Origin of the sequence: Streptomyces sp. TBY4 (assembly GCF_024213195.1) — a bacterium.
Taxonomy (GTDB): domain Bacteria; phylum Actinomycetota; class Actinomycetes; order Streptomycetales; family Streptomycetaceae; genus Streptomyces.
This window is the reverse complement of sequence record NZ_JANAVF010000003.1, coordinates 417123-471053: the sequence shown is the minus strand read 5'-3', so window position 1 is coordinate 471053 and position 53931 is coordinate 417123. Positions and strand designations below refer to the sequence as shown.

General features: G+C 72.3%; 61 protein-coding genes (2 of these 61 running past the window's edge). 26 read left to right on the top strand and 35 right to left on the bottom strand.

Annotated features, from left to right (window positions below; translation table 11 throughout):
* Positions 1-275 carry the end of an AI-2E family transporter gene (locus tag NLX94_RS10145; RefSeq protein WP_254382290.1) on the top strand. Its footprint begins 769 nt before the window's first position, so 275 of the gene's 1044 nt are visible here — the last part of the coding sequence; its start codon lies off the left edge, out of view; it ends in the stop codon at positions 273-275.
* 3 nt (positions 276-278) lie between these two features.
* On the opposite strand, the gene NLX94_RS10140 is transcribed toward NLX94_RS10145, so the two are convergent.
* The 5 genes from NLX94_RS10140 to NLX94_RS10120 form a co-directional block, all read right to left on the bottom strand.
* Complete coding sequence (locus NLX94_RS10140) at positions 279-1967, bottom strand: FUSC family protein (protein ID WP_254382289.1); 1689 nt, start codon at positions 1965-1967, stop codon at positions 279-281.
* The gene (trpS, locus tag NLX94_RS10135) at positions 1967-3025 is read right to left on the bottom strand and encodes a tryptophan--tRNA ligase (protein ID WP_254382288.1); all 1059 of its coding nucleotides are present in this window, start codon (positions 3023-3025) and stop codon (positions 1967-1969) included. Before trpS ends, NLX94_RS10140 begins: the two co-directional genes overlap by 1 nt.
* 75 nt (positions 3026-3100) lie before the next feature.
* Positions 3101-4348, bottom strand: a complete 1248-nt coding sequence (locus NLX94_RS10130) for a PTS transporter subunit EIIC (protein ID WP_254382287.1) — start codon at positions 4346-4348, stop codon at positions 3101-3103.
* A 194-nt stretch (positions 4349-4542) separates the two neighbouring features.
* Positions 4543-5292, bottom strand: coding sequence for a GntR family transcriptional regulator (locus NLX94_RS10125; protein WP_254382286.1), 750 nt, complete (start codon positions 5290-5292; stop codon positions 4543-4545).
* 83 nt (positions 5293-5375) lie between these two features.
* Positions 5376-5981, bottom strand: a complete 606-nt coding sequence (locus tag NLX94_RS10120) for a TetR/AcrR family transcriptional regulator (protein WP_254382285.1) — start codon at positions 5979-5981, stop codon at positions 5376-5378.
* Between the two features lie 120 nt (positions 5982-6101).
* Here NLX94_RS10120 and NLX94_RS10115 point away from each other — a divergent pair, with 120 nt between their 5' ends.
* Both NLX94_RS10115 and NLX94_RS10110 read left to right on the top strand, forming a co-directional pair.
* On the top strand, positions 6102-6998 hold the full coding sequence (locus NLX94_RS10115) for an NAD(P)-dependent oxidoreductase (protein WP_254382284.1): 897 nt from the start codon (positions 6102-6104) through the stop codon (positions 6996-6998).
* Between the two features lie 37 nt (positions 6999-7035).
* The gene (locus NLX94_RS10110) at positions 7036-7602 is read left to right on the top strand and encodes an NIPSNAP family protein (RefSeq protein ID WP_254382283.1); all 567 of its coding nucleotides are present in this window, start codon (positions 7036-7038) and stop codon (positions 7600-7602) included.
* A gap of 29 nt (positions 7603-7631) precedes the next feature.
* Here NLX94_RS10110 and NLX94_RS10105 read toward each other — a convergent pair whose 3' ends face one another.
* The 3 genes from NLX94_RS10105 to NLX94_RS10095 all read right to left on the bottom strand — a co-directional run bounded on the left by NLX94_RS10105 (position 7632) and on the right by NLX94_RS10095 (position 9337).
* The gene (locus tag NLX94_RS10105) at positions 7632-8633 is read right to left on the bottom strand and encodes a pirin family protein (RefSeq protein WP_254382282.1); all 1002 of its coding nucleotides are present in this window, start codon (positions 8631-8633) and stop codon (positions 7632-7634) included.
* A gap of 147 nt (positions 8634-8780) precedes the next feature.
* Positions 8781-8930 carry a hypothetical protein gene (locus NLX94_RS10100; protein ID WP_254382281.1) on the bottom strand — a complete coding sequence of 50 codons (150 nt, stop codon included), beginning with the start codon at positions 8928-8930 and terminating at the stop codon, positions 8781-8783.
* Between the two features lie 53 nt (positions 8931-8983).
* Positions 8984-9337, bottom strand: a complete 354-nt coding sequence (locus NLX94_RS10095) for a peptidase inhibitor family I36 protein (protein ID WP_254382280.1) — start codon at positions 9335-9337, stop codon at positions 8984-8986.
* Between the two features lie 198 nt (positions 9338-9535).
* Between NLX94_RS10095 and NLX94_RS10090 the strand changes: the two genes are divergently transcribed.
* Positions 9536-9970: a hypothetical protein gene (locus NLX94_RS10090; RefSeq protein WP_254382279.1), complete on the top strand. Its 435-nt coding sequence runs from the start codon at positions 9536-9538 to the stop codon at positions 9968-9970.
* Between the two features lie 4 nt (positions 9971-9974).
* On the opposite strand, the gene NLX94_RS10085 is transcribed toward NLX94_RS10090, so the two are convergent.
* The 3 genes from NLX94_RS10085 to NLX94_RS10075 all read right to left on the bottom strand — a co-directional run bounded on the left by NLX94_RS10085 (position 9975) and on the right by NLX94_RS10075 (position 12008).
* Positions 9975-10934 (bottom strand): helix-turn-helix transcriptional regulator, encoded by a 960-nt coding sequence (locus NLX94_RS10085; protein WP_254382278.1) that lies wholly within the window; start codon positions 10932-10934, stop codon positions 9975-9977.
* A 29-nt stretch (positions 10935-10963) separates the two neighbouring features.
* Positions 10964-11428 (bottom strand): SseB family protein, encoded by a 465-nt coding sequence (locus tag NLX94_RS10080; protein WP_254382277.1) that lies wholly within the window; start codon positions 11426-11428, stop codon positions 10964-10966.
* Between the two features lie 151 nt (positions 11429-11579).
* Positions 11580-12008, bottom strand: coding sequence for a helix-turn-helix domain-containing protein (locus tag NLX94_RS10075; RefSeq protein ID WP_254382276.1), 429 nt, complete (start codon positions 12006-12008; stop codon positions 11580-11582).
* Between the two features lie 103 nt (positions 12009-12111).
* Here NLX94_RS10075 and NLX94_RS10070 point away from each other — a divergent pair, with 103 nt between their 5' ends.
* The 4 genes from NLX94_RS10070 (at position 12112) to NLX94_RS10055 (ending at position 17151) form a co-directional block, all read left to right on the top strand.
* On the top strand, positions 12112-12825 hold the full coding sequence (locus NLX94_RS10070; RefSeq protein WP_254382275.1) for an NADPH-dependent F420 reductase: 714 nt from the start codon (positions 12112-12114) through the stop codon (positions 12823-12825).
* 94 nt (positions 12826-12919) lie between these two features.
* On the top strand, positions 12920-14746 hold the full coding sequence (locus NLX94_RS10065; RefSeq protein ID WP_254382274.1) for an acyl-CoA dehydrogenase: 1827 nt from the start codon (positions 12920-12922) through the stop codon (positions 14744-14746).
* Positions 14747-15013: 267 nt separating this feature from the next.
* A complete protein-coding gene (locus NLX94_RS10060; protein ID WP_254382273.1) occupies positions 15014-15754 on the top strand; it encodes a hypothetical protein in 741 nt (246 codons plus the stop codon).
* A 98-nt stretch (positions 15755-15852) separates the two neighbouring features.
* On the top strand, positions 15853-17151 hold the full coding sequence (locus NLX94_RS10055; protein ID WP_254382272.1) for a M18 family aminopeptidase: 1299 nt from the start codon (positions 15853-15855) through the stop codon (positions 17149-17151).
* A 73-nt stretch (positions 17152-17224) separates the two neighbouring features.
* Here NLX94_RS10055 and NLX94_RS10050 read toward each other — a convergent pair whose 3' ends face one another.
* Positions 17225-19063 (bottom strand): NHL domain-containing thioredoxin family protein, encoded by a 1839-nt coding sequence (locus NLX94_RS10050; RefSeq protein WP_254382271.1) that lies wholly within the window; start codon positions 19061-19063, stop codon positions 17225-17227.
* Between the two features lie 124 nt (positions 19064-19187).
* Here NLX94_RS10050 and NLX94_RS10045 point away from each other — a divergent pair, with 124 nt between their 5' ends.
* Genes NLX94_RS10045 through NLX94_RS10035 form a run of 3 tightly spaced genes read left to right on the top strand, consistent with a single transcriptional unit; the run spans position 19188 to position 21106 of the window.
* Positions 19188-19856 carry a hypothetical protein gene (locus NLX94_RS10045; RefSeq protein ID WP_254382270.1) on the top strand — a complete coding sequence of 223 codons (669 nt, stop codon included), beginning with the start codon at positions 19188-19190 and terminating at the stop codon, positions 19854-19856.
* Between the two features lie 2 nt (positions 19857-19858).
* A complete protein-coding gene (locus NLX94_RS10040; RefSeq protein ID WP_254382269.1) occupies positions 19859-20542 on the top strand; it encodes a TetR/AcrR family transcriptional regulator in 684 nt (227 codons plus the stop codon).
* Positions 20543-20602: 60 nt separating this feature from the next.
* Entirely contained in the window at positions 20603-21106 is a 504-nt protein-coding gene (locus NLX94_RS10035; RefSeq protein WP_254382268.1) for an SCO4225 family membrane protein, read from the top strand.
* Between the two features lie 2 nt (positions 21107-21108).
* On the opposite strand, the gene NLX94_RS10030 is transcribed toward NLX94_RS10035, so the two are convergent.
* The gene (locus NLX94_RS10030) at positions 21109-21909 is read right to left on the bottom strand and encodes a hypothetical protein (RefSeq protein ID WP_254382267.1); all 801 of its coding nucleotides are present in this window, start codon (positions 21907-21909) and stop codon (positions 21109-21111) included.
* Between the two features lie 32 nt (positions 21910-21941).
* On the opposite strand from NLX94_RS10030, the gene NLX94_RS10025 reads away from it, so the two are divergent.
* Positions 21942-22448 carry an LURP-one-related family protein gene (locus NLX94_RS10025; RefSeq protein WP_254382266.1) on the top strand — a complete coding sequence of 169 codons (507 nt, stop codon included), beginning with the start codon at positions 21942-21944 and terminating at the stop codon, positions 22446-22448.
* Between the two features lie 6 nt (positions 22449-22454).
* Here the strand turns inward: NLX94_RS10025 and NLX94_RS10020 are convergent, their stop codons facing one another.
* Positions 22455-23159 carry a hypothetical protein gene (locus NLX94_RS10020; RefSeq protein WP_254382265.1) on the bottom strand — a complete coding sequence of 235 codons (705 nt, stop codon included), beginning with the start codon at positions 23157-23159 and terminating at the stop codon, positions 22455-22457.
* Between the two features lie 55 nt (positions 23160-23214).
* Positions 23215-23994: a carbon-nitrogen family hydrolase gene (locus tag NLX94_RS10015; RefSeq protein WP_254382264.1), complete on the bottom strand. Its 780-nt coding sequence runs from the start codon at positions 23992-23994 to the stop codon at positions 23215-23217.
* A gap of 171 nt (positions 23995-24165) precedes the next feature.
* Between NLX94_RS10015 and NLX94_RS10010 the strand changes: the two genes are divergently transcribed.
* Together NLX94_RS10010 and NLX94_RS10005 are read left to right on the top strand one after the other, a co-directional pair.
* Positions 24166-24996 carry a maleylpyruvate isomerase family mycothiol-dependent enzyme gene (locus NLX94_RS10010; RefSeq protein WP_254382263.1) on the top strand — a complete coding sequence of 277 codons (831 nt, stop codon included), beginning with the start codon at positions 24166-24168 and terminating at the stop codon, positions 24994-24996.
* A 25-nt stretch (positions 24997-25021) separates the two neighbouring features.
* Positions 25022-26044 carry a helix-turn-helix domain-containing protein gene (locus tag NLX94_RS10005; RefSeq protein WP_254382262.1) on the top strand — a complete coding sequence of 341 codons (1023 nt, stop codon included), beginning with the start codon at positions 25022-25024 and terminating at the stop codon, positions 26042-26044.
* 137 nt (positions 26045-26181) lie between these two features.
* Here the strand turns inward: NLX94_RS10005 and NLX94_RS10000 are convergent, their stop codons facing one another.
* Genes NLX94_RS10000 through NLX94_RS09985 form a run of 4 tightly spaced genes read right to left on the bottom strand, consistent with a single transcriptional unit; the run spans position 26182 to position 30530 of the window.
* The gene (locus NLX94_RS10000) at positions 26182-27576 is read right to left on the bottom strand and encodes a nitrate/nitrite transporter (RefSeq protein WP_254382261.1); all 1395 of its coding nucleotides are present in this window, start codon (positions 27574-27576) and stop codon (positions 26182-26184) included.
* A complete protein-coding gene (locus tag NLX94_RS09995; RefSeq protein WP_254382260.1) occupies positions 27573-28223 on the bottom strand; it encodes a GntR family transcriptional regulator in 651 nt (216 codons plus the stop codon). The genes NLX94_RS10000 and NLX94_RS09995 overlap by 4 nt, the downstream gene beginning before the upstream one ends.
* Before the next feature lie 56 nt (positions 28224-28279).
* Positions 28280-28585 (bottom strand): protease inhibitor I42 family protein, encoded by a 306-nt coding sequence (locus tag NLX94_RS09990; protein WP_254382259.1) that lies wholly within the window; start codon positions 28583-28585, stop codon positions 28280-28282.
* Between the two features lie 25 nt (positions 28586-28610).
* Complete coding sequence (locus NLX94_RS09985) at positions 28611-30530, bottom strand: C1 family peptidase (RefSeq protein ID WP_254382258.1); 1920 nt, start codon at positions 30528-30530, stop codon at positions 28611-28613.
* 283 nt (positions 30531-30813) lie between these two features.
* On the opposite strand from NLX94_RS09985, the gene NLX94_RS09980 reads away from it, so the two are divergent.
* Positions 30814-32505 carry a CocE/NonD family hydrolase gene (locus NLX94_RS09980; RefSeq protein ID WP_254382257.1) on the top strand — a complete coding sequence of 564 codons (1692 nt, stop codon included), beginning with the start codon at positions 30814-30816 and terminating at the stop codon, positions 32503-32505.
* A gap of 73 nt (positions 32506-32578) precedes the next feature.
* Here the strand turns inward: NLX94_RS09980 and NLX94_RS09975 are convergent, their stop codons facing one another.
* From NLX94_RS09975 to NLX94_RS09960, 4 genes are all read right to left on the bottom strand, one after another.
* Entirely contained in the window at positions 32579-33397 is an 819-nt protein-coding gene (locus NLX94_RS09975) for a hypothetical protein (RefSeq protein ID WP_254382256.1), read from the bottom strand.
* 212 nt (positions 33398-33609) lie between these two features.
* Positions 33610-34095, bottom strand: a complete 486-nt coding sequence (locus NLX94_RS09970) for a GNAT family N-acetyltransferase (RefSeq protein ID WP_308402408.1) — start codon at positions 34093-34095, stop codon at positions 33610-33612.
* Positions 34092-34265: a DUF397 domain-containing protein gene (locus tag NLX94_RS09965; RefSeq protein ID WP_254382255.1), complete on the bottom strand. Its 174-nt coding sequence runs from the start codon at positions 34263-34265 to the stop codon at positions 34092-34094. Before NLX94_RS09965 ends, NLX94_RS09970 begins: the two co-directional genes overlap by 4 nt.
* The gene (locus NLX94_RS09960) at positions 34262-35140 is read right to left on the bottom strand and encodes a helix-turn-helix transcriptional regulator (RefSeq protein ID WP_254382254.1); all 879 of its coding nucleotides are present in this window, start codon (positions 35138-35140) and stop codon (positions 34262-34264) included. The genes NLX94_RS09965 and NLX94_RS09960 overlap by 4 nt, the downstream gene beginning before the upstream one ends.
* 201 nt (positions 35141-35341) lie before the next feature.
* On the opposite strand from NLX94_RS09960, the gene NLX94_RS09955 reads away from it, so the two are divergent.
* Positions 35342-35734 (top strand): ATP-binding protein, encoded by a 393-nt coding sequence (locus tag NLX94_RS09955; protein WP_254382253.1) that lies wholly within the window; start codon positions 35342-35344, stop codon positions 35732-35734.
* A gap of 8 nt (positions 35735-35742) precedes the next feature.
* Here the strand turns inward: NLX94_RS09955 and NLX94_RS09950 are convergent, their stop codons facing one another.
* Positions 35743-36591, bottom strand: coding sequence for a hypothetical protein (locus NLX94_RS09950; RefSeq protein ID WP_254382252.1), 849 nt, complete (start codon positions 36589-36591; stop codon positions 35743-35745).
* A gap of 101 nt (positions 36592-36692) precedes the next feature.
* Positions 36693-37031: a MarR family transcriptional regulator gene (locus NLX94_RS09945; protein WP_254382421.1), complete on the bottom strand. Its 339-nt coding sequence runs from the start codon at positions 37029-37031 to the stop codon at positions 36693-36695.
* Between NLX94_RS09945 and NLX94_RS09940 the strand changes: the two genes are divergently transcribed.
* From NLX94_RS09940 to NLX94_RS09925, 4 genes are all read left to right on the top strand, one after another.
* Positions 36951-37382 (top strand): hypothetical protein, encoded by a 432-nt coding sequence (locus NLX94_RS09940; protein WP_254382428.1) that lies wholly within the window; start codon positions 36951-36953, stop codon positions 37380-37382. The two genes, NLX94_RS09945 and NLX94_RS09940, sit on opposite strands and share 81 nt — an antisense overlap.
* 10 nt (positions 37383-37392) lie before the next feature.
* The gene (locus NLX94_RS09935; RefSeq protein WP_254382251.1) at positions 37393-38622 is read left to right on the top strand and encodes a DUF1266 domain-containing protein; all 1230 of its coding nucleotides are present in this window, start codon (positions 37393-37395) and stop codon (positions 38620-38622) included.
* Positions 38619-39176, top strand: a complete 558-nt coding sequence (locus NLX94_RS09930; RefSeq protein ID WP_254382250.1) for a GNAT family N-acetyltransferase — start codon at positions 38619-38621, stop codon at positions 39174-39176. Before NLX94_RS09935 ends, NLX94_RS09930 begins: the two co-directional genes overlap by 4 nt.
* A 126-nt stretch (positions 39177-39302) precedes the next feature.
* Positions 39303-40355: a hypothetical protein gene (locus tag NLX94_RS09925; RefSeq protein ID WP_254382249.1), complete on the top strand. Its 1053-nt coding sequence runs from the start codon at positions 39303-39305 to the stop codon at positions 40353-40355.
* Between the two features lie 45 nt (positions 40356-40400).
* Here NLX94_RS09925 and NLX94_RS09920 read toward each other — a convergent pair whose 3' ends face one another.
* A complete protein-coding gene (locus NLX94_RS09920) occupies positions 40401-41399 on the bottom strand; it encodes a DUF5937 family protein (RefSeq protein WP_254382248.1) in 999 nt (332 codons plus the stop codon).
* A 67-nt stretch (positions 41400-41466) separates the two neighbouring features.
* Here NLX94_RS09920 and NLX94_RS09915 point away from each other — a divergent pair, with 67 nt between their 5' ends.
* On the top strand, positions 41467-42375 hold the full coding sequence (locus NLX94_RS09915) for an aldo/keto reductase (protein ID WP_254382247.1): 909 nt from the start codon (positions 41467-41469) through the stop codon (positions 42373-42375).
* A 27-nt stretch (positions 42376-42402) separates the two neighbouring features.
* Here the strand turns inward: NLX94_RS09915 and NLX94_RS09910 are convergent, their stop codons facing one another.
* Both NLX94_RS09910 and NLX94_RS09905 read right to left on the bottom strand, forming a co-directional pair.
* Complete coding sequence (locus NLX94_RS09910; RefSeq protein ID WP_254382246.1) at positions 42403-43629, bottom strand: DUF418 domain-containing protein; 1227 nt, start codon at positions 43627-43629, stop codon at positions 42403-42405.
* Between the two features lie 48 nt (positions 43630-43677).
* On the bottom strand, positions 43678-44334 hold the full coding sequence (locus tag NLX94_RS09905; protein WP_254382245.1) for an FMN-dependent NADH-azoreductase: 657 nt from the start codon (positions 44332-44334) through the stop codon (positions 43678-43680).
* Between the two features lie 106 nt (positions 44335-44440).
* Here NLX94_RS09905 and NLX94_RS09900 point away from each other — a divergent pair, with 106 nt between their 5' ends.
* Positions 44441-44818, top strand: coding sequence for a helix-turn-helix domain-containing protein (locus tag NLX94_RS09900; protein ID WP_254382244.1), 378 nt, complete (start codon positions 44441-44443; stop codon positions 44816-44818).
* A 79-nt stretch (positions 44819-44897) separates the two neighbouring features.
* Entirely contained in the window at positions 44898-45308 is a 411-nt protein-coding gene (locus NLX94_RS09895; RefSeq protein WP_254382243.1) for a PPOX class F420-dependent oxidoreductase, read from the top strand.
* A gap of 21 nt (positions 45309-45329) precedes the next feature.
* On the opposite strand, the gene NLX94_RS09890 is transcribed toward NLX94_RS09895, so the two are convergent.
* The 4 genes from NLX94_RS09890 to NLX94_RS09875 all read right to left on the bottom strand — a co-directional run bounded on the left by NLX94_RS09890 (position 45330) and on the right by NLX94_RS09875 (position 49410).
* Positions 45330-46079 carry a hypothetical protein gene (locus NLX94_RS09890; RefSeq protein WP_254382242.1) on the bottom strand — a complete coding sequence of 250 codons (750 nt, stop codon included), beginning with the start codon at positions 46077-46079 and terminating at the stop codon, positions 45330-45332.
* A gap of 29 nt (positions 46080-46108) precedes the next feature.
* Entirely contained in the window at positions 46109-47578 is a 1470-nt protein-coding gene (locus tag NLX94_RS09885; protein ID WP_254382241.1) for an MFS transporter, read from the bottom strand.
* 55 nt (positions 47579-47633) lie between these two features.
* On the bottom strand, positions 47634-48635 hold the full coding sequence (locus NLX94_RS09880; RefSeq protein ID WP_254382240.1) for an NADPH:quinone reductase: 1002 nt from the start codon (positions 48633-48635) through the stop codon (positions 47634-47636).
* A gap of 193 nt (positions 48636-48828) precedes the next feature.
* On the bottom strand, positions 48829-49410 hold the full coding sequence (locus tag NLX94_RS09875; protein WP_254382239.1) for an NADPH-dependent FMN reductase: 582 nt from the start codon (positions 49408-49410) through the stop codon (positions 48829-48831).
* 255 nt (positions 49411-49665) lie between these two features.
* On the opposite strand from NLX94_RS09875, the gene NLX94_RS09870 reads away from it, so the two are divergent.
* Positions 49666-50565, top strand: a complete 900-nt coding sequence (locus NLX94_RS09870; RefSeq protein ID WP_254382238.1) for a pirin family protein — start codon at positions 49666-49668, stop codon at positions 50563-50565.
* A gap of 24 nt (positions 50566-50589) precedes the next feature.
* Here the strand turns inward: NLX94_RS09870 and NLX94_RS09865 are convergent, their stop codons facing one another.
* The 3 genes from NLX94_RS09865 to NLX94_RS09855 form a co-directional block, all read right to left on the bottom strand.
* Entirely contained in the window at positions 50590-50940 is a 351-nt protein-coding gene (locus NLX94_RS09865) for a hypothetical protein (protein ID WP_254382237.1), read from the bottom strand.
* On the bottom strand, positions 50937-51431 hold the full coding sequence (locus NLX94_RS09860; RefSeq protein WP_254382236.1) for a DUF6232 family protein: 495 nt from the start codon (positions 51429-51431) through the stop codon (positions 50937-50939). Before NLX94_RS09860 ends, NLX94_RS09865 begins: the two co-directional genes overlap by 4 nt.
* A gap of 337 nt (positions 51432-51768) precedes the next feature.
* Positions 51769-52425: a TetR/AcrR family transcriptional regulator gene (locus NLX94_RS09855; RefSeq protein ID WP_254382235.1), complete on the bottom strand. Its 657-nt coding sequence runs from the start codon at positions 52423-52425 to the stop codon at positions 51769-51771.
* Between the two features lie 202 nt (positions 52426-52627).
* On the opposite strand from NLX94_RS09855, the gene NLX94_RS09850 reads away from it, so the two are divergent.
* Positions 52628-53164 carry an SRPBCC family protein gene (locus NLX94_RS09850; RefSeq protein ID WP_254382234.1) on the top strand — a complete coding sequence of 179 codons (537 nt, stop codon included), beginning with the start codon at positions 52628-52630 and terminating at the stop codon, positions 53162-53164.
* 65 nt (positions 53165-53229) lie between these two features.
* On the top strand, positions 53230-53931 hold the start of the coding sequence (locus NLX94_RS09845) for a class I adenylate-forming enzyme family protein (RefSeq protein ID WP_254382233.1). It continues 891 nt past the right edge of the window; 702 of the gene's 1593 nt are visible here — the first part of the coding sequence; its start codon is at positions 53230-53232; the stop codon falls past the right edge of the window.

Here is a 53931-nt window from a genome sequence, read left to right as displayed (position 1 = left end):
CCGTGGCGGTCCTCGTCGCCCTCGCCGACCGCGGCTGGGTGATCGGCCTGTGGGCGCTGGGCGTGGTGCTGGCGGTCCAGATGATCGAGGGGTACATCCTCCAGCCCATGGTGCAGAGCCGCACGGTGCAGATGCATCCGGCGGTGGTGATGCTCTCGATCACGGCCGGGGCGAGCGTCGCCGGCATCCTCGGGATGCTGCTGGCGGTACCGCTGACCGCGGCCTTCTTCGGGGTGGTCTCGGAGCTGAAGTCCCGGTACGCGGCGCAGGCCTGAGCCTCAGTCGTCCGAACCCCGCTCCCCCCTGACCCCGGCCATGGCCGCCTCCGCCCGGGCCAGCTCCTCCCACCACCCCGGCAGGGCCGCGCGGTGCCGGGGGTCGGTGCGCAGCCGCTCCAGTTCGGCCCGTACGGCGGCCAGTTCGCGGTGGATGCGGCGGCGGGCGTGGTCCACGACGGGGTCCGCGTGCCGCGCGTACTCCGCGATGGCCTCGTGCAGCCCGGCCAGCCGGTGCGGGATCCGGGCGCGGGTGTCCTCGGGCCAGAGCAGGTGGCCGAGGGCGAAGGCCAGCGCACAGCCGATCAGCGTGTCGAGCAGCCGGGCCTCCGCCGCGGCCGGTCCCGCCCGGCCGAGGGGGTCGGCGAGCAGCAGCATCACCGGGGTCAGGAGGAGGGTCTGCACCGCGTACGTGCGGCGGCCGTACGCCTGGAGCAGCCCGGTCAGCACGACCAGGGCGGCGATCCACCACCAGCCCGGGGCCAGCAGGGCCCCGGCGGCGAGCCCGATCAGGACCCCGGCGGTCGTCCCGAGGGCGCGCGGCACGAGCCGGCCCGGTACGGTCCCCAGCCCCGGCCGCACGACGAGCGCGACGGTCAGCACCAGCCAGCCGGAGCGCGGCAGACCGCTGAACGAGGCGACCGCCTGCGCGGCGGCCATGCACCCCGCCAGCCGCAGGGCCTGGCCGCGGGCCGCCGGATCGCGCAGCCTCCCGGCGAGCGCGGCCCCGAACCGCCGCCCGGGCGGCGCGGGCACCGGCACCCGGCGGAGCGTGCCGCCCGCCTCGGGGTACGGCGCGGCCAGCTCGGCCACGGCTGCGAACAGGCCCCGGTCGCCCGGGTCCACCGGGGCCGGGGGCGGCGGCACCGGCTGCGGTTCCACACCTGCCTCGACGGCGGCGGCGACCCCGCGCACCGCGCCGGCGCAGGCCGCACGGGCGGCCGGCACCTCGGCGCGGGCGGGCGGCACGGCGGCGATGACGCCGACCAGCCGGTCCAGGCACTCGGCCAGGCGGGCCGCGGAGCTGCCCGGTCGGGGGGCCGAGAGGCGGCGGGCGAGCACCGCGTCGTGGGCGGCGTCCATGGCTGCGGTCACCGCGCGGCGGCGCTCCGCCCGGGTCCCGTCGGTGGCTTCGAGGAGCCGCGCCACGGCCCGTACCGCCCCGGCGACGGCCCGCCGTTCCGCGCGGCCGGGCCGCAGCAGTGCGCCACCGACCGACAGGAACATCAGCGGGAGCCCACCGAGCAGGAACAGCAGCGGCACCTGCCACCAGGGCGGCCCGGTGGGCAGCCCGAGCCCCATGGCGGTGGCCAGGAGCAGCACCAGGCCGGCCATGTCGCTGACCCGGCCGATGCTCGACAGCAGTCCGGAGACCAGCGCGACCACGGCCACCAGCAGGATCTGCGCCCAGGCCTGACCCTCGGTCGCCCGGCCCAGCGCGAGCCCGATCGCGCCGCCGAGCTGGGGCAGGAGCAGGGTGAGGGCGCGGGTGCGCCAGGGCGCGGAGCCGTCGTCGACGGCCGCCCCGTAGGCGCCGAGGCCCGCCGCCGCTCCGAGGTCGGGGCGTCCGGCCAGCTGGCCCAGGGCCAGCGGGACCAGCATGCCCACGGCTCCCCGTACGACCAGGGCCCGGTCCACCGGCACCGCCCGCACCCGGAGGGTGTGCCGCAGCCACTCCGGGACCCGCTCCATCAGTACGAAGTCCCCATCGCGGCGCGGACCTCCTCCAGGGTGGCCTCGGCGACGGCGCCCGCGCGCTCGTTGCCGCGCCGCAGGACCTCCCGTACGTGGCCCCGGTCGGCCGCCAGCTCCGTACGGCGGGCCCGCAGCGGCGCCAGGTGCTCGTTGACGGCTTCGGTGACGGCCTTCTTCAGCTGGGCCGCGCCGCCGTCGCCGATCTCCTCCGCGACCGCCTCCGGTGTGCGGTCCTGGCACAGCGCGGCGAGCAGCACCAGGCTGGACACCTCGGGGCGGCCGGCCGGGTCGTAGGTGATGCGGCGGACCGCGTCGGTCTTGGCGCCCTTCAGCAGCCGGGCCGTCTCGTCGGCGGTGGCCGACAGGGTGATGGCGTTGCCCCGGGACTTGCTCATCTTGGTGCCGTCCGTGCCGAGCAGCAGCGGTGCGGCGGACAGCAGGGCCTCGGGCTCGGGGAAGACCGGCCCGGCGGCCCCGTAGCGCTCGTTGAAGCGGCGGGCGATGGTGCGGGTGACCTCCAGGTGCGGGAGCTGGTCCTGTCCCACGGGCACCACGCCGGCCTTGCAGAACAGGATGTCGGCGGCCTGGTGCACCGGATAGGTGAACATCAGCCCGCTCACCGAGGCCTGCCGGGAGTGCGCGATCTCGTCCTTGACGGTGGGGTTGCGGCGCAGTTCCGCCACCGACACCAGGGAGAGGAAGGGCAGCAGGAGCTGGTTGAGGGCGGGCAGCGCGCTGTGGGCGAAGATCGTGGAGCGTTCGGGGTCGATCCCGGCGGCGAGGTAGTCGAGGACGAGCTCCTCGACGTGCTCGCCGAGGCGGTCGGCGACGTCCCGGTCGGTGAGGACCTGGTAGTCGGCCACGATCACAAAGGTGTCCACGCCCAGGTCCTGGAGCCGTACCCGGCCCTGCAGGGTCCCGAAGTAGTGCCCCAGGTGCAGCCGTCCGGTCGGCCGGTCCCCGGTCAGCACCCGGAACCGCCCCGGATCGGCGGCGATCCGCTCCTCCAGCTCGGCGCTGCGGCGACGCGCCGCCGACAGGTCGTACGTGCTCACGGGCTTCTCCTGTTCTCTGCTGCCCCCCTGATCATGTTCCCCACGCACCGGCCGCGGGCCGGGACCGACGGCGTGTCAGGCCGTCGTGGCGTCGCTCTCCTCGTCGGGTTCGCGGCCGGGGGTCGGCAGGTCGAACTTGGTGATCACGAAGCGGAAGACGACGTAGTAGACGGCGGCGAAGCACAGGCCGATCGGAATGACCAGGAAGGGCTTGGTCGCGAGCTTCCAGTTCAGGAGGTAGTCGATCAGGCCCGCCGAGAAGCCGAATCCGTAGTGCACGCCCAGGCCCCAGGTGAGGGCCATCGACAGGCCGGTCAGGACCGCGTGCACCGCGTAGAGGGCGGGGGCCAGGAACATGAAGGTGAACTCGATCGGCTCCGTGACACCGGTGATCAGCGCGGTGAGCGCGAGCGAGACCATCATGCCCGTCACCGCCTTGCGGCGGTTCGGCCTGGCGCAGTGGGCGATGGCGAGCGCGGCGGCCGGCAGGCCGAACATCATGATCGGGAAGAACCCGGACATGAACTGGCCGGCGGTCGGGTCGCCGGCGAAGAAGCGGGGGATCTCGCCGTGCACGACCGAGCCGTCGAGCTTGGTGAAGGAGCCGACCTGCTGCTGGAAGAACGTGTTGAGGAACTGGTGCATGCCGACGGGTATCAGGCCGCGGTTGAAGACGCCGTAGAGGCCGGAGCCCACCGAGCCCAGACCGATCAGCCATTCGCTGAACGAGCCCAGCGCGCTGCCCACCGGGCCCCAGGCCAGGCCGAAGACCACGCCGAAGCAGGTGCCGCCGAAGGCCATCAGGATCGGGACGAGACGGCGGCCGTTGAAGAAGCCGAGCCAGTCGACCAGCTGGGTCCGGTGGAAGCGCTGCCAGACCATCGCGCTGACCAGGCCGATGATGATGCCGCCCAGCACGCCCGGGTCCTGGGGCGTGCCCTTGGGCAGCGCCTCCGTGACGGAGCCGTCGACGGGGAAGGCGGTGAGCACGTTCTTGTAGACGAGGAAGCCGACGAGCGCGGCGAGCGCGGTCGAGCCGTCGGCCTTCTTCGCGTAGCCGATGGCCACGCCCACGCAGAAGAGCAGCGGCAGGTTGGCGAAGACGCCGTTGCCGGCGGTGGCGAAGACGTCGGCGACCTTGCCCCAGTGCAGACCCTCCTTGCCGAAGACGTCATCCTGGCCGAGCCGCAGCAGGATCGCGGCGGCGGGCAGCACGGCGACGGGCAGCTGGAGGCTGCGGCCGACCTTCTGCATGCCCTGCATCAGCCCGGCGCCCCGCTTCTTCGCGGGCGGGGCCGTGGTCGCCGCCTTGGTCGTACTCATCGCCGGTTCCTCCTGAATGCACGGTCGGCCCGCTCAGACCAGATGCAGACCAGATATTTCAGGTATAGCCGACAAAAAAGGGCAGTTGCTTACACAACTGCCACAAAGAGACGATCGGCGGCGGGATGCACGACGAAGGACCCGGCGGAGGCTCGGGCCGAGAGTCCCGGTCCGGGAGGGGCTCCCGGCCGTCGTCAGCCGAGGGTGAGCCGCACCTCGTAGCGGTCGGCCCGGTACGTCTCCCGGCTGTCGGCGCACGGGAGCCCGGCGGAGTCGAGCGACAGCCGCCGCGTGTTCAGCACGGGCGAGGGCCCGGTCAGGTCGAGCAGCCGCTTCTGCTCGGCGTCGGCGAGGGCCGCGCGGGCGGTGTACCGGGCGCCGACGGGTACGTGGCCGGCGGCGGCCAGCAGCCCGAAGAGGGACGCGGTGGTGAAGTCCGCCCCCGCGACGGCCGGAGCCACGGCGAGCGGGACCAGGTCGTGCGAGACGCACACCGGCAGCCCGTCGAGGAACCGCACCCGGCGCAGCTCGAACAGCTCCGCCCGGGTGGCGACCTGGAGCCGCTCGGCCTCCTCGGAGGAGGCCGGGCGGGTACGGGCGCCCAGCACGCGGGCCGTGACCGCCCGGCCCAGGCTCCGGTTCAGGTCCGCGAAGCCGACCAGGGCCGCCGTGTCCGGGGAGTGGCTGAAGCCGACCCGCTTCACCCGCCAGCCGCGCCGCTCGGAGGACTCCACGAGCCCCTCCTCGCCGAGCTCCTTGAGGGTGCGGCGCAGGGTGGAGCGGCTGATGCCGAGCTGCTCGCACAGGTACCGCTCGGAGGGCAGCCGCTGCTCCGGCGCGAGGGCACCGGCCGCGATGGCGTGCGCCAGGGCCTGCTTGGCCAGGACGTACGGCGGCTGCGCCCCATTGGGCGCCACGGGGTGGAACTCGGGCTCTACGGGCATGACTGACTCCCACTCTGCCGCTCCGGGCGAACCCCCGCGAGGGGCCGAAGGGCCCTTTGGCCCCTCGGAAGCGCCGAGACGGCCTAGGGGGCGGGCGGGGCGTACGAGGAGATGAGGCGGGCGAGGTGGTGGCCCGCCAGGAGGAGGGGGGTGGGGGTGCGGGTGACCTGGGAGGTCATCTCGGCGCCCTCCAGGGTGTTGATCACGGTGACGGCCAGATCGCGGGCCTCCGCCTCTGGGTGGCCGCAGGCCAGGAGCTTCGCGGCGACCAGCTCCTGCCAGTTCGCGAAGGCCAGGGCGCAGGCCGCCTGGAGTTCCGGCAGGCGGCCGACCGTCTCCAGCGCGGTGGCCGTCACCGGGCAGCCGTCGAGCCAGTCGGATTCCTCCAGCGCCTCCGCGAGCATCTCCGCGACGGCCTCCACGGCACGCGCCGGGTCCGGGTGGGCGGACAGGCCCGTGCGGAGCATCTCGGCGAACTCCTCGTCGCCGAAGTGGATCGCGGCGACCGCGAGCTCCTGCTTGCCCCCGGGGAAGAAGTGGTAGAGCGAGCCGAGGGTGGCCTCCGCCTCGCGGACCAGCTGCTTGACGGGCGTGTTCTCGTACCCGCCGCGCTGGAGCAGGCGCGAGGCCGTGCGGACCAGCCGCTCCCGCGTCCCGAGTCCACCCGCTGTTTTCACCGCTGTCGCCATGGAGGGCACTCTACTCCGCACTATAGATAGAGCGTTCGTTCTAGAACCGTGCTACGTTCGCCTCGATCGCTAGATAGAGCGTTCGTTCTAGTTCTGCACCGAACCGAGGAGAGCTCTGCCATGACCGAGATTTCGACCACCGCCGTCACCGTCATCGGCCTCGGGCCCATGGGCCGGGCCATGGCCGCCGCCTACCTGGACGCCGGGTACGAGGTCACCGTCTGGAACCGCAGCCCCGGCAAGGACACCGAGCTCGTGGCACGCGGCGCACGGCGGGCCGGCAGCGCCGCCGGGGCGGTCGCGGCGAGCGGGCTCACCGTGCTCAGCCTCATCGACGTGGACGCCATGTACCCCACCCTCGGCGACGCCGACCTCCGCGGCCGGGTGCTGGCCAACCTGTCCTCCGACGTGCCCGAGAAGGCCCGGGCCGCCGCCCGCTGGGCGCAGGAGCGCGGGGCCTCGTACCTCACGGGCGGGGTCAACGTCCCGCCCGGCGGCATCGGGCAGGAGGGCTCGTCCGCCTTCATCAGCGGACCGGAGCAGGTCTACAAGGAGCACCGCGCGGCGCTCGACGTGCTCGCCGCCACCGACTACCGGGGCGCCGACGCCGGGTACGCGCAGCTCTACTACCAGCTCAACATGATCATGTTCTGGACCGCCTACACGGGCTGGTACCAGGCGGTGGCCGTCGCGAAGGCCAACGGTCTGACGGCCGCGGACATCGTGCCGTACGCCGGCTACACGGCCGACACCCTGCGCGGCTTCTACGAGGGCGGCGCCCCGCTGATCGACGCGGACGCGCACGAAGGCACGTACGAGCGGCTCGCCATGTGCGCGGCGAGCGTGGAGCACATCCTGCACACCGCCGCCGACTCCGGTGTGGACACCGGGATCCTGGCGGCGCACGCCGATCTGTACCGCCGCGGAGTCGCCGCGGGCTTCGGCGCCGACAGCAGCTCGCGGCTGATCCAGCTGCTGCAGGCCGGCGCGTCCGGTCCCGCCGGCGATGTCCACTGACGGGAGGTGTCAGGGGAGCGCTCCTAGCCTGCGGCGCATGAGCATCGTCGAACTGCGGCAGTACACCCTGCACCCGGGGACCCGGGACACCCTGATCGAGCTGTTCGAGCGCGCGTTCGTGACCGGCCAGGAGGCGGTGGGGATCACCGTCGGGGGCCGGTTCCGCGACCTGGACGATCCGGACCGGTTCGTCTGGCTGCGCGCGTTCCCCGACATGGCGCACCGGCGGCGTGCGCTGGAGGCCTTCTACACCGGTCCGGTCTGGCGGGAGCACCGCGACGCGGCCAACGCCACCATGATCGACAGCGATGACGTACTGCTGCTGCGCGGCCCCGGCTTCACGCCGGCGCCGGGGACGCGCGAGGTGGTGGCGACCGTCTGCCGTCCCGCCGACGCGACCGCCTTCGACGCGTACGCCGCCCGCCACCTGGGACCGGGCCACGCACTGCACCGCACCGAGCACGCCGAGAACGACTTCCCCCGCCTGCCCGTCCGGACCGGGGAGGACGTCCGGGTCTGGTTCGGCCGGGCCGGGGCCGGTGCCGCTGCCGAACCGGCACCCTGGCCGGCCCGGCGGCTGCGGCTCGCACCCGTGAGGGCGTAGCGCCGCCCCGGGTCCGCTCCCCCGGCCTCCTACTCGCTGTCGGCCTCGCCCGTGCCGCGGTGGCCGAGGCCGGTCCGCTGCGTGGTGGGGATCCGGCCCAGCCGCCCGGCCTGGAAGTCGTCGAACGCCTGCTGCAGCTCGTGCTTGCTGTTCATCACGAACGGCCCGTAGTGCGCCATCGGCTCCCGGATCGGCCGCCCGCCGAGCAGGACGATCTCCAGCGCGGGGGCGTTGGCGTCCTGGCCCTGGTCGGCCCGCAGGGTCAGCGAGCCGCCCTCGCCGAAGACCGCGGTCTGCCCGGTGTGGACGGGCCGCCGGTCCTCGCCGACCGAGCCGCGCCCGGCCAGTACGTAGGCCAGCGCGTTGAAGTCCTCGCGCCACGGGAGGGTGATCTGCGCGCCGGGTGCGACCGTCGCGTGGATCATCGTGATCGGGGTGTGGGTGATGCCGGGGCCCTGGTGGCCGTCCAGCTCGCCGGCGATCACGCGGAGCAGGGCGCCGCCGTCCGGGGTGGAGAGCAACTGGACCTGGCCGCCGCCGATGTCCTGGTAGCGCGGGGGCATCATCTTGTCGGAGGCCGGGAGGTTCACCCACAGCTGGAGGCCGTGGAAGAGCCCGCCGGACACCACGAGCGACTCCGGCGGCGCCTCGATGTGCAGCAGGCCGCTGCCCGCCGTCATCCACTGGGTGTCGCCGCCGTTGATGATTCCGCCGCCGCCGTTGCTGTCCTGGTGGACGAAGGTTCCGTCGATCAGGTAGGTGACGGTCTCGAAGCCGCGGTGGGGGTGCCAGGGGGTGCCCTTGGGCTCGCCCGGGGCGTACTCCACCTCGCCCATCTGGTCCATCATGATGAACGGGTCGAGGTACTGGTAGTTGATCCCGGCGAACGCACGGCGTACCGGGAACCCCTCGCCCTCGAAGCCACCCGGGGCGGTCGTGACGGCCAGCACCTTGCGGGCGGTCGTCGTCTCCGGCGCGGGCTCCGCGACGCGCGGGAGCGTCAACGGGTTCTCCACAGTCACTGCAGGCATGGTCGGAACCTCCTTCTGGCGTCGAGTTTAGTTGAAACCCGAACTTTCTGCCACCCGACAGAACGGAGAAGACCCCGGGGGAATTCCCCCGGGGTCTCAGGTTCACCCGATCGCGCGCCCGTCGCGCGTGCCGTCAGCCTTCAGTCGTCAGTCGCAGGAGGGGTGGAACCGGCACCAGTGCGCCGGCGCCGCCTCGGCCGGAGCCGCGGCGAGCACGCCCACCCCCATGGCCAGGGCCACCGTGGCCAGGACGGCGGCCGCCTTCGCGCGGAGCCGCGTACGCGTGGTTCGGGTCATTGGTGTCTCCTCTACGCCGCTTCGTGCGGGCATCGAGCGGGAAGTGCCGGCGACTAGCAAGGGTCGATGGAGGCGACCGGGCCCCAGTTGACGGCGGGGTTCTGGGAGTAGGCACCGGCGGTGTAGAGACTGCCGCCGCCGACCATGCCGAACCGCGCACGCGTGCCCGCGGTCTGGTTGTTGATCCACGAGCCGGTCCCGTACCACGGCATGGCCCGGACGTCGTTGCACTGCCAGGTCATGATGGGCGTACCGCCGAAGTTGGGCTCCGGATAGGCGCAGAAGTACTCGTACGGGCAGGCCACGGCCGCCTCGGCCGGGGACGCCGCCAGGACCCCCGTACCCAGCGCCATCACCCCCGTTGCCGCCACTGCCGCGAGCTTCGTGCGTAACGACGTACGTGTCATTGCAGTCTCCCTGTCGGTCGGAGCGGGTTTTCCCCCCGCAGCACCGATGTTCGGGACTCGCCGCCGTCGCCGCGATCCTTTCGGGCAGCGCCGAAACCTGCGGTCCGGGGTCCGGGACAACCGGGGGCCCCGGACGGGCGTCCTCATGATCGATACGCACGGAGACCGGCGTACGCCGCACACGACAGGAGCCCGACAGTGACCACCCCGACGAACGAGGCCGACGGCCCGCAGCCCGGCGCGGAGGCGGACACCGACCACGGGAACTTACGGGCCGCACTCGCCGCACTGGGCTGGTCCGCGGCCGTCACGGCCGCGGTCGTGGCCCTCGGGTACGCCTCCTACCGGTGGGCGGCCACCGTCAGCCCGCTGCAACCGCTTCCCGGTTCGCCCTGGCCCTACCTCGCCACCTGGGGCGCCCTCTGCCTGGCCTGCTGCCTGCTGCTGCGCTGGTCGACGGGGTTCAAGGGCGTGGAGGGCTCCTCCCACGCCGTCGGCGCGCTGGCCTTCGCGGGCATCCGCATCTCGCTGGCCCACCGCCCCGACCTCGCCCTCCTGTGGACGTACGGCGCCCTCGCCGTCGCGCTGGCCGCCGTGGCGGCAGCCTTCTCGCGGCGCCGCCACCGCTCCTGAAGGGTCAGCCGCCGCTGTGGAGGAGGTCCACGCCGAGCGCGGTCGCGGAGTGCAGGACCGCCTTGCCGTCCCGGGCCGTGGTGATCAGGCCCGCCGCGCGCAGGGTGCGGGTGTGCTCCGAGACCGACGGGAGGCTGATGTCGAGGTCGCGGGCCAGCTCGGAGGTGGTCCGCTGCTCGATCAGCAGCTGGAGCACGGCCGCCCGGGTCCGCCCCAGCAGCGCGTCGAGCGCGCCCTCCGCCCGGTCCGGGGAGACCAGGGGCAGGGGGGTCAGCGCCGGGTAGAGGAGTACGTAGGTCCCGTCCGGGGTGTCGTCCAGCAGCGGGCGGCCCGTCCAGAACGGCGAGGGCATCAGCACCAGCCCCCGCCCGCCGAGCCGGACCTCGTAGTCCGGCGGCCGGCCCACCTCGAAGACGAGTCCCGACCAGTCGGCGGCCTGGTGGGTGCTGGCCAGGCAGGCCTTGATCCCGTGCGCGGCCAGCAGCCGGGTCCGCCAGGCCACGTCCGCCTGGAAGGACTGCCGGATCCGCGGCCAGTGCGGGGCGATGAGCACGTCGTACGCGGACCGGATCGCGGAGTCGAGCTGGTCCCAGGCCTCCCGGTCCTGCCCCCACAGGGCGCGCAGCCAGGCCGGGGACCCGGGCGCGCGGGTCGCGGCGCGGGCCAGTCCCTCCGGGGTCAGGAAGGAGACCCGGTCCCGGATGACGGTGAGGCCCTCCTCCAGGCTCCGCGCGTACGGCTCCACGAAGTGGGGGTTGTCGCCGTCGGGGCGCAGGAGGTCGAAAAGCGGCCGCACCCGCCCCGGCAGCTCCCGCGCGGCCAGGCTCCGCCAACGGCCGAAAACCGCCTGCTGGTCGGTGCGCTGTGCCGCGACGAGCGCGAGGGCCAGCTCCACGAGGGGCAGCGGCTCGCTCGCGAAGGTGACGTTGAGCAGATCCTCGGCCTCGAAGTGGATGCGCAGCATGTCAGCCCCCCGGCGTCGGCTTCGGCCTCTCAGCCGTACATGCGGCGCATGGCGAAGTCGACCATCTGCTCGACCGCCTTCGCGTCGAACACCATCCGGTGGTCGCCCTCCATGTCGAGGACGAAGCCGTAGCCGGTGGGCAGCAGGTCGATCACCTCGGCGCCGGTGATCACGAAGTACTTGGACTCCTTGCCGGCGTACCGGCGCAGCTCCTTGAGCGTGGTGAACATCGGGATGACCGGCTGCTGCGTGTTGTGCAGCGCGAGGAATCCCGGGGTGTCGCCGCGCGGGCAGTAGACCTTCGAGGAGGCGAAGATCTGCTGGAAGTCCTCGGCGGACAGCGACCCGGTCGTGAAGGCGCGCACCGCGTCCGCGAGGGAGGGCGGCGAGGGCTCGGGGTACAGCGGCTGCTGAGGCTGCTGCTGCGCGTAGCCCTGCTGGGGCTGGGCGTAGCCCTGCTGCCCCGCGCTCACGTTCTGGTCATAGCCGTACATGGCCCGAAGCCTACCGAGGCGGCGGCCCGCGGGTGCGTCGAGTTCCGGTCAGCGGGACGCCCGCCCTCCGGCGGAGCCGGCCACGGCGGTGCCCCGCCGGGCTGGTGAGCTCCGCTCAGCGGACTTCCGCGATCCTCGGCTGCGGCTTCGATCACGGAGCAAGACCGTCCGGGCCGAGCTCGCGCTGCCGTAGGCGGGCTTCGTGCCGGTCCTGCGCGTCGAGCACGTCGTCCGCGTACTCCGCGGCCCAGGCCCCCATCGCCCGCATCGGCACGAGCAGGGCCGTACCGGCCGCGGTCAGGGCGTAGTCCACCCGCGGCGGGGCCTCGGCGTACGCCCGGCGCTCCACGAGGCCGTTGCGCTCCAGCCGCCGCAGCGCCTCGTTCAGCGCCTTCGGGCTGATCCCGCCGATCCGTGCGACCAGCGCCCTCGGCCGCATCGGCCGGCCCGCCGCGCCGAGCGTGAAGACCACGACGCTGTCCCAGCGGTTCGCCAGCACCTCGAAGGCGACGCGCGCCCGGCAGTCCGCCGTGTACGTGAGATCCGGCAGGCCCGCGGCCGGGTCGGGCAGCTTCTCCATGCGCCCCATCCTGCCCCCGCCGATGGACACCGGTCGGTGTGCATCGGCCTCCGTAGCTTCGGCCACCGGAAACGACCACAGGAAACGGAAAGAGGTGGCGGCGATGCGGATCGGCGTACTGGGAACGGGAGCCATGGCGGAAGCCCTCGGCGGGGCCTGGGTGCGGGCCGGCCACGAGGTGTTCGTCGGCGGGCGCGACGAGGCGGCGGCCGAAGACCTGGCCCGGCGGATCGGGGCGGCCGGGCACGGGAGCCCGGCGCGGGCGGCGGCGTACGGGGAGCTCGCGCTGCTCGCCGTACCGGCCGGGGCGGCCGCACCCCTGGCGGCGGAGCACGCGGCGGCGCTGGCCGGGCGGACGGTGGTGGACTGCACGAACCCGCTGGCTCCGGGGCCGGGCGGGGTGATGCTGACCACCGGCGGCGGGCCGAGCACGGCCGCCCTCGTCCAGGCGGCGGCGCCCGGGGCGCACGTGGTGAAGGCCTTCAACCTGGCCCACGCGAGCGTGTGGGGGCTGCCGGTCGCCGCATTCGGGGAGAGCGCGCCCGCAGTGCCGTACTGCGCCGACGACCCGGCGGCGGCCGCGCGCGTCGCGGAGCTGGTCACCGGGATGGGCTGGACCCCGATGCCGGCCGGAGGGCTGGACCGGGCCGGGTACGTGGAGGCCACGGCCGCCTTCGTGATCGGCGTGTGGTGGGCGGGCGGCTCGCCCCGGCTGGCCTTCCCGGAACCGGTGGACCGGGAACGGGCCCTCGCGCACGGCCCCGCCGACGACGGCCGGCCGGGAGGACCGAGAGAGGCGTCACAGTCCCTGCGGTAGGGGTTGCGGTTTATTACCGGCGGGTAGCATCATTACGTTACCGATTGGTATGCACGAGGAACCACTCTCACCGAGCCTTAACGGAGCCGTCGCCATGGGGCACTACAAGTCGAATCTCCGCGACATCGAGTTCAACCTCTTCGAGGTGCTCGGGCGCGACAACGTGTACGGCACCGGCCCGTTCGGTGAGATGGACACCGAGACCGCGAAGACCATCCTCAGCGAGATAGCCAAGCTCTCCGAGAACGAGCTGGCCGCCTCCTTCGAGGACGCGGACCGCAACCCGCCGGTCTTCGACCCCACGACGAACACCGCCCCCGTCCCGGCGTCCTTCAAGAAGAGCTACAAGGCCTTCATGGACTCCGAGTACTGGCGCCTGGGCCTGCCCGAGGAGATCGGCGGCACCACCTCGCCCCGCTCCCTGATCTGGGCCTTCGCCGAGACGATCCTGGGCGCGAACCCGGCCGTGTGGATGTACTCCTCCGGCCCGGCGTTCGCCGGCGTCCTCTTCGAGGAGGGCAACGAGGTCCAGAAGAAGATCGCCGCGCTCGCCGTCGAGAAGCGCTGGGGCTCCACCATGGTCCTCACCGAGCCGGACGCCGGCTCGGACGTCGGCGCCGGCCGCACCAAGGCGGTCCAGCAGGACGACGGCTCCTGGCACATCGAGGGCGTGAAGCGCTTCATCACCTCGGGCGAGCACGACATGGAGGAGAACATCCTCCACTACGTCCTCGCGCGCCCCGAGGGCCACGGCCCGGGCACGAAGGGCCTCTCCCTCTTCCTGGTCCCGAAGTTCCACTTCGACTGGGAGACCGGCGAGCTGGGCGAGCGCAACGGCGTCTACGCGACCAACGTCGAGCACAAGATGGGCCTCAAGGCCTCCAACACGTGCGAGATGACCTTCGGCGACCAGCACCCCGCCAAGGGCTGGCTGATCGGTGACAAGCACGACGGCATCCGCCAGATGTTCATGATCATCGAGTTCGCCCGGATGATGGTCGGCACGAAGGCCATCGCCACCCTGTCCACCGGCTACCTGAACGCGCTCGAGTACGCCAAGGAGCGCGTGCAGGGCCCGGACCTGGCCGAGTTCATGGACAAGGCGGCCCCCAAGGTCACCATCACGCACCACCCCGACGTGCGCCGCTCGCTCATGACGCAGAAGGCGTACGCCGAGGGCATGCGCGCCCTGGTCCTGTACACCGCCTCGATCCAGGACGAGATCCAGCTGAAGCAGGCCGCCGGCGAGGACACCGCGTCCCTGGTCGGGCTGAACGACCTGCTCCTGCCGATCGTGAAGGGCTACGGCTCCGAGAAGTCCTACGAGCAGCTCGCGCAGTCGCTCCAGACCTTCGGCGGCTCCGGCTACCTGCAGGAATACCCGATCGAGCAGTACATCCGCGACGCCAAGATCGACACCCTCTACGAGGGCACCACGGCCATCCAGGGCCAGGACTTCTTCTTCCGGAAGATCGTCCGCGACCAGGGCGCCTCCCTCAACGTCCTCTCCGAGACGATGAAGAAGTTCCTGGCCGAGGGCCCCGGCGGCGAGGACCTCGCCCCGGCCCGCGACGCGCTCGCCAAGGCGGCCGTCGACCTGGAGGCCATCGTCGGCCAGATGATCGTGGACCTCACCGCCACCGGCGAGGACGTCAAGAACATCTACAAGGTCGGCCAGAACACCACCCGCCTGCTGATGGCCTCCGGTGACGTGGTCGTCGGCTACCTGCTCCTCAAGGGCGCGGCCGTGGCCGCCGAGAAGCTGCCGACCGCCTCCGCCAAGGACGTGCCGTTCTACACCGGCAAGATCGCGGCGGCGAAGTTCTTCGCCTCCCAGATCCTGCCCGGCGTCTCGGTGGCCCGCGCGCTCGCCGAGTCCGTCGACAACACCCTGATGGAGCTCGACGAGGCCGCGTTCTAGCCTCACGGGTCCCTCCAACCCCCCCATCTGTACGCGGTGTACGTACACACAGACGGCCGGGCCCTCCCGCACGGGGGCCCGGCCGTCGGCGTGCGCTCGGGCTCGCGCGGCGGGGGCGGCGTCGGCGGCCACGGCCCGGACCGGAGCCGGAGCCGGGACCGGCGACCGGAGCCCGGCCGGGCGCGGAACCCCGCACCCCATGGCTCCACCCCCGGCGGGACCTGCGGGGTTCCCGGGATGTCCGTGGTTCGTGCGACGCTCGTGGGTATGAGTCCACAGGAGCAGCAGCGCGGCAGCAGGGGGTACTCCGTCCCGACCGGGCGGCCCTATGCCCTCAAGGAGCTGCAGTCCGCCGTGGGCAGCCTCGGAGACCACCTCAAGGAGCTCTACGAGGGCGCCCACCCCACCGAATACGAATCGGTGGCCGACGCCCTCTACACCGCCTTCCAGACGGCCGCCGGGCTCGCCCCCGCCAAGAGCTACACGGGCTGCCCGGAGCACCCCAACGGCGCGCTGGACCCCGAGGCGCCCGACGGCTGGGGACGCTGCCTGATCTGCAACGACCGGCGCCGCCTCGGACTGCGCGCCCAGGGCGCCCGGGCCGCGGCCGCCGGCCCGCCCGCCGGGGAGCAGCGCCGGCTCGGCTATCCCGTGCCCGATCCCCCGTACACGCTCCAGGCCCTCCAGGCCCGCCTGCGCACGGTCGAGGAGCGGCGCTTCCACCTCGGCCTGTCCTCGCCCCCCGAGGACTTCGTCGCGATGGCCGACGACCTCCACCGGGCCTTCATCGTGGCCCGCGAGCTGTCCCGGCCGCGCAACGCCTCCGGCTGCTCCGAGCACCCCGGCGCGCCCATCGATCCCGACGCCCCTCCCGGTGAGGCCTGTATCTTCTGCGCCGGACGCAAAAGGCGCGCGCAGCGCTCCGCGCAGACCCCGGAGATGCTCCCGCGCATCCGCCGTGGCGAGCGCAGACAGTTGCAGCGCCGCTTCGACCGTCCGCCGGGCTGACATGCACCGGGACCGGGGCCACTCCCTCCCGGCTCCTTCCTGCGGCTATCCGCCGCAGTCCGGCCATGACGAACACGACCGTCGTTAAGGTGAACCACATGAGCTCTCCCGCCGCCGCCCGCTTCGACCGCGGCCACACCGACGACCTGATGACCTTCCTGGCGGCCAGTCCGTCGCAGTACCACGCCGTGGCCAACGCGGCCGAGCGGCTGGAGAAGGCCGGATTCAGGCAGTTGGCCGAGACCGACGCGTGGGACGCGAGCACGGGAGGCAAGTTCGTACTCCGCGGGGGCGCGATCATCGCCTGGTACGTGCCCGAAGGCGCGGCCGCGCACACCCCGTTCCGGATCATCGGCGCGCACACCGACTCCCCCAACCTCCGGGTCAAGCCGCTGCCCGACACCGGCTCCCAGGGCTGGCGGCAGATCGCCGTGGAGATCTACGGCGGCACCCTGCTCAACACCTGGCTCGACCGCGACCTGGGCCTAGCCGGACGCCTCACCCTGCTCGACGGCACCGACCGGCTCGTCAACGTCGACCGTCCGCTGATGCGCGTACCCCAACTCGCCGTGCACCTGGACCGGTCGGTGAACACCGACGGGCTCAAGCTGGACAAGCAGCGGCACATGCAGCCGATCTGGGGCCTCGGCGAGGTCCACGAGGGCGACTTGATCGCCTTCCTGGAGGACGAGGAAGGGCTCGACCGCGGCTCCGTCGCCGGCTGGGACCTGATGGTCCATTCGATCGAGCCCCCGGCCTACCTCGGCCGCGACCGCGAACTCCTCGCCGGCCCGCGCATGGACAACCTGCTGTCGGTCCACGCGGCCGTCGCGGCACTGGTGGCGGCCTCCACGTCCGGCACCCTCACGCACATCCCCGTCCTGGCCGCCTTCGACCACGAGGAGAACGGCTCCCAGTCGGACACCGGCGCGGACGGCCCCCTCCTGGGCAACGTGCTGGAACGTTCTGTCTTCTCGCGCGGCGGCAGCTACGAGGACCGCGCGCGGGCCTTCGCCGGCGCGATCTGCCTCTCCTCGGACACCGGCCACGCCGTGCACCCCAACTACGCGGAGCGGCACGACCCCACGCACCACCCGCGCGCCAACGGCGGCCCGATCCTGAAGGTCAACGTCAACCAGCGCTACGCCACCGACGGCAGCGGCCGCGCGGTGTTCGTGGCCGCCTGCGAACGCGCCGGCGTCCCGTGGCAGACCTTCGTCTCCAACAACTCGATGCCGTGCGGCACCACCATCGGCCCGATCACCGCCGCCCGCCACGGCATCCAGACCGTGGACATCGGCGTGGCCATCCTCTCGATGCACAGCGCCCGCGAACTGTGCGGCGCGGACGACCCGTACCTCCTGGCCAACGTGATGCTGGCGTTCCTGGAGAACTGAGCCCGCGTCATCACCCTGCAGTGACCGTGCCCGCCGGGGAAACCCCCGGCGGGCACGGTCGTTCACGGCGAACTCAGTCGTCCATCCCCGCCAGCACCAGGGGCAGCCGGGTCGCGCCGCCGGGGGTGACGGTCACCGGTACCCCCCAGTCCTGCTGGTGGACGTGGCAGGCCGGGTATTCGTTCTCCGGGTCGTCGTCGCAGGAGGCGGCCATCGCGGAGACGTGCAGGACGCCGCCGGGCAGGTCCGGGTTGAGCGCGAGCTCCCGGAACAGGTCCGTGCCGGGGCCGTCGCCCGCCGTCAGGAGCTCGGGCGGGGTCGAGGAGACCAGCAGGCGGGTGGAGGGGCCGTAGCGGGTGTCGAGCTTCTGGCCGCTCGGGGCCCGGAAGACGACGTCGAGGCGGAGGGTGCCGGGGGCCACCTCGGTGGCGGCCCGCTGGGTGCGGTGGGCGACCGCGTCGACCCGTACGGCCTCCTCGGGGAGGCGCAGCCGGGTCAGCCGGTGCCGGGCGGACTCCACGACCACGATGTCGTCCCCGACCAGGACCGCGTCGCTGGGCTCGCGGAGGTCGGTCGCCAGGGTGGTGACCTGACCGGTGGCGGGGTCGTAGCGGCGCAGGGCGTGGTTGTACGTGTCGCACACCGCGACCGAGCCGTCGGGCAGCGCGGTGACGCCGAGCGGGTGCTGGAGCAGCGCCTGGTCGGCGTCGCCGTCCCGGTGGCCGAAGTCGAAGAGGCCGGAGCCGACGGCGGTACGGATGGCGTAGCCGTCGCCCTCCCGCTCGACGTAGCGGAGTGCGCTCGTCTCGGAGTCGGCGATCCACAGGCGGTCCTGCGTGGCCGCGAGCCCGGACGGCTGCGCGAACCAGGCCTCGGCGGCCGGACCGTCGTGCAGCCCCTCGTTGGTCGTGCCGGCCGCGACGGCCACGGTGCCGCTCTCCGGATCCCAGGTCCACAGCTGGTGGACGCCCGCCATGGCGATCCACACCCGGCCCTGCCACCAGGCCACGTCCCACGGCGAGGACAGGTCCACTTCGAGGGCCGGACCCGAGGTCGGGGACCCCTGCCACCACTGCCGCCCGGTCCCGGCGACGGTCTCCACGGACCCGGTCGCGGGGTCGAAGCGGCGCAGCGCGTGATTGACGGTGTCGGCGACGACCACGGACCCGTCGGGGAGGAGGGCGAGCCCCTGCGGCTCGCTGAAGGCGTCCGGGCCGAAGCCGCGCTCCCCGCCGCCGATGCGGCGTACGACGGCCTCCCCGTCGGGAGCCAGCTCCACCAGCTGGTGCCGGGTGGTGTCGGAGACGAGCAGGTTCCCGGAGGGCAGCACGAGCGCCTTCCCGGGGAACCGCAGGTCACCCGCGACCGGCTCGGGCGCCACGTACGGCCCGTCCCCGCGCCGCAGCGTCCCCTTGGCGCCGTGCTCCGCCTCCAGCTCCTCCACCAGCTTCGCGAGGGCGTGCGCGTGCCCCTCCCCGGCGTGCTGCGCGACGACGTACCCCTCGGGGTCGATCACCACGAGCGTGGGCCAGGCGCGGACGGCGTACTGCTTCCAGGTCGCGAGCTCGGGGTCGTCGAGCACCGGGTGGTGCACCCCGTACCGCTCGACGGCGTCGACGACGGCGGAGTGCTCGGCCTCGTGCACGAACTTCGGCGAGTGCACGCCGACGATCACGACGGTGTCGCGGTGCTTCTCCTCCAGCTCGCGCAACTCGTCGAGCACGTGCAGGCAGTTCACACAGCAGAAGGTCCAGAAGTCGAGGATGGTGATCCGCCCCCGCAGGTCGGCGAGGGTCAGCTCCTTCCCACCGGTGTTGAGCCAGCCTCCCTTGCCGATCAGCTCGGGGGCACGGACTCGGGCACGTCGTCGGGGCTCGGGCGCGGGGGTGGGCGCCGGGGCAGCATCGTTCATGTTTCAAGCTTGCCATCCGCCTGTGAACGCCGGATCACGCCCGTACGAAGGGATCCGCTGGATTCCCGCATGTATACGCCCTACACTCCTGTTTATGTCATATACAACATCGCGTCCGGACGGAATGCCCCTGCGCACGTTCACCGGGATCACCGGCGTGGCGTTCACGGCGCTGCAGGTCGTCGAGGTGCCGCTGTACTTCCTCCACGACGGGGCTCCGCCCGACTCCAACGTGCTGACCCGGATCATGCTCAGCCTCCTCGTCCTCGTCCTGCTCCTCGGCTTCGCCACCGGGCTGCGCGAGCTGGTCCGCCGGGCGGACCCGGACTGCGGATGGGTCGCGGATCTCGCCCACGGCGCGGCACTGACCTACATCGCGGTCACCTTCGTCGCCCACTCCCTGCAGGCCGGAGAGGTCATCGCCGCCCGCGAGCCGGTCGATCCGACCATCACCGCCGAGGGCTCCTACCTGCTGTACGGATCGGTCGGCCGCATCCTCACCGCGGTGTTCCTGGCGGCCGCCGGGTACGCGGCGGTGCGCTCGGGACTGCTGTCCCGGTGGGCCGCCCGGTCGGCGTACGCCCTCGCCCTGATCAATCTCGCGTTCGTCCCGTCCCTGTATTTCGGCAACGACACCGGACGGTTCTTCAGCGCGAACGGCTGGGGCACGACGGCCACCATCGCCAGCCTTTACGCCTACTGGATCCTCGCGGTCGGGATCGCGCTCCTCCGGCGCCGAAACGCCCGCCACTATGCTGGGCGAGCGGGATCGGACTCGGAGAATCGGCGGTAGAAGTGGCAGCGGACAAGAGCGCGGAGGCCACCTTCCGACTCCTCTGGGAGACGGAGGAGAGCGCTCGGTCCACCCTCAGCGTCGGCGGCATCGTCGAGGCCGCCATCGCGCTGGCCGATGCCGAGGGTCTGGGTGCGGTGTCGATGCAGCGGGTCGCCGGCGAGCTCGGCTACACGGCGATGGCCCTGTACCGGCACGTCCCCGGGAAGGACCAGCTGGTCGCCCTGATGGCCGACCGCGCGCAGGGCAGCCCGCCGGCGGAGTCGGGGAAGGAGTGGCGCAGCGAGATCCTCGACTGGGCCGATGCCGCCTGGGAGTTCTACCTCGCCCACCCCTGGATGCTGCGCGTGGCGACCACCGGGGCTCCGACCGGTCCGAACGAACTGGCCTGGTTCGAGGCCCTTCTCCGGCCCCTGGCCCGGTCGGGACTCGCCGCCGAGAACCTGGTCGCCACCGCCATGTTCCTCTCCAGCGCCGTCCGCGACCTGGCCCGGATCGCCACCGAGATCGTCCCGTCCGGCTCCGACTACGGGAACCTCCTTGCCCGGGTCGTCCAGCCCGACCGGTTCCCCACCCTCGCGTCCCTGATGGCATCGGGCGTAGTGGAGGACGACGGCGACGTCAGGCCCGCCCTCGACTTCGGCCTCAAGATCCTCCTCGACGGCCTCGCGCCCCGCACCTCCTGACCTCCCCTACCTGCTCCGACCAGGTAGCCCGGGCAGCGCAGGATGAGTAGGCGTACTCAGGTGGCGAGACCCGCCGGCTTCAAGACTGTCAACGACACGAACGAAGCGGAACGGGACAGGACGGGGAATGTGATGGCGCGGCGCTGGTCGAAGCCCGAGATGTGGGTGCCCGGTGGATACCTGGCGCTGGTGCTCGCGATGGTGGTCTTCATGGAGGTCGGCAGCCGGTTCGGGGACATCGGCTTCTTCGGAGTCTGGCCGGCCCTGGCCACCGCACCGGTCAGCCTCCTGCTGATGGGCGCCTTCATGCCGACGGTGGACGCCCCGGCCCCGGAGGGCCCCGAGTACTACGGCTCGGAGCCGCCGGCCCGCCCGCCCACCGACCACCCCGACCCGTCGGACCCGCTCCCCGCGGACTGGGTTCCGGACACCACCGTGAGCGACAAGCTCGACGCGTGGGCCGGCCTCGGCTTCACCGCCGCCATCCTGGTCGGCGCCCTCGTCAACGCCACGGCGATCTGGGCCCTGCTCCGCTACGTGGCCCGGCGGCGCCGCGCCGCCTGACCTCAGGCTCCGAAGTCGCGGAGGGAGGCGACCAGGGACGTGACGAAGGTGTTCTGGACCTCGGGCGGGAGGAGGTCCAGGGAGAGGTACGGGTTGAGGTCCTCCAGTTCGACCAGGAGGAGCTCGCCCGAGGGGGCGCGGCAGGCGTCCACGCGCTGGATGCCGTGGGTGAGGGTGTTCCAGTCGATGAAGGTGCGGGCGAAGGCCAGGTCCGCGGGGGTGGGCTCGTACGGGACCAGTTCCCAGCGGCGGGCCGGGTCGGGGGCGTACAGGGCGTACTGGAAGGCGTCGTCCACGAAGTAGAAGGAGACCTCGTAGGCGAAGTCGATGCGGGGCTGGATCAGGAACTCCCCCGGCGTGCAGTCCGGGTGCGGGGTGAAGGTGAGGCCTATCGAGTCCGCTCCCTGCTTCGGCTTCACCGCGTAGGAGGGGGACGCGGGGAGGAGGGACAGGTGCGCCGGGTCGTCGACGGTGGGGATCACCGGGTGGCCCGAGGCCGTGAGGTCGACGAGGTACTGCTTGCCGGCCATGTCGCCTCGGCCGGTCAGGGGGTTGTAGACCCGGGTGCCGGCGGCCAGGGCGGCCGCGCGGAAGGAGTCGTAGGCCTGCTGGTGGTGGAGGACCGGGCCGCTGTTGCGGATCACCACGGTGTCGAAGGCCGGGAGGAGGGCCTCCGCGTCCAGGGGGTGGCACAGGGCCAGGGGGAAGTGCTCGCGCAGGCGTGCGGTGAGGAAGACGTCCTCGTCACCGTAGCGGCGGCCGCGCGCGGGGTAGGCCAGGTCGGTCACGTAGAGGAGTGGCATGACCGGAACCTATCGCGGGCAGCGATGAGGGCGTGAAATACCTGGTACGGGACAAAATGCTGGCCATCGGGGACGACTACTGGATCGAGGACGAGGACGGCCGGCACGCCTTCCTCGTCGACGGGAAGGCACTGCGGTTCCGGGACACCCTGGAGCTGAAGGACCCCGACGGGCGGCTCCTCATCACGCTGCGGGAGAAGCTCTTCGCCCTGCGCGACGCGATGACGCTGGAGCGGGACGAGCTGCGGCTCGCGGTGATCCGGAAGAAGCGGTTCTCCCTGCTGCGCAACCACTACCTGGTGACCCTCAACGAGGGCACCGAGCTCGATGTCAGCGGGCGCATCCTGGACCGGGAGTTCAAGGTCGAGTACGACGGGGAGCTGCTCGCGCTGATCTCCCGCCAGTGGTACCGGATCCGCGAGACGTACGCCGTCGACGTGGTCCGCGAGGACGCCGACGCCTCGCTGCTGATCGCCGTCGCGGTGTGCGTGATCCGGATGGCGGAGAAGGAGCGGGAGGGCCCGGACGACGCCCTCTAGGACCGGTCAGTCGCAGCCGAAGCGGCCGCAAGCCCTGACCGGGCCGGCGCCGGGGATGGTGGAGAGGTACTCGCGCAGGGCGGCCCGTTCGGCCTCGGTGAGGTTCTCGTCGTACGTGACCACCAGCCGGGTCCCGGATCCGGTGCCGTGCGACCCCATGCCGGTGGCTCCGTACGGCCGGAGCTCCGGCATCCAGTCGCCGCCGGACTCGTCCGGAACGTCCACGGAATAGCTGTGCGCGGGCAGGAGGTCCTGGACCACCGGGACCGCCACGTACAGCGCCCCCGCCGTGGCGGCGCCGGTGACGGCGACCGCGATGCCGGCGTGGACGCGGGCGCGCACCGGTCGGCGGCGCGGGTCCGCGGACGCGGCCAGCAGCAGGATCACCGCGGAAGGGATCACCACGAACATTCCGAAGCAGGTCAGGAGGACACCGAGCCCGGTCAGGACGGTGCCGACGCCCTTGCACGTGGCACGGAACGCCGCCCGGTCCCGGAGGAACAGGGGCCAGGCGGCGGCGATGAACGGGAAGAGGAGGAGTAGCCCCACCGGATTCACCAGGGCAAAGGTCACGGGGATGGCGGCGAGGAAGGCAGCGGCCCCGGCCATCGACCGCTGGAGCCAGTGGACGGGGTCCGGTTCGACCGTTTCAGACGGACCGGCCAGCCCTGCCGGTCCGGCCGGGCCGCCCGCGGTGTTCCCGTCCCCCATGCCCCGCGCCCTCCCTTTACCTCATGCTGACTTCACACAAGTAAATACCATCCGGTCAGAGGCCCAGGCGGCGGTCCTTCAGGGCCGGGAACTGTTCGCGGGTCTCGGTGACCTTCTTCGGGTCGAGGTCCACCGTCAGAACCTCCTCGCCCGGGCCGGCCTCCGCGAGGACCTCGCCCCACGGGTCCACGGCCAGGCTGTGGCCGGCCTGCTCCACGCCCCCGTTGGTGCCGGCCGTCCCGCAGGCGAGGACGTACGCCTGGTCCTCGACGGCGCGGGCCCGGTTCAGCAGGGTCCAGTGGCCCCGGCGGCGGGCCGGCCAGCCCGCGGAGACGACGAGCGTCGTCGCCCCCGCGTCGACCAGGCCGCGGAACAGCTCCGGGAAGCGCAGGTCGTAGCAGGTGGCGAGGCCGAGCGTCTGCTCCGGCAGGGCGACCGTGGTCAGGGACTCCCCCGCGGACATCAGGACGGCCTCGCCCTGGTCGAAGCCGAAGCGGTGGATCTTGCGGTACGTGGCGGCGAGCTCGCCCGCCGGGGAGAGGACGAGCGCGGTGTTGTAGAGCGAGCCGTCGCCCGCGCGTTCCACGAAGGAGCCGGCGTGCAGCCAGACCCCTGCGTCGCGGGCGGCCGCGGCCATGGCCCGGTAGGTCGGGCCGTCCAGGGGCTCGGCCTCTGTCTCGAACTGCTCGTAGGCGAAGGCGCCCACCGTCCACAACTCGGGCAGGACGACCAAGTCCGACCCGGACTGCTCGCGTACGAGGTCAGCGGCCCGGGAGCGGCGGGAAACCACCGACTCCCCCTCATTCACCGCGATTTGGATCAGGGAAGCGCGCACAGTACCACCGTCCTGGCTTTCAAGCCGTCAACTCGGGCCTACGATCGTCACACGAAAGCACTGCCGGGGTGCTCACCGGCAGCGTAGTTTTGAAGCCATTGCACAAGCTTCCGGAACGCGCCAATGAGCCAACGCGCCAACAGGCCGATGAACAGCACGCGAGGGGTCCCGTTGACCGTCCATCCGCATCCCAGCCTTCAGCCCTCCATCGACGCGTGGACCCACTCCATCGAGGCGATATCCGAGCTGGTCCTTCCGCTGACGGAAGGCGAGTGGAACCGGGCGACGCCCTGCCCGAACTGGTCCGTGCGCGATGTCGTGTCCCACGTCATCGGCATCGAGTGCGAGCAGCTCGGTGACCCGCGGCCGATCCACACCCTGCCGCGGGACCTGCTGCACGTGGTCGACGAGTTCTCCCGGTACATGGAGGTGCAGGTCGACGTGCGGCGGCACCACACCGCGCCCGAGATGACCTCCGAGCTGGAGTACACGATCATCCGCCGCTCCCGGCAGCTGCGGAACGAGAAGCGGGAGCCCGACGCGATGATCCGCGGCCCGCTCGGCGAGCCGGCCACCCTGGAGCACTCGCTGCGGCTGCGCGCCTTCGACGTGTGGATCCACGAGCAGGACCTGCGGGCGGCCCTCGGGGCACCGGGCAACTGGGACTCGCCCGGCGCCCACGTGGCCCGGGACGTGCTGCTGTCCGGGCTGCCGAAGGTGGTCGCGAAGAAGGCCGGCGCCCCCGCGAACTCGGCCGTCGTCATCGACGTGCACGGGCAGCTGGAGTTCATGCGGACCGTACGGGTCGACGCGGACGGCCGCGGCACCATCGACAAGGCCCCCTCCCTGGGGCCCGCGGTCACGCTGACCCTGGACTGGGAGACGTACGTGCGCCTCGCGGCCGGCCGGGTGCGTCCGCACACCGTCGCCGACCGGGTGAAGGTGGAGGGCGACCCCGCGCTGGCCGAGGCCATCCTGGCCAACTTCTCCGTCACTCCTTAGGTTCGGGGAACCCTTGGTGTGGTCGATGATGTCGTCCGCTGCCGTGCCGGCGGCGGACCGGTTCGATTGGTTCGCCGACGTGGTGGCCCAGGAGTTGGTGTCCACGTCGATCAAGAGTGAGCACGCCCGGGACTTCCGGGCGGAGGCCGCCGTGCTGGACCTGGGCTCCGTCCAGGTGAAGCAGCTCGGCTACGCCCCGCTGCACTCCCGGCGCACGGCGGCGCACGTGCGCAGCAGCGATCCCGAGGAGTACCAGCTGGGGCTGGTGACCAGCGGGTACACGTGGGTCGCGCAGAACCGGCACGACTCGGGGCCCTTCTCGGGGGAGCTGGTGCTGTGGGACACCTCCCGCCCCTTCGAGTCGGGCGTCCTCGGTACCCAGCCGCTCCGGGTCGTGATCCTCTCGATCCCCCGCACCGCGATCTCCCTGCGCTCGGACCGGGTGGACCGGCTGCTCGCCGAGCGGATCCCCGCCGACCGGGGCATGGGGGCGATCCTCGCGCAGTACATGCGCTCCCTGGCCGAGCACGGGGAGGAGTGCGCGCCCGCCGAGCTGGAGCAGCTGGGCTCCGTCGCCCTGGACCTGGCCGGTGCCTGCCTCGCCGGGCGGCTCGGCGCCGAGGACGAGCTGTCCGAGGAGAGCCGGACCCGGGCGCTGCTGGCCCGGATCGACACCTTCATCGGGCACAACCTCGGCGATCCCGAACTGACCCCGTCCGTGGTCGCCGCCCGGCACAGCCTCTCGCTGCGCAGGCTCCAGATGCTCTTCCGGGAGCGCGGGGAGAGCGTGGCGGCCGCGGTCCGCCGGCGCCGGCTGGAGCGCTGCCGCGAGGACCTCACCGACCCGGCGCAGTGCGCCGTACCCGTGCACACCGTGGCCCTGCGCTGGGGATTCACCAACGCCTCGGTGTTCAGCCGGCTGTTCCGCGAGACCTACGGGGCCAGCCCGAGCGAGTTCCGCCGCGCGGCGGGCACCCCCAAACCGGCTGCGCGCATTGTCAACGACTCCTGCGCGCAGCGCACACGACGGGACCCGGAGCCCTCATAGGCTCGGCACGCGTTGGCCGGATCCCGACTCCGCGGAGCGGACGGACGGACGGGTGGGAAAGGACGGGGGTCTGTCCCGCCCGGGCTCGTCCTCCGCGGTACGGGGGTCTGCGCGCATGCCGGGCCGGCACCGGGACGTCACCGGGCCGGCCGCGGGTCGGCAGGGGTGCCGACGGGGGTGCCGGCCCCGGAGGCGGCCACGGCGGTGGCCGCCGGTACCGGGGCCGGCGGCGGCACCGGCAGCGGGGGAAGCCGCTCGCGTTCGCGGGCCAGGGCGCGGCCGCGCAGGCGCAGGATCTGGGCGATGCCCAGGAGTTCCAGGACGAAGACCGACGAGAACGCGATGCGGTAGTTGTCCCCGGTGGCGTCGAGCAGCAGGCCCACCACCAGCAGGGTCGTCATCGAGGCGAGGAAACCGCCCATGTTGGTGATGCCGGAGGCGGTGCCCTGACGGTCCGCCGGGTTGGCGGGGCGGGCGAAGTCGAAGCCGATCATCGAGGCCGGTCCGCAGGTGCCCAGCACCAGGCAGAGCGCGATCAGCAGCCACATCGGCGCGCGGTCCCCGGGATAGGCCAGGACCGAGCCCCAGAGCAGGGCGGTCAGGGCGACCGTGCCCAGGGCCAGCGGGATCCGGGAGGACTGCCGGCGGCCGACGACCTGGCCGTAGACCAGGCCGAGCGCCATGTTCGAGGCGACCACCAGCGTGAGCAGTCCGCCCGCGGTGGTCCGCGAGAGTCCCTGGGCCTCGACGAGGAAGGGCATGCCCCACAGCAGCAGGAACACCATCGCCGGGAACTGCGTCGTGAAGTGCACCCACAGCCCGAGCTTGGTACCGGGCTCCTTCCAGGAGTCGGCGATCTGGCGGCGTACGAAGCCCCCCGCCCCGGCGGCCGCCGACGGCGCGGGCTCGTGCCCCTCCGGGTGGTCGCGCAGGAACAGCACCAGCGGGACCAGGACCACCAGCCCCGCCACCGCGCTCCCCGCGAAAGCGGGCACCCAGCCGACCCCGTGCAGCACGGGGGCCAGCACCAGGGTGGAGACCAGGTTGCCGGCCATCCCGACCAGGCCGGCCAGCTGCGCCATCAGCGGGCCCCGGCGGGCCGGGAACCAGCGGGTGCCGAGCCGCAGCACGGAGATGAAGGTCATGGCGTCCCCGCAGCCCAGCAGGGCCCGGGCCGCCAGGGCCATCCCGTAGGAGGGGGAGAGCGCGAAGCCGATCTGGCCGGCGGTGAAGAGCACGGCGCCGAGCGTGAGCACCTTCTTGGTGCCGAGCCGGTCCACCATCAGGCCGACGGGTATCTGCATGCCCGCGTAGACCAGGAGCTGGAGCAGGGAGAAGGTGGACAGCGCCGAGGCGTTCACGTGGAAGCGGTCGGCGGCCTCCAGCCCGGCGACGCCGAGGCTGGTGCGGAAGATGACCGCGACGAAGTAGACGGCGACGCCGATCGACCAGACGAACACCGCCCGGCGGCCGCCGGGAGGGTCCCGGAAGACGGCGGGTGAGGCCGCGGACGCGGAGACTGCGGAGCTCATCGGGCGGACCCCCGCACCAGTTCCCCGACCCGGCTCACGTGGGCCCGTACCGCCGCTGCGGCCGTGTCGGCGTCTCCCGCGCGCAGGGCGTCGAGGATCTCGCGGTGCTCGGCCAGGGTCCGCTCCACCCGCTCGGGGTGGGCGTGCAGCAGGGCCACGCCCATGCGGAGCTGGCGGTCGCGCAGCTGGTCGTAGAGGCGGCAGAGGATCTCGTTGCCGGCGCTGCGCACGATCTCCGCGTGGAAGGCCCGGTCGGCGGCCATCATCTCCGCGAGCTCGCCCGCCTCGCCGAGCCGGCGCTGCTCCTCGACCAGTTCCGCGAGCCGTTCCAGCAGCCCGTGCGGGGCGGGCACGGCCCGGCGGACGGTGAACTCCTCCACCAGCAGCCGGGTTTCGATCACGTCGGCGATCTCCTGGGCGGAGACGGCGAGGACGAGGGCGCCCTTCTTCGGGTACAGCTTCAGCAGCCCCTCGGTCTCCAGCCGCAGCAGCGCCTCGCGGACCGGTGTGCGCGACACCCCCACGGCCACCGCGAGTTCGCCCTCGGTCAGCAGCACCCCGCCCTCGTAGCGGCGGTCGAGCACGGCCTGCTTGACGTGTCGGTAGACGCGTTCGGCAGCGGTCACGGTGGTACTGGCTGGCGGCATGCGCACAGCATAGATACAACAGAGGTGCAAGTTGGGCGCCGTCCACTATGTGGACCTCAGCGCACCACTACGTCCAGCACGAACTCGTCGTACGCGGCCTCGTCCGGATACGGCGGCCGGACCTGCGCGAAGCGGATCCTGGCCCGGCCCGGCACCAGGCCCCGTACGAGGTACACCAGCTCCACCGTCGCCCCGGGCGGCATCCCTGCGGCCGGCGGCGGCTGTGGCGGGCCCTCCGTCACCGCGACGGCGTCCGTGTCGCCCGTCACCCGCCAGGTCCACACGTAGCCGCGCGCGCCCCGCCCGGTGAGCCGCAGCTCGTACGGGTCACCGGGCGCGAGCACCACCTCGCGGACCTCCACGTGGGCTCTCCTCTCCCGTGACGGCCTACGCCGGGCCGATCACCGCCCCCTCGTGCCAGCCCGTGCCGTCGCGCCAGTAGTGCTGGAGGCGGCGGTCGGTGCGCAGGGCGATCACCTCCAGGTTGAACCCGAAGCTGCCCTGGAGCATCCCGGTGACCGCGAGCACGTCATGTCCGAAGACCGCCGAGCGCTGCCAGGCGGCGCCGCCCGCGTTGCCGCGCCACCAGTGCTCGACGCGGCCGCCGGCACCGGTCACGCACAGCTCGTAGTTCCCGGCGGTGTCCTCGTCGGCCGCCCCGTACTGCGCCTCGATCAGGCAGGGGGCCGAGGTGATGCCGGAGCCGAAGATCTCGCCGGGGCGCCAGACGAAGCCGTTCGGGTCGTCGCGCCACCACAGCTGCATCCGGCCGTCGGTGCGGGTGGCGACCAGGTCGAGGTGGCGGGCGCGGGTCTGCACCAGGGCCGGGCCGAAGTGGGCGATGCCGGAGGCGAAGCGGCCGCCGTCGTTCCAGGTCCAGGGGGCGCCGTTGATCCGCCACCAGTGGTTGAGGCGGCCGTCGGCGGTGCGGACGACCACCTCGAAGTTGCCGGGCGCCCCGTAGTCGCTCTGGATGAAGGCCGGGGTCGAGCCGACCGCCGCGTCGCCGGGGCCGAAGGCCCCGCCGTCGCGCCAGGCGCCGCCGAAGTGCTCGTAGTACCAGTGGCGGAGCCGGCCGCCGGTGGTGACGTGCAGGGACTCCATGTTCCGGTTGTACGTGGTCCCCGTGAAGGCGGGCTGCCCCGAGGCGTCCGAGCCGAAGGCCTGGGCGCGGGTCCACGCGTACGGGGCGTCGCCCTCGCGCCACCAGTGCCGGAGCGGGCCGCCCGCGGGGTCGGCGAGGGCCGCGAGCTCGAAGTTGCGGTGGGCCCGGCCGTTGCCGCTCTCGTAGACGTTGCCGCTGTGCAGGCGGCGCTTGCTCCACGGGTCGATGTTGGTGCCCTGCAGCCCGCACTTCGCCCAGTCGTCGATCCGGACCTCGCCGTACGCGATCCGGCCGTAGCCGCCCACGTGGTACCCGGTCCCCCAGGAGTTCTTGAACAGCCAGCAGCCGGCCGCGTCGTCGTAGCCGGTGATCAGGACGCAGTGGCCGCCCGCCAGGCGGTCGCTGGTGCGGTGGTAGACGCCGGAGCCCAGGCCGAAGAAGTCCTCGTACACGTCGAAGCAGGCGGTCAGCGGGCCCACCGTGTCCAGCCACACCTTCTGCTGCTCCACGTCGCCGAGCCGGACGTACCCCCCGGTGATGCGGACCGTCCGGCCCGACCGGTCCCAGCTCGGGGTGTACTCCGCCCGCCAGGCCTCCCGGCGGTCGACGGGGGTGCCGGGCGGCGGCGGCGAGTACGGCCAGCAGCCCGGGTCCGCGAGTCCGCCGCTGTCCCGGATCCAGTCGAGGGCCTCCTCGGGGCTGCCCGTCTGCCCGCAGCGGGCCTTCAGCCCGTCGTGCACGTCCCCTTCGGACCGCTCGGCCCACACGTGGTGCTCGATCCGGGCCATCGACTCGACCAGGCCGGCCGCCCCGAACGCCCAGCAGGAGCTGCACGGGTTCTGGTCCTTCACCTTGGTGAGCCAGGGCCAGCCCCACCGGCTGCGCCAGTCCACGGCGGAGGGCCGGGCCGCGGCCGGGACACCCGTCTGCGCCCCCGGGAGCAGACCGTGCGCCGTCCTGCGCCGGGTGAGGTGCGGATTGCCGCTGGCGTGCCCCACGAGGCTGCGCAGGTCAACCGGAGGCGCCGCCCCGGCCGGGGTGAGATCGGCCTCCGCCGTGGCCGCGCCGAGCCCCAGGGCGGGTCTCGGAACGGCGTCCCCGTCACCGAGGTGCTCGCTCACGGACCACCGCGCCCCGCGCTCCGCGAGCAGCGCCCGCAGCTCCCCCGCCGTCTGGACGCGCCCCTCCGACTGCTCCGGCATTCCGGCCCCCCAATGCACCGTACGGATCCGAGCCCCGGGAGCGTCCACCTGCGCGGAGGGCGCGTCAAGGGGGTCCGTACGGTCGCGCGGCGGCACGCCGGTCGCACGGGTCCGCGGGCCTGATCCGTGGGCCGGATCCGTGGGCCGCCGGAGGTTTGAGAAGTGGCGTTCACTCGTTCGAGTGCGGCCCCTGGAGTGGTCGCCCGGGGTGATCGCACCGGGGAGAGCATGTCTCCCGGTACATGCCGGCACCATCCATCGCAGACGAAGGACGGGCACAGCCATGTCAGTTGACAGCACCCCCGCGCAGCCGTTCGCACACAGCGCCGACGACATCGCCAAACTGGAGGCGATCGACCAGGCGCTGAACGACCCGTCGCCGAGGAACATCGGCCGCCTCGACCAGTGGGGTCTGGCCGACACGTACGAGATCTTCTCGGAGATCGGTACGTACAAGGCCGTCAAGATCACCCTGAAGGACACGGTCCAGCTCGACGCCGCGCTGAGCATCCCGCGCCATCTCGCGCCCGGACAGGTCTGTCCCGCGATCGTCATGCCCGCCCCGCTGAGCGACCTCGGCCGACGGGCCTACATCGGCATGGTCCACCGCTTAGTGCAGGGCGGCTACGCCGTGCTGGCCTACAGCCAGCGCGGGCTGGCCGCCTCCCAGGGCAAGATCCAGGTCGCCGGGCCGCAGGATGTGACCGACGCGACCGAGGTCATCGACTGGCTGGTCGGCCAGGACGGCATCGACCCGGAGCGGATCGGCTTCTTCGGCGCCTCCTACGGGGCCGGGACGAGCCTCCTCGCGGCCGCGAAGGACCCTCGGATCAAGGCCGTCGCGGCGACCAGCGCCTGGGGCGACCTGTTCGCCTCGCTGTACGAGAACGGCACCCGCCACCTGAAGGCCTTCGAGGAACTGGTGAAGCTGTTCAAGGAGGAGAACTGCTCGGAGGAGTTCCTCGGCATCATCCAGAAGATCCGCGGCGGCGTCATCGACGACGAGGTCCGGGAGTTCGCCCGCGTCCGGTCGCCCCAGCACTACCTGGAGGCGTACAACACCTCCCAGACACCCATCCTGATGACCACCTCCTGGCACGAGACGATCTTCTCGGTGCCCGCCGTCATCGACCTGTTCACCGGCCTCCAGGGCCCCAAGTCGCTGCTCGTCCAGGTCGGCGACCACGGAAACGCCGAACTCCCCGGCCTGATGGGCCTCATCTCCAAGCCCACCGAGATGACCTACCGCTGGATGGACCACTACCTCGGGGGCAGCGCCGGCGACGGTGCGGAACCGCGGTTCGGCATCCGCTCCGAGTACATGCACAACCTCCTGTCGGACGTGCGCCACGAGGACTGGGAGAGCTACGCACTGCCGCCCAAGCGGTTCCACCTCGCCGACGCGGCCGCCGGAGAGCGCGACGCGCGGATGGCCGAGGGCCCGGCGCAGTCCGGCTGGACCCGCGCCGTCAAGGTCACCGGCGAGGACACCGAGGCCGTCGTCGCCCCGAAGCTGATCCAGACCGGTCTGGCCGAGCGCGCGGGCCTGCCCCACGTCTACCCGACCGCCGACATCGACCGCGGCCGCGCGGCGATCTGGACCACCGCGCCGCTGGAGCGGGCGATGCAGGTCCGGGGCAGCCTGGAGGCACGGGTGACCGTGACCCCGCAGGAGAAGAGCGCCACCATCGTGGCGTACCTGATGGACTGCGACCCGGCCACCGGCAAGGCCAAGATCATCACGAACGCCCCGTACACCCTCACCAACGAGCAGGCGGGCCGGGCCACCACCGTGACCTTCGGCCTGCAGCCCGCGCACTACGTCCTGGCCAAGGGGCGGCAGCTCCAGCTGATCATCGACACCCAGGACCCGTTCTTCGCCGGCGACAACAGGGCGCCGTCCTCCATCGAGTTCAGCTCGCCGAAGGACGCCGAGTCCTACGTCGACGTTCCGCTCGGCACGTTGGAAGACTGACGGGCACACCCGTGAGGGCGGGGTGCCGGGGGATCACCCCGGTCGCCCCGCCCTTCCACGTGCGTGCGTGCTTCTACTGGACGGGCAGCGGGACCGGGAGCTGCGGGGCCGGGACCGGGAGCTGGGGCAGGCCCGGGAGGCCGAGGCCGGTGAGCAGGGCGACGAGGGCGGCGACCAGGTCGGTCACGACGTCGGTGGCCTTGGCCTTGGCGTCGGTGGAGCAGCCGCAGGGACCGGCGGCCTTGGTGAGGCCGTCGACGGAGCCCTTGAGCTTGTCGATGGCGGCGGTGGCCAGGTCGAGCGGGCCGGCGACGGGCTTCGCCTTGTTTGCGGAGACGGGCAGCGCGACGGGCAGCTTCGGGGCCTCCACCGGCAGCTTCGGCGCGTCCACCGGGAGCGCCGGGGTGTCCACCGGGAGCTTCGGGGCCTCGACGGGCAGCTTCGGGGCCTCCACCGGGAGCTTGGGGGCCTCGACCGGGAGCTTGGGCGCCTCGACCGGGAGCTTCGGCGGGTCCACCGGGAGGTTCGGGGCGTCCACCGGCGGGAGCGGTACCGGCAGGGCCGGGGCGGCGGGCAGGTTCTTCTTCAGGTCCGCGACCGCGGCGTCGATCTTCTCCTTGAAGGCGGCGAGGTCGGCCTCCGGGATCTTGCCGTCGGGAGAGGCGAGTACGGCGGCCAGCAGATCGGTGACGGGTTTCAGCAGCCCGCCCACCCCGCCCAACGACTTGACCTGCGCGAGCAGGGCCTCGGTACCGGGGATGGCCTTCCCGGCCGGGGCCGCCACCTGCTGCTTCGCGGAGGACTGCGCGGACGCCGCGGCCAGACCGGGGGACGCGGTCAGGAGGCTCAGGCAGAGGGCGGCGGGGACGGTGTAGCGCGTGATGCGGTGCAACGGATCTCTCCTGTCGAGGAGCCGCGGCATGGGACGTGCCGGGGCATGACGTGAGGTGGGACGTGACATGGGACGTGTCACCAACCCACTCACCGACACCCCGTCAGACCCCGCAACCCGAGCCCCTGCACCGCCCGCGAGGACACGCCGCGCAACCGGCCTACGTACGCCCCTGACCTGCGCCTACACCGTCACCCTCGGGCGATGCCCCGTCAGGCGGGCCCCTCCCACCGGATCTCGCCGTCCTCGACCCGGTCGGTGGGGGTGAGTCCCACCCGCGTGGCGACGGCGGCGGACGCGGTGTGGTCGGGGTGCACGTGCGCGATGACGGTGCGGACGCCGGCGTGGGCTCCGATCCACTCGACCATCGCCCGGGTCGCCTCGGACGCGATGCCGCGGCGCTGCCAGGGCGTGCCGATGACCCAGGCGACCTCGGCGGTGTCCCCGGACACGGTCGCCTGGACGGTGCCGGTCAGGCAGTCCTCGGAGTCGAGGCGGACCACCCAGTTGCACCAGGTGACGGCGGGGTCCGGCGAACCGGCGACCAGCCGCGTGTAGCGCGCCCGCAGCTCCGGCTCGGTGAGGGGGGCTCCGCCGATGAAGGCGTGCAGTTCCGGATCGCCCAGCACGTCCGCCATCTCCCCGGCGTGGGCGGCCTCCAGCGGCAGCAGCGTGAGCCGCCCGGTCCGGATGGTCACCCCGCCTGCTCCGCGAAGGCGGCCCACGCGGTGGCGGTGACCCGGATGACGGGGCCGTCCGCCTGCTTGCTGTCCCGGACGGCAACGGTTCCGGTCACGTTGGTCGCCACCTCGACGCACTCGCCGCTGGAGGCGCTGTAACTGGACTTCACGAAGTGGAACTGGTTCACGCCTGGAATCCTTTGCCGATGCTGTCGATCAGGTGCATGGAGTCGCGAGGGGCCAGACTCAGCCTGGCTGTGCGGTCAAAGTACCGGCTGTAGACGGCGCTTTCCTGACCGCTCTCCACCCACACAGTAGATCCGATGACATCCATGTGAGCGACGTCCATCGCCTCCGCCTCCGCGAAGGAAATCAAGCTGAAGGGGCCGACGATGCACGGGTGTCCACCGGAGCGGAACGGCAGTACCTGAACGTGGACGTTGGGCAGCTTCGCCATCTCGGCCAGGTGCTCCAACTGTGCCCGCATGACCGACGGTCCACCGATCTCCTGGCGCAACGCACCTTCCCAGACGACCGCATGAACGTGCAGGGGCGTCTCGCTCCACAGCCGCTGCTGCCGCTTCATCCGCACCGCCACGACGCGCTCGATGTCGTCCGGGTCCTGCCAGTACTCGTCGCTCACGGCCAGCGCACGTGCGTAGTCCGCGGTCTGGAGCAGTCCGGGCACCAGGGACAGCTGCCAGGTGCGGATACGGGAGGCGATGTCCTCCATCGCGATGTACTCGGTCATCGCACCGGCATCCAGGGAGTGCCACCACCCGTTCGCCTTGCGCCGCTCCCTGTCCATCCGGGCAAGGTCCAGCAGTCCGCCCACGTCCGTCGCACCGTAGAACTCGCACAGCACCCGGATGTCCGGGTCCCGCATGGGCACCCAGCCGCTCTCCATCTTCACGATCTTCGTCGCGGTGGCGCTGATCTCCTGTGCGGCCTGCTGCTGGGTCTTCCCCGCCGCCGTCCGCAGTCGGTACAGCTCACCACCGAGCCTGCGCCCGAGCACTGTTGATGCCCGGTTGCCCTGACCCTCACGTGTTCCACGGTTCACCGGGCCAGTCTGTCGCCCGCGCGGCCCAGCGTCGACACCCGTAACCCACACGGGGAATATCTTCCCCATTCAGCTTGCCCCGGGAGCAGCGGGACCCCTACGGTCGGTAACGAACTACTCACCGCACAGAGTCAGTTGGCGGAAGCGCACCGGGCTGCCCAAAAGGCTCCGGCATGCCACCGCCCGTACCGGAGGTGCACCATGGACCGTCAGGACATCCGGAACTACCCGCCCCGCCAGGACTCCGTGCCGAAGGCGCGCCGGCACTCCGCCTGGCTGGCGGTCGCCTGGGGGCGACCCGAGCTCGCGGCGGACGCGGCGTTGCTGACCAGCGAGCTGACCACCAACGCCCTGCTGCACGGCTCCGTGTGGGACCGGTACTTCCGGGTCGAGGTCAAGCTCACCGGAGCAGTGCTCCGCATCGAGGTCACCGATCCGAAGGGCGAGCGCCACCCCGAACCGCGAGCGGCGGTCACCGACTACGACCAGTTCGGGCGCGGCCTGCACATCGTCAAAGCCCTGGCGGAGACATGGGGCTGCACCGACCGGGTCATCGGCAAGACCGTCTGGGCGGAGCTGGCGCACGGACGATGAGTCGGCGATCAGGCCTCGCCGGAGATCTCGGAGCCCAGCTGCACCCGCGCCCAACGGGCCGACACGTAAGTCGGCGCGGAGGCGACGCACAACCAGAGGCTGCACTCGCTCTCGGCGAGCGGCGGCTCCGAGCTGCGGGTCACCATGATCAGCTCGCCGGGATTCGCGAATTTCGGCAGCTTCGGATAGGAGCCCTGATCTCCCGTGCCGAATTCAACCACTCGGGGCACGAGTTGTATTTGCCCACGCCTGCTGGACGTGAACTTGCCGCCGATATTGTCCGCGGACGTCGCGACAATCCCCGGCCCCATCTTCCCTTGCCCATCCCTCTTCGCCGTGCACTCGACGCCGGTCACACCCACGAACTTCCCGCCGGCCTTCTTCTCGCTCTCGCCGAAGATTCCCACTTCCCTGACCCCGTGTCCCCAGACGCCGTATCCGAATCCGGACTGCGACGGTTCTCCTCTGACACCGGCCGATTCCTTGCTTCCCTCCGCACCCACGAAGGTCACCCCCACCACTCCGTAGGTGTGCGCGGAGTGGGACCTCCCCTGGACACCATCACCTGATGCGCTCTGGCCCACGACTCCAGGGCCCGCGCCGCTCGCCTCCCCCTCCACGCCGGGGCCTTGAGAATCGTTCTCTCCGTGGACCCCGGCCATGTTGTGGGTGAACGACTTGCCGGCAACGCCCACACCGTTCTTACTCTGGCCGAAAACCCCGAAGCCCGTGCCATTCGTCTCCCCGACCACACCATTGCCGTTGGCGTCGTTCCCTCCGTAGACCCCGGGTATGTCATCACTGCCCGACTTACCCGTCACGTTCGACCTGCCAAAGAGCCAATCCCAGAATCCCATGGCGTTCCTCCTGCGGATGTCTCGGATACTTTCAGTACCCCACCGATCCTCCGGGTCGGCAATCTCATCGCCGGCAGGCACCGCCAGCCTGCGGAAACGGGTCAATGCCGGGGTGCGTAGTCCTGCAGTCCGAACAGGGTGATGGCGTCCTCCAGCGCCTCGGCGAGGCGTCCCAGACGTTCGGGTTCGACCTCGACGTGACGCAGCCGCACCGGACCGGCCAGTGGAGCAGCGGCCAGCACCTTGCCGCCCTGCTCCGTGACACCGACCAGACGGCGGCGGCGGTCCTGCGGATCCGGCGCGACCACGACGAGGCCGCGATCGGCCAACCGGTCCAGCAGCTGCCCGATCGTGGCGGGATGCATGAAGAGGCGCTCCCGCAAGGTCGCCAGGGGCGCGGCCTGCCCGGGACCGGCCCAGTCGGCGACCGTCCGCAGCACTGCCAGCTGCTGCCCGGTCAGGCCGTACTCGCGCTCCAGCGCTTGGTTCAGTCCGGCGAAGGCACGATCCAGTGGATCGAGTTCGGGTTCATGCCCGCGCCGGCGAAGACCACCCTCGTGGACGTGATTCCCGGGGTGGGCTACAGCGACGACGTGCTCGTCCATGGCATCCCCAGCCGGTTCACCCATCGCATCGAGCCCGACGGCGCCGGCGGATGCCGGGTCACCTTCACCATCGCCATGCAGGAGCCCTCGGCCGAATCCGTCGCCGCCGACTTCCCCCATCAGCTCGCCGCCCTCGCCGCGTACGCCCGCGGCCTCACCACGGAGCGCCACGAGGTCCCCCGTTAGGCTGAGCCGCATGGATGGGTGGACGGCGCCGAGTTCCATCGAGCGCGAGCTGTACGGGGCCAAGGCGCGCGGGGACTGGGACGGGTACCTCGACGTGCTCGCGCGGAGCGAGCTGTTCCTGGCGCAGGCCCGGGCCCGGGTCGATGCCGAGCCCGCCTACGCGCGCTTCCACCCCACCCCCGACCGGCGCTGCCTCGTCGTGCACACCCGCGGGATGCTCCCCGTCCCCGACCCGCACACCGTGTACCTGCCCCGGTCCCTCGCCTGGTTCGCGAACGCCTGGGACGCCGCCGACCCGCCGCACCTCGCCGTGAACCCCGGCTCCCCCGCCGAGGCCTACCTCACCACCACCCCCGCCGACCGCGCCCGCTGGCGGGCCCACTGGGACGCCGCCGCCCCGGTCTGGGGGCTCGCCCGCGGGGCCGTGCACTCCCTGCACGTCGGCGGTCCGCTGCACGGGCCCGTCGCGCACGGACTCGCCGTCGGAGCCCATCTCTCCGTGAGCAACGGGGAGTTCTGGAACGCCCTCGCCTACCACGGCAACGGCTACCTCCGGGAGCGCGAACGCCTGCTCCAGAGCTGGGAGATCACCGACTCGGCGAGCTGGCACCGGGTCCTGCGCGGGCTGCTCTCCGCGGACATGGTCAGCCCCGTCTGGGAGTTCGCGCTGCGCGTGCGCCGCCTCCTCGCCTCCGACTTCGCCGGACCCGTGGACCTGGAGCACTGGCGGCACGCGGCCGCCACCGCCCTGCGACGGGGCGCCGAGCGGGCCGCCGAACCGCAGCTCACCCCCGAGGGGGTCACCCTCGCCGCGCCCCGGCCCACCGCCGAGGTGGAGGGGGAGATCGCCGGCGTACAGCGGCTGATCGGCCGCATCGCCCGCTACGAGCAGCGCTTCCGCGCCGACGGCCTGCTCCCCGAGGAGGGCTGGATCCGCTCCGTCGAGGGCTGGGACCACGGCCGGGCCTCGCAGATGGCCCGCTGGGGGCTCGGCGCCCGCTACGGCACGCTCGCCGAGGCCGAACGCGGCGTACTGGCCGCCGGGGAGGCGGCGCGGGCGGTGTACCGCTCGTGGGAGGAGTTCTCCGCCGGGTACGCGCTGGCCCGGTGCCTGCACTTCGACGAGGAGGAGTTCGGCGAGTGGTACGCGGGCTCGCTGGCCACCCACCTCACCCTGACCACCGACCCGGCCAGCCCCTGGCTCAACATCCCGTGGCGGGAACCCGGAGGAACCGCATGACATCGCAAGAAGTACTGGTGGCGGGGCCCGTGGACGGACCGGCCGCGCTGCGGGACGCGGACGCGTTCCGGCTCGTCTACGCCGAGGCGTTCGCGGAGCCCCCGTACGAGGAGACCGCGCAGGACGTCGCCGCCGCCTTCGACCGCTTCCCCGCACAGACGCGCCGGCCCGGCTTCCGCGCGGCCCTGGCCCGCACCCCCGGGGGCGAGCCCGTAGGCATGGCGTACGGCTGGCCGCTCCCGCCCGACACGGTGTGGTGGGACGAACTCACCGAGCCCGTGCCGGACGAGCTGCGACGCGAGGACGGGCACCGCACCTTCGGGCTCATGGAGCTCGCCGTACGCGGGCCCTGGCGCGGGCAGGGCGTCGCACGGCGGCTGCACACTGCCCTGCTCGACGGCATCGGAGCCGAGCGGGTGCTGCTCAACGTCCACCCCGAGGGCAGGGCGGCGAGCGCCGCCTACCGGGCCTGGGGCTACCGCAAGATCGGCGAGGCCCGGCCCTGGGGCGGGGCTGCGGACCTCCACGACGTGATGCTGCTCGATCTGCACTGAGCTCGCCCGGGGCTTGCGGAGGGCCGTGTACCGGTGGCCACAGGGGGAAGGAACCGGCCGGTCGAACATTCTTCGCAGTGGGGGGAAGCAATGGACGCAGCGGCATTAGCGGCGTGGGTGACATCCGTGATCATCGGAATCGCCACCGGCGTCGGCAGCGGTCTGGGGGCAGGGGTCGCCGAACGGCTCAGCCGGGTCGCTCGGGAGCGGCTCGGCGCCGATGAGGAGAGCCGTCAGGTGCTGGAGCGCTTCGACGGTGACCCGGCAGTGCCCGCCGCGCAGGACGACCTGCGGGCCCGGCTGCTGGCGACGATCGAGCAGGACCCCGAGTTCGCCGCCCGCCTTCGCACCGCTGGAGGACTGCCGCCCGGGCCGCCCGGCTCGATCAACCAGAACGTCAACATTGGCCGCGACATGAAGAACGGCGTGATCGCGATCGGGCCGGTGAGCATCCGCAAGACGCCCGGAACGATGGCCGCACTGTTCATCGTGGTGGTGCTCGTCCTGGGCTTCGCCGTCAACGGCGTCGTCCGTTTCGTCGACAGCGACAACAGCCCCGCCACCGGCATTCCGTGGGACGCGGGGCTGGGCCCGGGGTCCGACGGGGACGGTTCAGGCGGTGCAGGCCCGGCTGCGGGCGGCGGCGTCCGGAACAAGGCCGCGGCGGTGCGGGACGTCGCGCTGGCGAAGGCCATCGCACCGGACCTGCAGTCCATGCCCTCCGGCTGGGGCATGGAGACAGAACCTGTCTTCAGCGACTGCACGTCCGAGTGCCAGGGACGGTTGCATACGGGCGGCGTGGGACTGGCCGACTCCTCGGGCGACACCCAGGTCGCTTTCAACTACCGGACCTACGACACCGTCGAGAACGCCAAGGCCGCCTACCAGGAGTACGCCGAAAAGGCCGGAGGGACGGTCAACGGATCCCGGACCACGATGTCCCTGGCGCAGGTCGGTGACAGCAGCGTCGCGTACTCCTCCCGCCGGTACACCGGTTCCGCCTACCTCTACAAGGGCTTCGTCTACCTACGCGTGGGCACCGTTTACGGGCAGGTCGAGTACAACACCGGCTACAAGGACCTCGACACGGAGAAGCTGACCGCCTTCGCCCGCCTGCTCGTCGACCGTGCGCAGCAGGCACAGAACGGCCAGATGCCCTCGGCGCAGGCCGCCCTGTGACACTTGGTGGTCGGCTCCGAAAGTCCTTCGAGGGTTGACCTGAGATCAGGCGGAGGCTGCTTGGAGGAGGGTTTCGGCTGCGGTGGTGCGGGCGTAGAGGACGGAGCGGCCGGCGCGGTGGGCGCTGACCAGGCCCGCGTTGCGTAGCGCGGTGAGGTATTGGGATACCCCTGCGGGAGAGAGTCCGGTGCGGTGGGCCAGCTGCGTGGTGGAAGCCGGGATCTCCAACTCGGTCAGCAGCAGGGTCCGCGAGCGGCCCAGTACGGCGGAGAGCGTGTCGGCCCGGGTTGCGGGGCGCGGCTTCCACAGCGTGCCAATCCCGCGTGCTGGATAAGCGAGTTGGGGTGGGTCCGGCGGCGTCGTTCGGGTGCGCAGTCCCGGTCCGGTGAAGGCTGAGGGGATCAGCAGCAGTCCCGTTCCTGCTGTCGTGCGGGTCAGCGGCTGCTTTCGGCGGGTCATCCGTAGCGCGTTGTGGTCCCAGCTCATGGACGTGTGCAGGTCGTTGAGGAGGTGGCCGACGCCGTGCTCGGCGGCCAGGCGGGCCCGGTGGAGGATGTCTGCGTCCAGGACTGCCCGGATGCGTGCCCAGTAGGGGGCGAGTGCCAGCTCCCAGTACGTTTCGAGCTCTTCCGCGACCTTGGCCAGGAGGCCCTGTGGGTCGTTGTGCAGGGCTCGCAGCCGGGGGCCGAGCCTCCCTTGGTGGTGGGCCAGGTGGTCGAGGTCCTGGCGTACCAGGTCGGCGGGCGCGGCCCGGATCGCGTCCCGCTCTGCCGCCGGGGTGGGGGCCGGTCCGACGGGGGCCGGGTTGAGGAAGTCGGGGACGTAACCGCCGGTGGCCGGGATCAGCTCGCAGAGCCAGCCCCGGTCCAGCCCGGCGGCCACCATACGCGGGCGTACCTGGTCGGCCCAGGGCCGGTGGATCGGATGCGTGGTGGCGGACGTCAGCAGTCGGAAGCTGGGTGCGATCTCCCACATCGGTGAGACGGCGAACCTCACTTGCGCCAGATCGCTCGTCGAGAACGCCAGCTCCGCCAGGACAACCACTCCTCAATGGATTCAGGCATGTGTGAATCAATGGCGGGCCAGCCTACCGTGCGGAGATCATCTCGCCATGACCTCACAGACGATCCCCGCGGCGGCATCGGGCACCTGGAAACTCGGCGACCTGGCGGTCAACCGGATCGGTTTCGGCGCGATGCGCCTGACGCAGCACGGCGAGGCATTCGCGCCCGACGCCGTCCCACGCGATCGCGACCAGGCGGTCGCCGTGCTGCGCCGCGCGGTCGAGCTCGGTGTGAACCACATCGACACCGCCGCCTTCTACTTCTCGCCGCTGCGCTCAGCCAATGAGCTGATCAATCAGGCGCTGGCCCCCTACCCGGATGACCTCGTCCTCACCACCAAGGTCGGTCCGGGCCGCGATCCCTCGGGCCAGTGGCTGCCGCATGCAACCCCCGAGCAACTGCGCGGCCAGGTGGAGGAGAACCTGCGCCAGCTCGGCCGCGACCACCTCGACGTGGTGAACCTGCGCATCGTCGGCTCCGATTCCATCGCCGAACGCTTCGGCGCACTCGCCGAACTGCGTGAGGCCGGACTCATCCGTCACCTGGGTCTGTCCAACGTCCTTCCCCAGCACCTCGCCGAGGCGCAGAGCATTGCGCCGGTGGTCTGCGTCCAGAACATGTACGGCATCGGCGCATCGCCCGAGCAGACGGAGTTCCTGGGCATGTGTGGCGAGCAGGGCATCGCGTTCGTGCCGTTCTACTCGATCGCCGGCACCGGACGCACCGCGGGCGCGACTGGAAACCATGGCCGGGAGGTGCACGCCCTCGCCCGTGGCCACGGAGTGAGCGCGGCCCAGATCCGGCTGGCGTGGACGCTGCACCAGGGTTCCCACGTCCTGGCCATCCCCGGTACCGGCGACCTCGACCACCTCGCCCAGAACGTCGCCGCCGGCGCCCTGCACCTGTCGGAGGAAGAACTCACCGCCCTGGACCCCCTCCACCACGGGACGGCATGAGCAAGACCCCCATCGTGCTGCACCGGACTACCGTCGCGGGAGCCGCGCGAGGGTGACCGTGCGGAGCAGCCACTCCACCGGGCCGTAGCGGTACCTGGTCATCAGGTGCTTGCTCAGCACGAGCTGGCACCCGTACAGGAGGAGCGCGCCGGCTACGACGACGGCCGCGCCGAGGCGGTCGTACAGGGCGAGGCCGTAGGCGGTGAAGACGAGGGCCATGACGAGGGACTGGCTCAGGTAGTTCGTCAGGGCCATCCGGCCGGCCGGGGCGAGCAGGGCCGCCGTGCGCGCGCCCCGGGGCGTCCGGAGGAAGAGGAGCAGGCCGCCGACGTACGCGGCGGTGAGCGCGGGCGCGGTGACCATCCCGACGACCGCGCCGAGGAGCGTCCACCGGGGTCCGAGCGCGCCGGCGGCGGCCACGGCCATGAAGAGGCTGCCGGGCAGGCCGACGGCGGTGCCGAGCACGCAGAGGCGGCGCAGCCGGGCCCGGTCCTGCCCGAGGTCGGCGAGGAGCCGCAGCTTGCCGCAGTACAGGCCGGTCAGGAAGGCCGCCAGGACGAAGCCGCCCATCATCGGTACGGCGAGCAGCGCGTCGGGCAGCTGGTCGAGGTTGGCCCGCACGACGGAGGCCGCGTCGCCGCGGTAGTCGGCGACCAGGCCGGCGAAGCCGGCGGTGAGCCCGGCGTCGGCCTCGGCCGTCTCGGCGTCCGACAGGAGCAGGGAGCCCAGCCCCAGGAGGAGCAGGAAGCCGCTCGCGCAGCCGTACACGATCCGGGCCGCGAGCCGGGCCGCCCGGGGCGAGCAGTCGCGTGCGGCGATCAGGACCAGGCCGATCAGCGCGTAGGTCATGAGGATGTCGCCGGTGTAGAGGAAGACGGCGTGCAGGATGCCCAGGACGAGCAGGCCGAGCGAGCGGCGGAGCATCCGGGGAACGGGGCGCGCGCCGTCGCGTGCGGCGGAGGCCTGCTGGAGGGTGAAGCTGTAGCCGAAGAGGAACGAGAACAGCAGGTAGAACTTGCCGACCGCGAAGGTCTGCACGAGCCCTTCGGCGGCCCGGTCGAGGGCGGAGGCGTCGGGATCGACCACGCCCCCGGTGCCGTAGGGGCCGGCCATCATCAGCGCGTTGACCAGCAGGATGCCCAGGAGGGCGAAGCCGCGCAGGGCATCGACCTCGGTTATCCGCGCCGGCCGGCCGGCGCGTGGGTGATCCTGCTTCTCGGTGTGCTTCTCGGTGTGCTCTGCCGTCGCGTCCACGGCTTTCCCCCAGGTGGTCGTCCTGGGGCGACGTTAGCCCGGCAGGGCTCAGGCGGCCGAACCGATGTGCGCCGGCAGGGCCTTCGCCTTGGCCTCCGCGGCCGCGAGCGCCCGTGCGTACGAGGCCTCCGCGAGGGGGATGAGCTCCGCCATCGCCGGGACGGACGAGGCGAGGGTCAGCTCGGGGACGATGAAGTCGACCTCGGCGCCGAACATCTCGGTCAGCACCCCGTCCAGGTAGTTCCGCACGAACTCCATGCCCTCGCGCGGGGTGCCCGGCTCGTAGGAGCCGCCGCGGCTGGCGACGACGGTGACCGGCAGTCCCTTGAGGGGGGACTCGGGTCCCGCGGTGCGGCCCATCACGATGACCTGGTCCAGCCAGGCCTTCAGCGTGGAGGGGATCGAGAAGTTGTACATCGGGGCGCCGATCAGCACGGCGTCCGCCCGCTCCAGCTCCTCCACCAGCTTCAGCCGCTCGGCGAGGGCCGCGGCCTGCGCGGGGGTGTGGGTGGAGGGGTCGGCGAAGGCGGCGGACCAGGCGGCGCCGTCGAGGTGCGGGACGGGGTTGGCCGCCAGGTCGCGGTAGACGACCGTGCCCTCGGGGTGCTCCGCCTCCCAGGCCGCGCGGAAGGCGGCGGTCACCGCGCGCGAGGTGGAACCGGCGTCGGTGTGCAGGGACGAGTCCAGGTGCAGGAGCGTGGCCATGAGGACCTCCAGGTGGGCCAGGTGGGTGCAATTTCGTACGTCACTATTATTAGCACAGTCACTTACTTTTTCTCACCCCCTGAAGGGCGGGTAGTACCCTGGAGCCATGACGGACACCGCGGACAAGGCCAACCACCAGGACACCGGGGCCTGCAGCCGCGTGAGCGACGGGATCACCCAGGTCTTCGGACTGCTCGGGAAGCGCTGGACCGGCCTGGTCCTGGCCTCGCTGATGGAAGGCCCGGTGCACTTCGCGGACCTGCGCCGGTCCATCGCCGGGATCAGCGAGCGCATGCTGTCCGACCGCCTGGTCGAGCTCGCGGCCGCCGGGCTCGTCCTGCGCGAGGTCGACGAGGGCCCGCCGCTGCGGGTGGCCTACCGGCTGACGGACCGGGGCGCCGCGCTGAAGCCCGCCCTCACGGAGCTGGGCCAGTGGGCGGAGAAGTGCCTGCTCAAGGACGAGGGGGCCCCGGGCACCTGCTGACCGGCCGACTTGTCCTAGTCGCCCCGGGTGCGCGGGAAATCGGGGGCGGGCCGCCGCCGGACCCGCTTACCGTTCCCCCATGACTCCTGTGCTGAACGACACCGTGCGCAAGCTCCTCGACGCCCCCCATCCGGCGGTGCTCGCCACGCTCAACCCCGACGGCAGCCCGCAGAGTTCGGTGGTGTGGGTGACCCGCGACGGGGACGAGATCCTCATCTCCACCGAGCAGGGCCGCCGCAAGGAGCGCAACATCGCGCGGGACGCCCGGATCGGCCTCACCGTCTTCGACCTGGCCAACCCCTTCCTCTACGCCGAGATCCGCGGCACCGCCACCATCACCGAGGACGCGGGCCGGGCCGTCGCCGTCCGCATCGCCGAGGAGTACGAGGGCCCGGGCGCGGGCGAGGAGTACGCGAACGCCCCGGCCGAGCAGGTCCGGGTCGTCCTGCGCCTCACCCCGGCCAAGGTGCTCGGCAACGCCGCGCGCTGACCCGCCTGCGAAAGAGAACCCCTACGGAAGCCCCGGCCGCACCGCCTTCCACGCGTCCACGGCCGCCGCCAGGGGGTCGGTCGCCGCGAGGTAGGGCCGGGCCGGGTCCGTGCAGCAGAGCAGGCCCTTGATGCGGCGCAGCCGGAGGATGTCGGGGCGCGGCAGGTCCCGCCAGACCCGGGCCTGCGCCGCCGCCCGGTCCGGGGTCAGCTCGAAGCGGGCCAGTACGTCCCGGCACAGGGCGGCGGGGTCCCGGTCCGGGTCACCGTCCCCGCCGGGGCCGAAGTGCCGGATCAGGTACGCCCGTACGTACGGCCGGTCCTCCGGCCAGTCCGAGCGGTCGATGGCGGCCAGCACGACCCGGCCCCAGCGCAGCCGCACCCCGTCGGGCAGCTCCTCGTTCTGCATCCCGTTCGTGCCCAGGATCCGCAGGTGCGCGGGACCCGGCTCGTCCGACAGCGGGGGGCCGGTGGCCAACCACTCCTCCAGATCCGCCAGGGCGTGCCCGCCCGGCGGTACGTACGTCAGCACCTGCCCGCGCGCGAGCAGCGCGACCACCGGTCCCGTGAGGCGCACCTTCGCCAGGTGCCCCGCGTCGAAGGAGCCGACCGGGCGCCCGTACCGCTCGATCCCCCGCAGCCTGGTCCGCAGCGCGCCGGCCGCGAAGGCCTGCCCGGACCGCGCCACTCCGCCGATGCAGCGCACCACGCACACGCCACCCGTGACATCGGCCGACTCGACGGCGCACACCTGCAACTCGGCGAAGGACACCCTGCCCCACCCCCTCCTGGGGCGGGAGGCTACCGGGCCGGAGCCCGCTCCACCCGCTCTTCGGCCGCCGCGGCCGTACGGAGGCGCAGCCGCGCGGGGACGGCCCGGAGCCCGTACAGGGCCAGGGCGATGGCCGGCAGGAAGACCGCGCCGGCCACCTCGAAGCCGAAGGCGTAGCCGCCCGTCGTGGCCCCCGGGTCCCCGGCGGCCAGCAGCCATGCCGTACGGGCGTCGGCCGCGGAGGTGATCAGGGCGAGGCTGACGGTCGGCCCGGCCAGGATGGCCGTGTTCACCACGGCTCCGGCGAGTGCGGACCGCTCCTCCGGGACACCGGCGAGGACCCCCGGGACCGCGGCGGACATGAGGGTGCCGATGCCCGCCGACAGGACGACCAGCCCCAGCAGCACCGTCGGCGTCGATCCCGTACGCAGCCCCGCGCTGCCGATGAGGAGGAGGCCGGAGGCGGTCACGGCCAGTCCCGCCACCGCCACGGCCCGCACGCCGTGGCGGGCGACGACCCGGCCCGCGAAGAAGGCCACGCCGATCAGGGTGGCGCTGTAGGGGACGAAGGCCAGCGCGTTCTGCAGGGCCGAGTACCCGCGCACCTGCTGGAACCAGAGGGCCAGCAGGAAGGCGGTGCTCGCGCCGATGGCCGGGCCGAGCAGCGCGCAGACCAGCGCGGTCGCGCGGTACCTCGAGGCGAGGAAGGAGAGCGGCAGCAGGGGGGCGCGGACGCGCTGCTGCGAGACGAGGAAGGCGGCGAGGAACGCGGCGCCCACCTCCAGTGGTACGAGGACCTGCGCCGAGCCCCAGCCCTGCGGCCCGACCATCACGAGGCCGTAGCCGAAGGTGGAGAGGCCGACGGTGGCGAGTACCGCGCCGAGCAGGTCCACGGGTACCCGTACGGGCGCGGGGCCGGCCGGCAGCACCCGGGGGGCGAGCGCCAGCACGGCCACGGCGGCCACCGCGAACAGCCCGAAGGTCCACCGCCACGACAGCCAGGTCACCAGGGCCCCGCTGAGGATGATGCCGATCGCGGCGCCCAGACTGGCCAGCAGGCCCCAGACGGCCAGCGCCGCGGACCGGGCCCGGCCCTCGGGGAAGACGCCGCGCAGCAGGGCCATGGCGGCGGGCGCGGCGAAGGCGGCCCCGCAGCCCTGCAGGAAGCGGGCGGCGAGCAGCACCCAGGGGGTGGGGGCCACCGCCGCGGCGAGGGAGGCCACGGCGAACACGGCCGTGCCCAGGGAGAACAGGCGGCGCCGGCCGATCCGGTCGGTGAGCCTGCCGCCGAGCAGCAGCAGCCCGCTGAAGGCCAGACCGTAGAAGGCGCTGACGAGGATGAGCTCGCCGCGGCTCAGGACGAGTTCCCGCTGCATGGCCGGTCCGGAGGCGAAGGCGACCGAGACCGATGCGTTGAGCAGGAGCTGCACCGTGGCGAGCGTCGCGAAGGCCACCCGCGCGCCGGGCATGACGGGTGGCCCCTGATGCAAGTCGTCCATGCCGCGAAGTCTGGCAGCGGGCCCCGGACCGCAGCCCGGGCCGGACTTGAGTCCGTCAGGTCCCGGTCGGGCCGTTCGCGGCCTTCGGCAGGAGCACCACGCGGCTGCCGTGCAGTTCCCCGTCCTCGATGCGCCGGTGGGTCCGGGCGCCCTCCGCCAGGGAGGCCCGCTCGACGGAGCGGGCGCGCAGCCGGCCGCTCTCCATCAGGCGGTTGATCGCCCCGGAGGCCTCGGCGAGCTCCGCCGTGGTGGCGTGGGAGATGACGAAGCCGACGATGGAGCCGTCCTTCATGTAGAGCGCCCCGGCGGGCAGGACCGGCTGGGAGCGGGCACCGGCGAGGAGCACGATGCGGCCCCGGTGCGCGAGCACGTCGACGGCGCCGGTCAGGTCGTTCGTACCGGAGGTGTCCACGTGGACGTCGATGCCCCGCGGGCTGATCTCGCGGATGCGGTCGGCCAGTTCGGGGTCCCGGTAGTCGAGGACCGCGGCCGCGCCCAGCGAGCGGCAGTGCTCGGCGTCGCGCGCGGAGGCGGTGGCGATGACCCGGGCGCCCGCCTCGACGGCCATGACGACGAGGGCGCTGCCCACGTTCCCGGCGGCTCCGGCGATCAGCACGGTCTCGCCGGCCCGGACCCGGCCGTGCGTGAACAGGGCGAGGTAGGCGGTGCCGGCGGGGTGCACCAGCGCGACCGCTTCCGCCGGGTCCACCCCGGCGGGCAGGTGGTAGAGGCGGTCGGCCGGGACCGCGGCCCGCTCGGCGGCGGCGCCCTGGCGGCCCCCGTGGCCGAGGCTGTTGGACCAGACCCGGTCGCCGACGGCGAAGCCCGGGGCTCCGGGACCGGCCGAGACGACCGTGCCGACGAGGTCGCGGCCGATGACGAACGGGAACTCGACCGGGGTGCGGAAGAGGCCCGACCGCACGAAGGTGTCGACCGGGTTGACGGATACCGCTTCTACCTCGACCAGGACATCCGTCGGGCCCGGGGCCGGAGGGTCGATCTCGCCGTAGCGGATGTTCTCGGCAGGACCGAGTTCTTCGATGAAGGCTGCACGCATGGCCCGATCCTCCCAAGCGGCCCCGGCCCGGGCGCAGGGCCCGGAGGAGGCTTCGTCAACTCCCCGGCGGGAGGGGTGCGGACGCAGAAAGACCGAAGGGCCGCGCGGGGGAGAGCGGCCCTTCGGAGATGGGGGGATCGGACGTGGGAATCCGACGCAGGGATCCGTCGTGGGGATCAGACGGACGTGGGGATCAGACGGCCGCGGCGGCCTGCGTCTCGCGGATCTTCACGGCGAGGGCGTCGAGCAGCTGGACGAGCAGGTCGACGGTGGTCTCGTCGGTCAGGTTGCCGGACGAGTCGAAGCGCTCGTGGGCCCGGAAGATCTGGAGCTCGGGCTTGCCGACGACCTTGGAGTCCGTCCACAGGAAGGACTGGCGCAGCGCGAGCTGGGCACGGACCGTACCGAAGTTGGTCGGCGCGGCGCCCGCGATCGCGATCGGCTTGCCGGCGAGCGAGGAGGCCGGCGCGGGGGCCACCGCGCGGCTCGCCCAGTCCAGCGCGTTCTTCAGGACGCCGGGGATGCCGTAGTTGTACTCGGGGGTGGCGATGAACAGGCCGTCCGCCTCGGTGATGCGGCGGCGCAGGTCCGTCGCGACGGCCGGCGGGGTGTCGCCGTCGAGGTCCGAGTCGTACGGGGGGATGTCGCGCAGGCCCTCGTAGATCTCGATGGACAGGCCACTGGGGGCGAACTTCTGCGCGGCGCGCACCAGGGCGCTGTTGAGCGAGGCGGCACGCAGGCTGCCGGAGATGGCCAGGATCTTGAGATCGGGCATGAGCTTCTCTTCCGTGGAGGTGACATGTGCGGTGAACGCCGTGCCCGGCAGGCCCGCGCGAAGGAGGTCGGGGGGGGATGAGCGGGAGTCTGTCCGTACGGGCGGTTCGCCTTCAAGCGCGCGAGGACGTATCTGTCAGCTGTCGGCGCGGGGGTGGTCTTGCGCGATAACTGAACTGAACTGTATAGTTCATTCAGTCGGGGGGCCGGCAGAACGACGTCGGACCACCAAGAGAGAGAAGGCATCATGACCACGATGGGTTCCGCAACCGACATCGCCACCGACGCCGCCGCCACCGCGAGCCGCTCCGTGGTCGACGTGCTTCAGCCGGCCCGCGCCCTGGAGGGCGACGGGTACCCGGTGCGCCGCGCCTTCCCCACCCCCCGCATCCCGCAGCTGGACCCCTTCCTGGCGGTCGACCAGACCGGCCCGCTGGACCTCGGCCCGGGCGAGCCCAGGGGCGCCGCCGAGCACCCGAACCGCGGCTTCGAGAGCCTCACGTACGTCCTGGACGGGGACATCGAGTACGCCGACTCGACCGGCGGCCACGGCGTCACAGGCCCCGGCGGCGCGCGGTGGCTCACGGCCGGCGCGGGCGTACTGCACTCGGCGCAGCCGACCGCGGCCTTCCGCGATGCGGGCGGCCTCCAGCACCACCTGCAGATCTGGATCAACCTGCCCGGCTCCCTCAAGGGACTCCGCCCGCGCGCCCAGAACCGCGACGCCGGGCAGATCCCGGTGGTGCGCCGGCTCGACGGCTCCTGGTTCAAGGTCCTCGCGGGCACGGCCCTCGGGGTGACCGGACCCTTCCGGACCGGGGTACCGGTGACCGTCGTCCACGCGTCGGTGGCCCCGGGCGCCGCCGCCGTACTCCCCGCGCCGGTGGGCCGCAGCGCCGCCGTGTACGTCCTGTCCGGCAGCGGGAGGGCCGGCGCGGAGGAACTCACCGACGGGGACCTCGCCGTCCTCGCGCACGACGGCGACAGCGTCCGGGTCGAGGGCGGCCCGGTCGGCGCCGACCTGCTCTTCCTGTCCGGCGAGCCGATCGGCGAACCCGTGGTCCGCAGCGGCCCGTTCGTCATGAACACCGCCCAGGAGGTCGACCAGGCCTTCGACGACTACGCCCACGACCGCCTCGGCCGCTACGAGGCCTGACCCGGGGGGCCGGACAAGGAGCCGTCAGCCCAGCAGCGCGAGCAGCCGCCCCACCGCCTCCACGACGGGTCGGCCGACCTCGCCCACGGTCGCCGCCAGCTGCGAGACGGATGCCAGGATCATGCCGCGCTCACGCAGGGCGGCCCGGTCGGGGGCGAGCGCGGGCAGGACGTCCTCCACGGTCCGGGCCTGCTCCGGGGTGAGCTCCGGGCGCAGGTCTTGGAGGAGCCGGGTGAGTTCTGCCACGGCGGCTCGGAGCTCGGCGTCCTGAGCGGTGCCGTCGTTGTGGACGACGGGGCCATGGCTGATGCCGATGTTCTTCTCGCCGCCGTGCATGTTGACGACGTCTCCGTAATTGTTCGTCGTGTCGCTCATAGCCTGATCCCCGTGTTTCCCTTGCCGCCGTTCATGTTGACGACGGAACCGAAGTTGTTCGTGGTGTTGTGCTGCTCGAGTACGGCGGAGAACTCGTACTCCGGGTGGTCGATCGCGTACACGATCTGCCCGGCGATCTGCCGCAGTTCATCCACGCTCGGCAGGGTCAGTACCACCCTGGAACCGCTGTTCATCTCGACGACGAGCACCGGCTTCCGCGACGAGAGCACGACAGCGCCGACGACGACCAGGAGCACCAGGAGGAGGACGCCGAGGCCGCCGCCCTCGTCCGAGAGGTCGGTCCGGGGAAGGACGAAGACGGCGAGGCCCAGCAGCAGCAAGAAGACGGTGAACATGCCCCAGGCGGGCTTCAGCCTGAACGCTTCGACCCAGGTGACATTGCGCAGCGGAACGGCCGCCGACCCCACCCACAGGATCTGCCGCCGGACCCGGAGTTCCAGCGGCTTGCCCCTGCGCGGAGGCAGCGGCATCGGCGGTATCTGGGGAGGCTGCTGCGGCTGGGGCGGTGGCTGGGGCGGAAGCGGTGGCGGAGCCCCAGGTGGTACGCCGAAGCCGCCTGTGTGATCCATGGCCCCCCCGTGCTGTCGTCGTATCCACCCGCGCGGCGCGGGAGCATCAGTAAGCCGGTCGGGATCGTGGAAGGGCAGTCGAGATACGGCCAATTACCTCTGTACGGATGGCTGCCAGGATCTGTCCGCCGAAGCGGCTGCCTCGCGAGGGCGTCGGCGAGGGCGTCGGCCGGGCTTGCCTTGGGCGCAGCCCGGAGTTCGACGACAGGACCCAGGACCGGCCGCAGCGCGGCCGGTCCTACTTGTCGTCGGCGCCGTACTGGTTCAGGAACATCTCCACGCCGCCCTGTACGAGGCGCTCCGCCAGGTCCGCGTCCAGGGCGGTGCCGTAGACGCCGTAGACCAGGTGCGGGGAGAGGACCAGGCCCGAGAGCTGGAGGACCGCCAGCTCCATGTCCGGGATCCGGAGCAGGCCGCGGTCGTTGAGGCGGCCGAGGGCCGTGGCCAGTACGGCGTGCTGGCGGCCCGGGCCCTCCTCCTGCCAGGCGCTCCCCAGCTCGGGGAAGCGGTGCCGCTCCCCCGCGATCACGTTGCGCAGCGCCAGCACCTCCGGGGAGGTCAGGCCCGCGACCCAGGTGCGGCAGGCCTCCACCAGGTCCGTGCGGATGTCGTCGGACTCGGCGAGCTTGGCCTGGATCACCGACTGGGCCCTCTCCAGCGCCTCGTCGAGCGTCTGCCCGATCACGGCGTTGAAGAGGTTCTCCTTGCTGCCGAAGTGGTTGTAGACGGTCACCTTGGAGACCCCCGCCTCGGCGGCCAGCAGGTCGACGCCGGCCCCGAAGCCGTCGCGCAGGAACACCGTGCGGGCCGCCTCCAGGATGGCCTGGCGCTTGCGCGCGGCACGGATCCCGGTGGGGACGGCGGGCAACTGCTCTGCCGTAGTACGCGGCTTCATGTCGATCCCCTGGTCCTCGGCGGTGGCTGTGGGAACACCAGTCTAGGTCCAACTGAACTGAACCGTTGCGTTCAACTGAACTGAACTGTATGGTTCAGTCATCGGCCGGAACGGAGAGAACAACAACCGGGACAGCCGAAGCAGCACAGCCACAGCCACAGCCATTCGAAACAGCCACAGGACTTTCCAGGAGGCCAGTTCCATGAGCGAGACCCAGACGCCCCTCTTCGGGTCGCGGGCCCAGATCCACGTCCAGGCCACCCCGGCCCAGGTGTACGCGGTCGTCAGCGACCTGGCCCGCAGCGGCGAGTGGAGCCCCGAGTGCCTCGGCGGCGAGTGGACCACGGGCGCACCCGGCGCGGTCGGCTCGGTCTTCCGCGGAGAGAACGAGCGCAGCGAGGACGTCGTCTCCTGGGCCCCCGTGGTGCGCGGCAAGTGGACCACCTACGCCGAGGTCGTCGAGGCCGAGGTCGGCCGCACCTTCCAGTGGGCCATGCACAACAGCTCGGGTGTGAAGCAGGACAGCGTCTGGGGCTTCTCCATCGAGGCCGAGGGCGCGGGCAGCCTCCTCACGCACCACTTCCGGATGGGCACCGCCACGGAGGGGATCGTCGGCATCACCGCCGAGATGGACGCCGACGCCAAGCAGAAGTTCTTCGCCGAGTGGGGCGAGAAGGTGACCGGCGACCTCGCCGAGACCCTGGAGCGCGTCAGGCCCGTCATCGAGAAGACGGCCTGAGCCCACCACCCCCACCCCACACATCAACTGACCTTTTGCACCACTGACTTGAGAACGGCGAGACGATGATTCTGCAGCGCATAGGCAACAAGGGCATCCGGCTCGGGACGCTCTTCGAGCGGGCCGCCAAGAAGCACCCGACGAACGTGGTGATCCTGGACCACGACCTGGACATCGCCCCGGCCCTGGGGCGCCGGGCCACCGTGGCCGAAGTCGCCGACCTGATCGACGACTTCGCCTCCCGGCTCTGGGCCGCCAAGGTCCGCCCCGGCCGGCGCGTGGTCGTCTACAAGTCCGACGGCTTCGACATCACCCTCCTGGCCTGCGCCGTGGCCCGCATCGGCGCCGTACCGGTACTGCTGTCGCCGAAGCTCGACGGCGAGACCGTGGCCGAGCTCGTGCGCCGCACCGACCAGCCGTACCTCCTCACCGACCAGGACAAGCTGGAGACCGAGCTGCCCGACTCGGTGTTCACCGAGGCCGAGCAGGTCCTGCTCACCTCCGGCAGCTACCGGCAGGCGACCGAGCTGGCCTCCCTCGCCGGGGTCCCGCGCGTCCCCTCCGTGACCATGCCGGCGGACCACCCGACCCTGATCACCCACACCTCGGGCACCACGGGCACCCCGAAGCTGGCCGTCCACACCGGTCACACCCTGCAGGCCCGCTACCTGCCGCAGGCCCTGATCACCAGGCCGCTGCTCCCGGGCCGCGAGACCATCGCCATGCACGTCTCCTTCGTCCACTCGCGGCTCATCACCGCACTGGCC

What these genes read in the sequence shown, in the direction of transcription:
- NLX94_RS10030 (WP_254382267.1), bottom strand. Translation starts at nt 21,909, where the DNA reads ATGCCACTCCTCTACGTGACCGACCTGGCCTACCCCGCGCGCGGCCGC.
- NLX94_RS09880 (WP_254382240.1), bottom strand. Translation starts at nt 48,635, where the DNA reads ATGCGTGCAGCCTTCATCGAAGAACTCGGTCCTGCCGAGAACATCCGC.
- NLX94_RS10060 (WP_254382273.1), top strand. Translation starts at nt 15,014, where the DNA reads ATGAGTCCACAGGAGCAGCAGCGCGGCAGCAGGGGGTACTCCGTCCCG.
- NLX94_RS09895 (WP_254382243.1), top strand. Translation starts at nt 44,898, where the DNA reads ATGACTCCTGTGCTGAACGACACCGTGCGCAAGCTCCTCGACGCCCCC.
- NLX94_RS10075 (WP_254382276.1), bottom strand. Translation starts at nt 12,008, where the DNA reads ATGGAGAAGCTGCCCGACCCGGCCGCGGGCCTGCCGGATCTCACGTAC.
- NLX94_RS10065 (WP_254382274.1), top strand. Translation starts at nt 12,920, where the DNA reads ATGGGGCACTACAAGTCGAATCTCCGCGACATCGAGTTCAACCTCTTC.
- NLX94_RS10105 (WP_254382282.1), bottom strand. Translation starts at nt 8,633, where the DNA reads ATGCCTGCAGTGACTGTGGAGAACCCGTTGACGCTCCCGCGCGTCGCG.
- NLX94_RS10050 (WP_254382271.1), bottom strand. Translation starts at nt 19,063, where the DNA reads ATGAACGATGCTGCCCCGGCGCCCACCCCCGCGCCCGAGCCCCGACGA.
- NLX94_RS09855 (WP_254382235.1), bottom strand. Translation starts at nt 52,425, where the DNA reads ATGAAGCCGCGTACTACGGCAGAGCAGTTGCCCGCCGTCCCCACCGGG.
- NLX94_RS10000 (WP_254382261.1), bottom strand. Translation starts at nt 27,576, where the DNA reads ATGAGCTCCGCAGTCTCCGCGTCCGCGGCCTCACCCGCCGTCTTCCGG.
- NLX94_RS09900 (WP_254382244.1), top strand. Translation starts at nt 44,441, where the DNA reads ATGACGGACACCGCGGACAAGGCCAACCACCAGGACACCGGGGCCTGC.
- NLX94_RS10005 (WP_254382262.1), top strand. Translation starts at nt 25,022, where the DNA reads ATGATGTCGTCCGCTGCCGTGCCGGCGGCGGACCGGTTCGATTGGTTC.
- NLX94_RS09995 (WP_254382260.1), bottom strand. Translation starts at nt 28,223, where the DNA reads ATGCCGCCAGCCAGTACCACCGTGACCGCTGCCGAACGCGTCTACCGA.
- NLX94_RS10070 (WP_254382275.1), top strand. Translation starts at nt 12,112, where the DNA reads ATGCGGATCGGCGTACTGGGAACGGGAGCCATGGCGGAAGCCCTCGGC.
- NLX94_RS10055 (WP_254382272.1), top strand. Translation starts at nt 15,853, where the DNA reads ATGAGCTCTCCCGCCGCCGCCCGCTTCGACCGCGGCCACACCGACGAC.
- NLX94_RS09870 (WP_254382238.1), top strand. Translation starts at nt 49,666, where the DNA reads ATGGGTTCCGCAACCGACATCGCCACCGACGCCGCCGCCACCGCGAGC.
- NLX94_RS09930 (WP_254382250.1), top strand. Translation starts at nt 38,619, where the DNA reads ATGACATCGCAAGAAGTACTGGTGGCGGGGCCCGTGGACGGACCGGCC.
- NLX94_RS09955 (WP_254382253.1), top strand. Translation starts at nt 35,342, where the DNA reads ATGGACCGTCAGGACATCCGGAACTACCCGCCCCGCCAGGACTCCGTG.
- NLX94_RS10140 (WP_254382289.1), bottom strand. Translation starts at nt 1,967, where the DNA reads ATGGAGCGGGTCCCGGAGTGGCTGCGGCACACCCTCCGGGTGCGGGCG.
- NLX94_RS10100 (WP_254382281.1), bottom strand. Translation starts at nt 8,930, where the DNA reads ATGACCCGAACCACGCGTACGCGGCTCCGCGCGAAGGCGGCCGCCGTC.
- NLX94_RS10045 (WP_254382270.1), top strand. Translation starts at nt 19,188, where the DNA reads ATGCCCCTGCGCACGTTCACCGGGATCACCGGCGTGGCGTTCACGGCG.
- NLX94_RS10130 (WP_254382287.1), bottom strand. Translation starts at nt 4,348, where the DNA reads ATGAGTACGACCAAGGCGGCGACCACGGCCCCGCCCGCGAAGAAGCGG.
- NLX94_RS10120 (WP_254382285.1), bottom strand. Translation starts at nt 5,981, where the DNA reads ATGGCGACAGCGGTGAAAACAGCGGGTGGACTCGGGACGCGGGAGCGG.
- NLX94_RS09850 (WP_254382234.1), top strand. Translation starts at nt 52,628, where the DNA reads ATGAGCGAGACCCAGACGCCCCTCTTCGGGTCGCGGGCCCAGATCCAC.
- NLX94_RS10110 (WP_254382283.1), top strand. Translation starts at nt 7,036, where the DNA reads ATGAGCATCGTCGAACTGCGGCAGTACACCCTGCACCCGGGGACCCGG.
- NLX94_RS10080 (WP_254382277.1), bottom strand. Translation starts at nt 11,428, where the DNA reads ATGTACGGCTATGACCAGAACGTGAGCGCGGGGCAGCAGGGCTACGCC.
- NLX94_RS10085 (WP_254382278.1), bottom strand. Translation starts at nt 10,934, where the DNA reads ATGCTGCGCATCCACTTCGAGGCCGAGGATCTGCTCAACGTCACCTTC.
- NLX94_RS10115 (WP_254382284.1), top strand. Translation starts at nt 6,102, where the DNA reads ATGACCGAGATTTCGACCACCGCCGTCACCGTCATCGGCCTCGGGCCC.
- NLX94_RS09875 (WP_254382239.1), bottom strand. Translation starts at nt 49,410, where the DNA reads ATGCCCGATCTCAAGATCCTGGCCATCTCCGGCAGCCTGCGTGCCGCC.
- NLX94_RS09980 (WP_254382257.1), top strand. Translation starts at nt 30,814, where the DNA reads ATGTCAGTTGACAGCACCCCCGCGCAGCCGTTCGCACACAGCGCCGAC.
- NLX94_RS09885 (WP_254382241.1), bottom strand. Translation starts at nt 47,578, where the DNA reads ATGGACGACTTGCATCAGGGGCCACCCGTCATGCCCGGCGCGCGGGTG.
- NLX94_RS09950 (WP_254382252.1), bottom strand. Translation starts at nt 36,591, where the DNA reads ATGGGATTCTGGGATTGGCTCTTTGGCAGGTCGAACGTGACGGGTAAG.
- NLX94_RS09865 (WP_254382237.1), bottom strand. Translation starts at nt 50,940, where the DNA reads ATGAGCGACACGACGAACAATTACGGAGACGTCGTCAACATGCACGGC.
- NLX94_RS10020 (WP_254382265.1), bottom strand. Translation starts at nt 23,159, where the DNA reads ATGGGGGACGGGAACACCGCGGGCGGCCCGGCCGGACCGGCAGGGCTG.
- NLX94_RS09905 (WP_254382245.1), bottom strand. Translation starts at nt 44,334, where the DNA reads ATGGCCACGCTCCTGCACCTGGACTCGTCCCTGCACACCGACGCCGGT.
- NLX94_RS09985 (WP_254382258.1), bottom strand. Translation starts at nt 30,530, where the DNA reads ATGCCGGAGCAGTCGGAGGGGCGCGTCCAGACGGCGGGGGAGCTGCGG.
- NLX94_RS09915 (WP_254382247.1), top strand. Translation starts at nt 41,467, where the DNA reads ATGACCTCACAGACGATCCCCGCGGCGGCATCGGGCACCTGGAAACTC.
- NLX94_RS10095 (WP_254382280.1), bottom strand. Translation starts at nt 9,337, where the DNA reads ATGACACGTACGTCGTTACGCACGAAGCTCGCGGCAGTGGCGGCAACG.
- NLX94_RS09935 (WP_254382251.1), top strand. Translation starts at nt 37,393, where the DNA reads ATGGATGGGTGGACGGCGCCGAGTTCCATCGAGCGCGAGCTGTACGGG.
- NLX94_RS09940 (WP_254382428.1), top strand. Translation starts at nt 36,951, where the DNA reads ATGCATGAAGAGGCGCTCCCGCAAGGTCGCCAGGGGCGCGGCCTGCCC.
- NLX94_RS10125 (WP_254382286.1), bottom strand. Translation starts at nt 5,292, where the DNA reads ATGCCCGTAGAGCCCGAGTTCCACCCCGTGGCGCCCAATGGGGCGCAG.
- NLX94_RS09860 (WP_254382236.1), bottom strand. Translation starts at nt 51,431, where the DNA reads ATGCCGCTGCCTCCGCGCAGGGGCAAGCCGCTGGAACTCCGGGTCCGG.